A 55,108-nucleotide genomic window follows, 5' to 3' on the forward strand; every position below is an offset into this window, starting at 1 on the left:
CAGGACCGCAGCCGTCTGGGCAACGGTCCCGAAAATCTCGCCGTTCTCCGCCACATGGTCCTGAACGTCATGCAGAAAGACGGCGAGAAAGGCTCACTCCGCGGCAAGTTCAAACGAGCCGGTTGGGACGAAGCCTACCTCGCCCGCCTCCTCACCCTGTTTTGAAATGCGATCGCCCTGCCGCTCCGGGTCGGTCATCTTGACGGAACACGGCTCACGCTTGCAGAATGGCGCGTTTTCCTCCCGGTGGGAACCGTCACCACAGGCAATCTCCATGAAACGAAGACTTCTCGCCGGCTTCGCCGCGCTTGCGACGGCGCTCGCGGCGGCGAATGCCGAGGCCTGCACCCGCATCGTCTATGAATCCGGGACGAAGGACGCGATCGTCGGCCGGACCATGGACTGGATGGTCGACCCCGCCACCGACCTGTGGGCCTTCCCGAAGGGCATGCAGCGGGACGGGGGCGTGGGCCCGCGCTCGATCGCCTGGACCTCGAAACACGGGTCGGTGATCGCCTCGTTCTACAACGTCGCGACCGTCGACGGGATCAACGACGCCGGGCTCGTCGCCAACACGCTCTATCTCGTCGAAAGCGACTACGGCGACGCCGAGGCGTCGAAGAAGCCTCAGATCTCGGTCGGCGCCTGGACCCAGTACGCGCTCGACAATTTCGCCACCGTGGCCGAGGCGGTGGACGCCCTCTCGAAAGAGCCGTTCGCGATCGTCGCGCCGGAGCTGCCGGGCGGGCACAAGGCGGCCGGGCACCTTTCGCTCGCCGACGCCTCCGGCGACAGCGCGATCTTCGAATACGTCGGCGGCAAGCTCGTCATTCATCACAGCCCGACCTACACGGTCATGACCAACTCGCCTGACTTCGAGAAGCAGCTTGCGCTCGACGCCTACTGGCGCGACATCGGCGGCTCCCGCTTCCTGCCCGGAACGATCCGGTCGCCGGACCGCTTCGCCCGGGTCAGCTACGCCCTCGGCGCCGCGCCGCACGAGACGGACCCGCGGCTGGCGACGGCGACGGTGTTTTCGCTCATTCGCTCCATCTCGGTGCCGCTCGGCATCTCTGACCCGAACGAGCCGAACATCGCCTCGACCATCTGGCGGACCGTCGCCGACACCGAGGCGCGGCGGTACTATTTCGAATCCGCCTACAGCCCCACGATCTTCTGGGTCGACCTCGGCAAGCTCGACCTTTCGCCCGGCGCAAAGTCGATGAAGCTCGATCTCGCGGGCCATCCGGTGATCGCGGGCGAGGCCTCGGACAAATTCGTCCCGGCCGAGCCGTTCAAATTCCTGTCGCACTGACGCAGGGCTGCGCCGCAGACGCCCCCGCGGGGGCGTTGACGGCGGCGCCCGATCCGGTGACACTCGCCGCTCGTAAAAAGGGGCGGCGAGGGAGAAGGGGCGCCGATGCCGTATTTCGTTCGACAGCCGTACGCGAGCGCCGAGGCGCGGCAGCCGGCGGGCGCCCGCCCCGAAGAGAGGGACGTTCTCGACATCGCCCGCGACGTGCTCGCGTCCGCGAGCGCTTCGAAGCCGCGCTTCCGCATCCGCGCCCCGCTGCGGCCCGGGGAAAAGGGCGAGATGGTGCTCGAACTGACCGCCGAGGGCGGGTCGCCGCTCAAGGTCAGCGTCAGCGCCGGCGATCTCGTCGGGCGGCGGGCGAGAATCCCGGCGGAGGCGACCGCGGTGGTTCCGTCCTCCCTGACCGTTCCGGCCGGCGGCTCCGCCGACGTCAAGATCACGGTCGCGCCGCCGCCGGGCGCGGCGCCGGGGCTTTACGCCGGTACGCTCACGGTGACCGGCGACGACGCCTTTTCCGCGCCGTTCGAGGTCGAGGTGCGCTGAGGCGGGTTATTTCCGCCCCGGCCTTGCTCGCCGGCATGCACACGTCGCGGCCTGCATGATCCTGCAAAACGGGCACGCCGCTGCTCAGGCGGAACGCCTATGGGAGGTGGGCGGCGCGCGACGAAGGCGACGTCGGCCGTGAGCTGTCAAGACTCTACGGCTTCCCGCTCGACGTCGCTTGCAAGCGCGAGGGACTCGCCGTGATCGCGCGGGCGCTTGAGAGCCGCGACCTCGCCGTCGCCTGAACAGTTTCGTCAACCCGAAAAAGAATCCGATCAAACAGATGCGGGATCAGGTCAGTGCTGCGCTACGCGCAACCCCACCTCGACAAGTTATCTGGCATGCGCAGACGTTGAAGGGCTTTCAGGGGTTAAGCGAGTCTGCAAAGGACCTCAAGAACGACCGCCTGATAGTGGTCTACGATCCTAACGGAGAACCGCGATGACTGCGCCGGGGTTGAAACTGTGGTGGGGGCCGCGCGAGCGATCGCAGACCGACGACGCCCGTAGTCTGTCGCGTTTCGTGAGCGGACTTCCGGCTTTCGACCCGATCTACGAGAGCTGGCTCGAGTCGCCAGAAACCGGGCATGAAGTGCTGCCTGTGCCGTTGAGCGAAAGCGTTGCTGAGCAACGCCTGATCGACGCCATCGCACATGACGATTTCGGCCGCGTCTTACCGTCGCTGGGGAGCCACGTCGGCGCCGGACACGCGGGACCGCCACCCTATGACTTCCGCGAGTCGCATATCGCAGGCACCCAATGCAACATCGGGGGGTTCGGCCGGTCAGCGTCTGCCAGTCCGAACTTCATCCTCATGCGCCTCGCGGCGATACGTTCCTCGACAGGTCGGCCGTGGCGCGCGTCCGAGTTGAGGCCGATGATGAGATTCGCGCGCGAGGTTTGGAATCCGACAGAAATGTGCGCGCAGTTCTCCTTCGGCTCGCGCTTCCTCCCTGAGATTGCCGACCCGACCTGGGCGGCGGGAAAGCGGCCTCTGGAGCCGTGGGTCGGCTGGATCACCTATCTGCCGCCCCACCTCGCGGCGCGGGCCAAAGTCCCCACCGACACCCATGTCGAGACCCTCGACGACGGCGCGGCGCTGGTGACGCTGTGCGAAGAGCCGTTCGACAAGCCCGACGCGGAAGGCATGGCGCGTCTGCATGCGCTCGAAGCGGCGCTTCGCCCGATCCAAAGCTGACTTCGCTGGACGAGAGACCCGTTCGAATTCCCGAAGCGGTTCCCTCTGACTTGCACATATGGATGGAACCCAAGAAGGACCCCAGATTTCAAATGACGGACCAAGCGGAGGCCGCCCTCGCCAGCGACCGTGGCGTCATCTGGCACGTGCAAACGCCGAAAGGCTTTCGAGGATTGAACGTGATCGCGCAGAGGCTCGACTACGGAAACCTGACCGTCGTCTACGATCCCAATGGAAAGGGAGAACACGAGTGACCAGGCCGCAGCTAAATCTCTGGTGGGAGCCGCGCGAGCCGGGGCAAGCGGGCGACGCCCGACGACTCGCCCGATTCGTCAGCGGCCTGCCCACCTTCGACCCGATCTACGCGAGCTGGCTCGAGTCGCCGAAAACGAAGAAGCAAGTCCTGCCCGTGCCGTTGAGCGAAGCCGCGGCGGAACAGCTCCTCGTCGACCGGATTTCTCGCTACGAGGTCGGGGGCGCCCCGTGGCCAGAATTGGGAAGCGACATCTGGGGCGGTCACGCGGGACCGCCCCCTTACGACTTCCGTAAGTCGAGCTACGCCGACACCGATTGTCATGTCGGACAGTACGGGCGATCGGCCGCTGTCAATCCCAACGATATTTTCATGAGGCTGTCCGAGCAGCGTCCCACGACCGGAAAGCCATGGCGCGCCTCCGAAGTCAGACCCCTGATGAAATTCATCCGCGAGGTCTGGGCGCCGGCGGAGATGTGTGCGGTCTTTCCTTTTTTTGACTTCCCCGAGACCTCTGACCCGACCTGGGCCGCAGGGAAGCGAACACTCAAGCCGTGGATCGGCTGGATCACCTATCTGCCGCCCGACCTCGCCGCGCGCGCCAAGGTTCCCGCCGACACCCATGTCGAGACCCTCGACGACGGCGCGGCGCTGGTCACTTTGTGCGAGGAGCCGTTCGACAAGACCGACGCGGAAGGCATGGCGCGTCTGCATGCGCTCGAAGCGGCGCTTCGGCCGATCCAGACGTGAGCGGCGAACCGAGAGACGCCGAGACCTCCGAGCGGCGATCGGGTCGACGAAACGGCGCGGCTCAAATTCGATCGCCGGCCGAAGCTCACGGCGTTTCGTCAGACCGCGCCCCGGATTGCGTGCGCGAGATGTTCGAAGCCTCGGAGCGGAATTCATCTTCCGGATGAGGCGTCGAGTCTGCCGCCAGTCTCGATCGCCTGCCCAGCCTCTCCTCGACGCGAGCCTTCGGAGGGGCTCAGGCTTCCCGCTCGACCATGTAGTCGAGGAGGTGGGCGATGAAGTCGCGATCCTCCCCTGCGGCGCCGGCGAACGCCGTGGGGAAGGCCGCCTTCGCCCCTTCGACCAGGCGGTCGGCGGCCGTTCGGGCGTAGGCGATGCAGTCGTGCCGCTTCATGGCGTCGAACACCCAAACAACCTCGGCTTCCTTGCGCGCGCCCCGCGGCGTCGCCAGGAAGCGGGTGAGCCTCGCGTGGTCGCGCCCGTCGAGCGCGCCGGCGAGCCGGGCCAGCATCAGCGTGCGCTTGCCCTCGTAGAGGTCGCCGAGAATCTCCTTGCCGTAGCGGTCCTCCGAGCCGACCAGGTTGAGGATGTCGTCGCGGATCTGGAACGCCGCCCCGAGCAGGAAGCCGAATTCGTTGAACGAATCGAGATCGCCGCCGCCCCGCGCGATCAGGGCGCCGATCCGGCAGGGGTGGATGAAGCTGTACCAGCAGGTCTTCTTCAGCGTCATCCGAAGGTAATCCGCAGGGCCGACGTCGAGCGCGTTGTCGCGGATCCAGCCGAGCTCGAGCGCCTGGCCTTCGAGCGATTCCGAGGTCAGGTGATCGAACTCGTCGAGGACGCGGGCCGCGGTTCCGGGGCCGAGGAGCGCGATGTTGTCCCACAGCATGCGAAACGCGTTGGCCATCATCGCGTCGCCGACATTGATGGCGAGCGGGACGCCGAGTTCGGCGTGCAGACAGGGGACGCCGCGACGGGTTTCGCTCTGGTCCTGGATGTCGTCGTGGATCAGGAAAGCGTTGTGCAGCAGTTCGAGCGCGGCCGCCGACGGCAGCGCGTCGTTCAGCGCGCCGCCGAACGCCCGGCACGAGGCGATCAGCAGGGCGGGGCGGATCCCCTTTCCCGACCGCGCGCAAAAGTCGCGCATCGGCTGATAGAGGTGTCTGGCCGGCTCGCCCTCGGGCAGCCGGGCGAGCAGCGTCTTGCGCGCGAGGCCGCCGTATTCGGCCAGTCGATCGAGAAAGGCGGCCCGCTCCATCGGTCAGGCTTTTTGCCGGATGCGCAGGCGCGCGGGCGCGGCGCCCCGCTCCACGGCGTCCGCCGCGGCGGCGGGCGTCGCGGGCGGCAGGTCGGGGCCGAGGTCGGCGAGCCACGGCGCCGCGGCGGCGGCGGCCGCGGAGGCGATGTCCGCGCCCGGCGCGGGCGCTCCGAGGCCGGGCAGGTTCTGCGACGCGGTCTGCAGCGGCCGCGTCGGGACGCCGATCAGCGACAGCGCCTTGGCCGCCACCGGGTCCGACAGCGGGCCGCCGGCCGCGGCGAGCGCGTCGGCGATCGGCGCGACGGCTGCGAGCGGGCCAGCGCCGCCGGCGGTCACGCCGGTCGCGTCCTGCGCCATCGCGAGCGCCGCCTGCACGCCGCGGGCGAAGCGGCCGTCCCACGGCAGGCCCGCCTGGTAGCGGGCGCGGTCGTAGGCGCGGAAGGGAGCGAGCGCGTCCGGCTCGTGCAGGTTCCACACCCGGCAGGGCGGGGCGCCCGAGCCGCTGCGCTCGAGGATCGCATTGACGGCGCGGCGGGCGGCCTCGTTCGCGCCCTCCATCGTCGCGAGGTCGGTGTAAGTGCGGACGTAGTCGGAGGCGAGGACGAAATTGGGGATCGCGGTCGCCGCCTCCGGCCGCAGCCGCCAGGTGTTGGCGTTGTTGACCAGGAGCGGCTCGACGTCGCTCTCGCGTCCGGGATCGTCGGGATCGTCGACGATGTCGGGATCGAGGAACCAGAAGTGCAGGTCCTCGTCGCGCAGCGCCTCGCCGCCGACGTTCAGGCTGCGCTTGACCTGCGCCCACACTTCGCCGGCGATCTCGGCGCGGGTGCAGTCGATCGCCGCCTTGCCGTTGAAGCCCGGCGTGTCCCACTGGGAAATGTCGACCGACAGGATGCCGCGGGTCTTGCCGTCGCCCCAGTCGGCGAAGTCGATCGCGGTCCAGAACTGGCGCTGCGAAACCGCGGTCAGCGCCCACGGGCTGTCGATGAAGATGATGTGGCCGTGGACGATGGGCGCGTCGCGCAGCAGGTAGAACTGGATGCCGTTCATCCATTGCACGCTGTTCGACAGCGCCGCCAGATTGGCGAGCGACGGGTCGATCGCGGTCATCGCCGGCCCGATCAAGGGCGCCATGCGCTCGACCGGCAGCGCGCCGACGAACCAGTCGGCGGTCACGCGCGCCGTCCGGCCCGCCATCCGCACGCTCGCGCTCTCGATTCGTCCGCCGGCGACGTGGATCGCCGTCACCTCGGCGTCGAGATGATAGACGAGGCCCTTCGCGGTCAGATACGCGAGCCACGGCCCGATCCAGACTTCGTTGGTCGGGCCGTTGAACAGCCGGTCGGAGGCGATCCCCGGCGCCACGATTCCGAACAACAGCTGCACGAAGATGTCGCCGATGGTCTTGACGCTGGCGAACTTCGCCTTGGCGGCGACCAGCGACCGGGTGATGCCGATCGCGAGCAGCTTCTGGTAGGCTTCGGAGCGCTCCTCGGCGCCGACGAAGTCCCACCAGTTCATCTTCTCGTATTCCTCGAAGCGGCGCTCCTCGCACGAGGTGATGATCCGCCAGACGCAGCCGGCGAAGAATTCGATGTCGGCGTAGGGGATGTCGTTGCGCGGCGAGATCGCCCACAGGAACGTCTGCAACGTGGTCGCGAGTTCGGCGGCGTTGGCGGGAAAGCGCGACGGCAGGACGATCCCGGGCCGGTCGTAGCTCGCCACCAGAACCTCGGTCGTGTCGACGAGGCGATCGAACACCGTGCCGCCTTCGCACGGAATGCGCGACAGGGTGTCGGTGACGTGGCGATAGAAGTTGGGAAAGAAGCGGAAGCCGTGCTCGCCCGGCACATGCCGCCGCGTGTGCCTTGCGCGCCCGCCCGCCTCGGCCGCCTCGACCCCGCCGAGATAGGCGTTCTTGCCGTCGTCGTAATGGCCGACGCCCTCGCGCACCGGGATCGAGCGCGCCTTGCCGCCCGGGATCTTCAGCTTCTCGTAAACCTCGACCGCGAACCCCCGCTCGATCAGTTCGTGCGCCGCGCTCAGGCCCGCGACCCCGCCGCCGAGAATGACCACCTTTTGCGGCATGGCGACGCCCCTCAGATCGTGTCGGATGATGTCGTGCGGAAGGCGTAGAGGTCGTACTCGACGACGAAGCGCTCGAGGTCGACCTCGCCGACGCTGAAGCACTGCAGGCGGTTCAGCCAGCGGTAGCGCGGCTCTGTGGTGAGATAGCGCGGCGCGAAGCGCAAGGGCGCCCGCTTCGGCCCGCCGCCGGCGGCGAGCTGCCGGTATCCGTCGGGTCCGAAGTCGACGACGCCGCTGTATTCGGTGAGGATGATTCCGCCGCCCTCCGGTCGGATCAGGGCGTTGATCTCGGCGATCCCCACCCCGTCAGGGCGAATGCGCATCCAGTCGCCGCCGAGCGGCATGATCTCGCCCGTGACGGCGGGCCCACGGACGGTCCCGCCGGCGCGCAGCAGGAACTTCATCCGCAGCCCGTCCGGCGTCTCGCCGACCGGATCGCGGTCGGGATGGACCGGCGCCGTGACCCGGAACAGAAACTCCGGCTCGAAGGCGAAGCGGGCAGGGTGCGAGGGCGCGACCGGCCCGGGCGGGGCGGGTTCGGGCCGGGCCGGGCGCGGGGCCGGGGCCTCGGCGCTCGCCACGGGCGCGAGCGCAAAACCGCCGCGGCGGGGATCGGCCTCCCGCCCCGAGCAGGACATGAGCGGAACGAAGGCGACGCGGGCCCCTTGCGCCTGCCGCGGCAGGTCGATGGCGAACCAGTCCTCGCCGGCCGGGCGCGGCGCCGACGGCAGCCGGACGCCGCGGGCGAGGCGCTCCGCGCCGCCGTCGACCGTGTAGACGGCGGTGACGACGTTCGAGGGATGCGCCGGCCGGGCGGCGACGACGATGCGCATCGCCCCCGGCGCGCCCTCGCCGGCGAGGTCGGGCGCGCCCCAGCGCAGGGTCAGGCCCTTTTCGGAATAGTGCGCCATGACCGTCCCGGAAGGCGTTACGGGCCGACGACTTTCTTGACCAGGGCCAGCGCCGTCGCGTCCTTCACCCTCAGGACGAACCGCTGCGACACGCGGAACACGCTTTCGCCGTCCTCCTTCGCCTGGAGGTAACGCACGTGAATGTCGCTCCCGACCACGATCTCGGCCGGATTGCCCTGGAGCGAGACGACGATCCCGGTGCCGGGCTCGAGCGTGCTCGAGCGCAGAAGCGGGCCGCTGAGCACAGGCGGAAGGCTGTCGGCGGGCAGGACCATCGAGTTCGGCATGGGGGTATAGACCGCCGCGAACAGGTCGCTCGCGAGCACGCATGCGTAGGGCTTGTAGTAGGCCGCCGCCTCGATGGCGTCGATCGCCTCGACGACCGCGGTGAAGACGTTGGCGCCGAGGTCCGCGCCGGCCCCCGGGCGGATGGGAATGGTCCTGGCGGCCGCCGCCAGCGCCGCGAGCCCCTCGGCGGTCGCGCCGGAGACCGAATACACCAGCGGCAGGCCGTCGGCGCCCGGGATCACCGGGGGCGCGCCCGCGTTGACGGTCATGCCGCGGAAGATGACGGCGTCCTCGACCCGCGCGATGATGTTGGCGGCGCGCCGGAACATGACGGCGGCGGCGCCGAGCTCCCGGTCCGCCAGCATGTGGTTCTTCAGATTGACGTTCACCGCCACGGTGGCGAGGCGGATGGTGGCGTAGTCGTCGACCGACAGCGTTCCGGCCTCCCCGGCCTTCGGCTGATGCAGGCTGTCGGCCGGCACGGTGGTCGCGTCTCCGGGCAGCGGCCCGTATAGCGGCAGAAACGACGCGGCGACCCGCGCGCGCAGCGCTTCGTCATGGACGATCTGGCGGATCTGGCTCCACTGCTCGTCCGTCAAGGCGGGTCCCAGTTCGCTCATGCTCTTCCCTCCCGTCGCCAATGTCCCTGCAGATCTATCACTTTTGCGGAATTCTCGCGCGATTCCATCAACCCGCGCAACGTCGCCTCGGCGTTGCGCACGAGCGGCGGCGCCCCTTGCGCGATCGCGATCGACAGGGCGGCGCGCGCGTCCTCGGCCGCCCGTTCGAAATCGCCGAGCTTGCCGCGCGCCACGGCGCGCACGCGATGCAACTCGGGCAGATAGGTGCGTTCGGCGCGGCGATGGGCGTCCGCGATGGCCTCGGAAAGGCGGGCCTCCGCCTGGCGGGCCTCGCCCGCGTCGATCAGCAGTTCGCCGAGCCGCGGCTCGAACTGGCTCATCACGATCGAAGCCCCGGTGGCCTTGAAAGCGGTGATGTTGTCGATTGCGGCGCGGATGGCGCCGTCCCGGTCGCCGTCCGCCGCCCGCGCGAACGCCTGGGCGACCCGCGCCATGTGCTCCCAGAACCGGAAGCCTTCCTCGACGGAAATGCGCACTGCGCGCTCGGCGATCGGCGCGAGCTTGTCCCATCGCCGCGCGAACACGAGATAGTAAGACGACACGCACAGGCAATGAACCAGCGCCGGCGGGTGCTGCAGCGCCTCCGCCATGGCGTGCGCCCGCTCCAGCGCGGCGTCGGCCTCGGCCTCCTGGTCGAGGAACCAGTGGACGTTGGCCATCAGGGTCGGCAGGGCGAGGCTCGGCGACAGCTGGAACGTCCTGAGCGCGAGGAGATCGGCGTCGCGGTCGTAGCGCGCGAGCCCGGCCTCGCCGGCCGCGAGCGCCTCGCGATACTCGCCGCGGGAGTAGTGGCTGTAAGTCAGCGCATGCGCGGCGGCGAGCGCGAGAAACGTGCTTCCCGTCTCGTCGGCCATGGCGGACACGGAGCGCGCGCAGTCGAGCGCCGAATCCATCTCGCCGCGGATGAAATAGTTGGTCCACAAGCCCCAGGTGGCGCCGCAGAGCGCCTCGCCGTCGGAGACCTGGGTCGCGATCGCGATCGCTCGCCGGCAGGCCGTCTCGACATCGCGCGCCGCCCAGCCGTAAATCGCCGAGGTCGCGGGCGCCAGCGCCATCTGGATCTGAAGCTCGGTCCTGGCGCTCTCCGCGGTCTCCGGAAGCAGGGTCATCTGCTCCAGCGCCGAGCGCAGGTGAGTGATGGCGGGCGCGTTCGCCGCCCGGTCGAGCGCGTGCATCCCGGCCGCCAGCCAGTACGACACGGCCGGTTCGGCGAGGCCGCCCTTCGAGCAGTGACGCGCAATCTCTTCGGGTTCCGCTCCGGCGAAAGCCGGGTCCTGGGACAGCATCGCCTCGGCGACGGCGCGATGCAGCTCGCGGCGCCGCTTTCTCAGCAGCGATTCATAGGCCGCGTCCTGGATCAGCGCGTGATGGAAGGCGATCCCGACCGCGTCGGTGTCGAAATTCTCGCGCGCGAGGCCGGATTCGCACAATCGCCTCAGGCCGCCGTCGATGTCCGGATGATCGGGCGCGACGGCGCGCAACATGGCGGAGGTGAATTCCCGCCCGATGACGCTGCCGATCTGCGCCAGCTCCTTGGCCTCGCCGAGCTGGTCGAGCCGCGCCATCAGGGAGTCCTGCAGGGTCGCGGGGATGGTCAGCGATTCGGGCGACTCGACGGCGCGCCGCAATCCAGGCACCGCGTCGAGCACCGCGTGCGCCAGTTCCTCGACGAACAGCGGCACGCCGCCCGCCTTGTCGAGGATCGTGCGCACCACCGCCGACGGCAGGATGTGGTCGCGCATGACGGCTGCGAGCAGCTGCGCCCCGGCGTCGGCGTCGAGCGGATCGAGGACGATCGACGCCGACTGCTTGGCCTGCGGCCACGGGGCGACGAACTCCGGACGGTGGGTGATGAGCAGCATCACCGACAGCCGGGGAATCCGGTCGATCAGCGTCGCCAGGAATTCGAGCGTGGCGGCGTCCGCCCAATGCGCGTCCTCGATCAGGATCAGCACCGGCGCGTCGCGGGCGACGCCGGCGAGCCAGCGCGCGAGCACCGCATAGATGCGCCGCGCGCGCCCCGCGGCGTCGAGGTCGGAGCGGGTTTCGGTCTCCATGCCCAGGAGGTCGTGCAGAAACCGCGCGTCGTCGGAGAACAGCGTCGGCGACGCCGCGACCAGCCGGCCGACCGCCGCCCGCGCCGCGTCGGCGGACAGGGTCCGCGACAGGCCGGCGCGCATTTCGATGTCGCGGACGATCGGATGCATCGCCCGGTTGGCGAGGTGGGCGGCGCAGTTCCAGCGGATGATTTCGGCGCGCTCGCGGCGGATCTGGTCGAGCACCGTCAGCGCGAGGCGCGACTTGCCGATGCCGGGCTCGCCCGACACCAGCACGATCTGTCCGCGGCCGGCGCGCGCCGCGTTCCAGCGGCCGATGAGCGCGTCGAACTCCTGTCCGCGGCCGACGAACGGGTTGAGACCGGCGAACGTGCGGGCGTCGAAGCGGTTCTGCGCCGACCCTTCGCCGATCAGGCGATACATCGTCACCGGCTCGGGAAAGCCCTTCAGGACGATGTCGCCGCGCTGCTCGTACTCGAACATGCCGCCGCACAGCCGCTGCGTCGCCTCGGAGATGATGATTTCCCCCGGCGCCGCGGCGCTCTGAAGCCGGGCGGCGAGGTTGAGCGTCTCGCCCACGATCGACTGCTCGACCGCCAGGCCGTTCGCGCCGTAGTCGCCGACCACCACGACCAGACCGGTGGCGACGCCGACGCGGACGCTCAACGGCTCGCCGTCCGGGGCGCGCAACTGGCCGATCTTGGCGACGATGGCGAGCGCGGCGCGCGCCGCGCTCTGGGCGTCGTCCTCGCGCGCCCTCGGAAAGCCGAAATGCGCCAGGACGCCGTCGCCCTGATAGCGGGCGACGTAGCCGCCGCCGCGGGTGATCACGCCGGCGCAGGTATCCTGGAAGACGCGGATGATTTCGCTGAAGTCCTCGGGATCGAGTCGCAGCGACAGCGGCGTCGACCCGACCAGATCGCAGAACATCGAGGTCAGCTGCCGGCGCTCGCCCACCATCGTGGCGCTGTGCCCGCCGCCGCCCGGCCGCTGCCCCGGCGGCGGAAGCCCGTTGTGCGTCGTGCGCGCCCGCAGGAATCGCTTGCGCTGCCCGAGCGTCAGTCCAAGCTCGCGCAGGTCGGCCTCGGTCAGTTCTTCGAGGGTGGCTACGTCGACGTCGTTCGCCGCGAGCACATCGTAAAACTCGCCGAGGCCGAAGCCGTCGAGCGCTGTTCGCAAGGCATCGCTCATCCGACCGCTCCGGCGCGGCCCGCCACTTCGAAAAGCACGTCCCTCTCCCGCCGTCCCAAGGATCGAATTTGTCACACTTCAGGCGAGCGTTTGCAACGTTTCTGACTGTATACTTTGGGAGCCGTCGGCCGCGAGCCGGCAATAGCCACGCCACGGCCGCAGGGGAAACGCCGCGGCGCGGCCGATCACCCGCGATCGCGCATCAGCCTCGACTTGTCGCGGTTCCAGTCGCGCGCCTTCTCGGTCTCGCGCTTGTCGTGCAGCTTCTTGCCGCGGCCGAGCGCGATGGCGATCTTGGCGCGGCCCTTCTCGTTGAAGTAGATCCGCAGCGGCACGATCGTCATGCCCTCGCGCTCGACGCCCCTGGCGAGCTTCACGATTTCCTTGGCGTGCAGCAAGAGCTTGCGGTCGCGCTTCGGCTCGTGGTTGAAGCGGTTGGCCTGCAGATATTCCGGGATGTTGGCGTTGTAGAGGATCACGGCGCCGTTGCGGTCGACGGCGGCGTAGCTTTCGGCCACCGTCGCCTTGCCGGTGCGCAGCGACTTCACCTCGGTGCCGGTCAGCATCAGGCCCGCCTCGAACGTCTCGCCGAGCTCGTAGTCGTAACGGGCGCGGCGGTTGTCCGCCACGATCTTGAAGTTGGGCTTTTCTTTTTCCGCCATCGCTCGCTTCGTTCCGGCGCCGCTCAGGCGTTCAAGAGTCCGGCGTGGACGAGGGCGCGCCGGATCACCAGCTCCGTCGCCTCCTTCACCGGGACGAGCGGCAGCCGCGTCTCGTCGCGCGCCCGGCCGAGCAGGCTCAGCGCGTATTTCGTGCCGTTGACCCCCGGCTCGGTGAAGATCGCCGCGTGCAGCGGCGCGAGCCGGTCCTGGAGCTTGAGGGCCTGGTCCCAGTCGCCGCGGAACACCGCCTCCATCTGCTCCGAGCACAGTTCCGGGGCGACGTTGGCGCTGACCGAGATGCAGCCGTGCCCGCCGGCAGCCATGGCGGCGAGCGCGGTCATATCTTCGCCGGAAAGCTGGATGAAGTCCGGGCCCATCGCGTGACGCTGGCGCGACACCCGGCCGACGTCGCCGGTCGCGTCCTTGACGCCGACGATATTGGGCAGCTCGTTCAGCCGCTTCATCGTCTCGACCGACATGTCGACCACGCTGCGGGGAGGGATGTTGTAGATGATGATCGGAATGCCGACGGCGTCGTTGATCGCCTTGAAGTGCTGATAGAGCCCGTCCTGCGTCGGCTTGTTGTAATAGGGCGTGACGACCAGCACGGCGTCGGCGCCGGAGCGCTCGGCGTGGCGCGCCAGCGCGACCGCTTCGACCGTGTTGTTCGAGCCGGCGCCCGCGATCACCGGCACGCGCCCGCGCGCTTCGTCGATGCAGATGTCGATGACGCGGCGGTGTTCCTCGTGGCTGAGGGTCGGGCTCTCGCCGGTGGTGCCGCAGGGGACGAGGCCGTGCGACCCGGACGCGATCTGCCAGTCGATCAGGCCGCGAAACGCCTGCTCGTCGATCGCGCCCTCCTTGAAGGGCGTCACCAGCGCAGGGATCGACCCGTGGAACTTCGCCCGCTCTCTCATGTGAACCCGTCCGTCGATCGTTCCGGCGGGCGCCGCCGTCGCGCCGTCCGCGTCCGTTCCCATAGACCCGACCGCGCGCGCGCGAAAGGGGGAAGCGGCGCCTTCGGCAGGGTTAACCCTTCGTCAGCAAAGCCGGCCCATCCTCGCGGCGAAGGATCGAACGCATGAGGATCAGGCCCGTCGCGGTCGTCTCGACCGTTTCCGTCTTCGCCGTGCTGGCCGCGGCGCCGCTGCATCGGGGCGATTTTGCGCCGCGGCCGGCCCAGGAGACCGCGCCGCCGGCGCGGGACGTCGCGCGCCCCGGTTCCGACCGGATCGATCCGGCGGCGCCCGCGGGCGGCGCGCCGTCCGCCTGGCCCGCGCCGCTGACCCGCATCGGCGCCTCGGTCGCAGCGCTCGCCGAGGCGGCGGGGGCGTCGGTCGCGACCCTGGCCCAGGACATGGCCGGGGACATCGCCCAGGACCGAGACCTGGCCAGAGACCTGGCCGAGGACATAGCCGCCCTCGTTCGCCGCGGCCTGTCGGCGAGCCCGCCCGCCGGGCCGGACGTCGCGCTGCCGGCGCCGGCGCCCGTCGTTCCGCCCGCCGCGGTCGCCTACAAGAAGGGCGACGCGGCCGCCCTGGCGGCGCTGGCGAAGGCCGAGTCCGACCCCGATCGCCGCCTCGCCCTGGAATGGGCGGCGCTCCGAACCGATCCGCATCCCGCCTTCGCCGCGCTGACCGCCTTCGCTTCCGCCCATCCCGACTGGCCGGGCGAAGGATACCTGCGCTATCGACAGGAGGCGGACCTGCTCGCGCGTCAGGCGCAGCCGGCCGAGATCGCCGCCTTCTTCGCGACCGGGCAACCGCAGTCGAGCGCGGGAAGGGTGGCGCTGGCGCGCGCGCTCGGCGCGTCGGGCCGGACCGACGAGGCGATCGGCGCTATCCGCGCCCTGTGGCGCGACGGCAATCTCGACGCCTGGACCGAGAGCGCGATCCTGCGCGACTTCGGCCCCGTGTTGACCAAGGCGGATCACAAGCGGCGCGCCGACCGCCTCCTGTACGCGGAGAGCTGGGCCGCGGCGTACCGCGCCGCGGCCCTCGCCGGCCCCGACGTGACGCGACTCGCCGACGCGCGCGCCGCCGCCGCGCGCGGGCCGCTGACCCCGTCGCTCGTCCGGGCGGTTCCCGATTCGCTGCGGAGCGACCCGGGCCTCCTGTTCGCCCGGGTCCAGGACGCGCGCCGCGCGGGCCGCGTCTACGAGGCCGCGACCCTGCTCGGGCTCGCGCCCGCCGATCCCGACGCGCTGGTCAATCCCGATCGCTGGTGGAGCGAACGGCGCATGGTGGCGCGGCAGCTTCTCGACCTCAACGAGCCGAAGCGCGCCTTCGCGCTGTGCGCCGGCGCGGCGACGCCGAACGAGCCGGCCAACGAGGTCGACCGCGAGTTTCACGCCGGCTGGATCGCGCTGCGCTTCCTCGGCGACGCGCCCGAAGCGGCGCGGCGCTTCGCCCTCGCGGCGATCGCCGCCGAGACGCCGCTGTCGATCGCGCGCGCCGAATACTGGCGCGGTCGGGCGGCCGAGGCGATGGGGGAGGGCGAGGAGGCGAGGCTGCACTATGAGAACGCGGCGACCGAGCCCGTCGCCTATTATGGCCAGCTCGCCGCCGGGCGCCTCGGCGTGACCCGGCTCGCGCTGCGCGCGCCGATGCGGGCGGCCGAAGGCGCGGAGCGGCGCGAAGGGGTCCGCGCCGCCGACGCGCTCTACGCCGAGGGCCTCGACGAGCTCGCGACCGCGCTCGCCTTCGAGGCGGCGCGCTCCTGGCGCGACGAGGCGCAGATCGCGGCCATGGCCGAGGTGGTCAAGAGCCGCGCGGACGCGGCGACCCAGGTCCAGTTCGGCAAGATCGCGATGCTGCGCGGCTATGCTTTCGACGCGATGGCGTTTCCGGCGACCGGCGTGCCCGCGTTCCTGCCGCTCGCCCATTCGGCCGACCTCGCCAGCGTCTATGCGGTCGCGCGGCAGGAGAGCGAGTTCGTCTGGCGCGCGTCGTCTGGCGCGGGCGCGAAGGGCCTTATGCAGATCCTGCCCTCGACCGCCGCCTCGACCGCGCGCCGGGCGGGCGTGGCCTACGACGTCGGGCGGCTGATCGCCGATCCGGCGTTCAACGCCCAGCTCGGGGCGGCCTTCCTCGGCGAGGTGATGGAGGACGAGGGCGGCTCGCGCGAACTCGCCTTCGCCGCCTACAACGCCGGTCCGGGCCGGGTGTCGCAATGGATCGCCGCCTACGGCGATCCGCGCAACGGCGCCGATCCGGTCGACTGGGTCGAGCGGATTCCGTTCGAGGAGACCCGCGACTACGTGCAGCGCGTGAGCGAGAACCTGGCGGTCTATCGGCAACGGTTCGCCGAGGAGCAGGCGCCGTCAGCCCAGCTGTCGCCGAGGGTGGCGAGGGACTGACGCGGGCGGCGTCCGGCGCGCGGCCGTCCCCGCCGGCGCCGTTCGTCCCGTGACCGGCGAGCGTTTCAGCCTTTCTTGATCTTCTCCGCCACCCGCGGGGCGAAATAGGTCAGCACGCCGTCGGCGCCGGCGCGCTTGAAGGCGATCAGGCTTTCCATCATCGCCTTGTCGCCGTCGATCCAGCCGTTCAAGGCCGCGGCCATGATCATCGCGTATTCGCCGCTGACCTGGTAGGCGAAGGTCGGGAAGCCGAATTCGTCCTTCACCCGGCGGATGATGTCGAGGTAGGGCATGCCGGGCTTCACCATCACCATGTCGGCGCCCTCCTCGAGGTCGAGCGCGACCTCGCGCAGCGCTTCGTCGCTGTTGGCCGGGTCCATCTGGTAGGTGCGCTTGTCGCCTTTCAGCGCGCCCTTGGAGCCGAGCGCGTCGCGGAACGGGCCGTAGAAGGCGGAGGCGTATTTGGCGGCGTAGGCGAGGATCTGGACGTCGAGGAAGCCTTCGGCGTCGAGCGCTGCGCGAATCGCGGCGACCCGCCCGTCCATCATGTCCGAGGGCGCGATGACGTCGGCGCCGGCGCGCGCCTGGTTGAGCGCCTGGCGCACGAGCGCCGCCACCGATTCGTCGTTGAGGATGTCGAGGTCGCCGCCGCGCTCGCGCACGAGGCCGTCGTGGCCGTGGCTGGTGTAGGGGTCGAGCGCCACGTCGGTGACGAGGCCGAGGTCGGGGAACTCCGCCTTGATCGCCCGGCAGGCGCGGCAGACGAGGTTGCCCTCGTTGTAGGCCTCGGTGCCGTGCTCGTCCTTGAGGTGCGCCTCGGTCGAGGGGAAGAAGGCGATCGCCGGGATGCCGAGCTTCACCGCCCGCTCGGCCTCGCGCAAGGCCTCGTCGACGCTCAGCCGGTCCACCCCCGGCATCGCCGCGACGGGAACCCGGGTCTTCGCGCCCTCGATCAGGAACAGCGGCCAGATCAGGTCGTTCGTCGTCACCACATTTTCCGACACGAGCCGCCGCGCCCATTCCGACTTGCGGTTGCGCCGCGGCCGGTGGGCGAGGTCGAGGCGATGGCTTTCGGCGATGTGCGACGGCTTGTTCATGGCGCTGAGACTCCTTCGCCGGCCCTCATACACCCGACCGGCCCGTTCTTGCGAGAGGACGCTCCGTCGCGGCCCGGATGTCCTTGACCAGGAGGAAGAGGTGGCGAGGGTCGGTCGGCGACGGCTCGAAATCGAAATGACGATAGAAAGCCGCCGCGCCGTCGTCTTTGGCGTGAACGGCCAGCGCGCGGACGCCGGCGATGTCGGCGGCCTGATCGGTCCGCCCGAGCGCGTCACGCAGCAGCCCCGCGCCGACGCCTCGTCCCTGCCAGTCCTCGCGCGCGGCCAGCCGCGCGAGGACCAAGAGCGGGATGGGATGACGAGGCATCCCCTTTGCGATCCGTTGCGGCGCGCCGGCGCGTTCGACCTGGCCGACGACGAACGTGCAATAGCCTATGACGTCGTCCTCGCGGACGGCGACATAAGTCTGTGACGCATTGGCGAACTGGGCCTGCAACGCATGCCGGATCAGAAAGCGATCGCGTTCCGGACGGCCGCAGCGGAACGCCTCGACCTTGTGTCCGCGATGCAGCTTTTCGATCCGCGCCGCGCCGTTCACGTCTGCGGGTCGAACAGCGACGGCTCCCGAAACAGGCGTTCGAGACGCGGAAGGCGGCGCGGCGGGGCGTCGAGCGCCTCCACGAAGCGTCGCCAGCCGTCTTCGTCCAGCGAGAAGATGCGGCGGTCGGCCAGACGTTCTTCCGCCTCGCTCAGCGCGCTCTCCACAACGAAGTCGCCGACCGACTTTCGCGCAGCTTTCGCCGCGGTTTGCAACGTCCTCTTGGCCGAGGGCGTGAGCCGGAGATCGAGCTTTTCCGTGCGCGTGGGGCGGGGCAAGGTCATGCTCGTTCTGTAACAACAGCGCCAGGCAGTGTCACGCAACACGCGGAGGCGAATTCGCCAATGATTCTAACTCCCAGGCCTCGGCGCTTGCCCCCACCACCATGCTTCGCATGGTCCCCCTCCCCCGCTTCGCAGGGGAGGAAATCGGCGCCGTCGCGGTTTCCTCCCCCGTGAAGCGAAGCGGAACGGGGGAGGGGGACCAGCCGAAGGCTGGTGGAGGGGGCCCGCTGAGCGGCAGGTTGGGCGTTACCAATTATTCACTCCGCCGGCTGGCGCGCCTGCGCCGCCCGCTCGCGCCCGAGGTCGCCGGCCATCGCCTGAAAGACGCCGTCGCGCCGCACCAGCGCATGAAACAGCGCCGCGGCGAGGTGCAGCAGGACGACGGCGTACAGCAGCAGCCCGAGCCCGACATGCGCCGCCCACAGCGCCGTGTGCAGCCCGTCGCTCTGCGGCGCGATCGGCGGGAGCCAGATCCCGCCCCAGAGCACGACCGGATAGCCGCCCGCCGACAGCATCGCCCAGCCGATCAGCGGCAGGCCGATCATCAGCGCATAAAGCGCGACATGCGATCCCTGCGCCGCGAGCTTCATCGGCGCGGGCAGGTCGCGCGGCAGGGGAGGGGCGCCCGAGCGCAGGCGGACGGCGAGCCGGATCAGCGCCAGCGCCAGGATCGCGATCCCGAGCGTCCTGTGCAGGGTGAACAGCGCCAGGTAGTTCGGGCTGACGGTCGAGACCATGTGCACGCCGACGAACAGCATCGTCAAAATGCAGGCGGCCATGATCCAGTGCAGCGCGCGCTGGAGCGAGGTGAAGCGGGTCATCGGCTCGCTCCGGTTGCGGTTCGCGGATAGTCTTTCGCTTCGGCCGCGCGGCGGTCGAACGACACCCGGTAGGCGGAGGAGCGCGCGGCCGGGAACGGGTCGTCCGAGGTCGCCATCCCGTTCGGCAGCACGGTCGGGTCGTAGTTGATGTCGCGGCAGGGGCCGTCGGCCTCGGCGACGATCGCCTGCGCCGTCAGCGTCCCGACCTCGACCTTGCGCCGGTCGTCCGGCCAGGCCTTGCTCGGGTCGGCCGTGGAGTCGCCGGGATCGGCGACCGTGACGACCATCGTCCATCGCGCCGGGCCGCTCCGGAGACGCTGGGCGATTTCCTCTTCGAGAAAATTCGGGCCGCGCTTGGCGAGTTCCTCGAGCGGAACGGGGGCGGGCCGGGCCTCGGGAACGAGCGACCAGCGCACGGCGCGCCGCGCGCCGGCGGCGTCGGTGAACACGAAGGCGTTCAGGCCGTTGTACCGCTCCTCGGCGTAGCTGCCGGTCCACGGCGCGCCGTTCGCCCAGGCGCCGAAGGCGGCGATCTCGGGATGCGCCGCGGCGAAGGTTTTCATCGCCTCGGGGTCCTTGCTGGCCGAAGCGTGCAGAAGCTCGAAAAAGGCGCCGGGCGTCGAGACCGCGAACACCGGCGGGTCGATCAGCGCCATGCGCCATTGCTGGCCGTCTGGGGTCGCGATCTCCACCCCCAGCCCGCGCACGCGCACCGTGGCGTCGGCGGCGTCTGGATTGGGCGTGCCGAGATTGAAGCGACCGACCACGGGGTAAACCCCTTTGGCGAACGCCTGCGCGGTCGAGAGCGCGGCGCCGGCGCCGTTCGCCTCGAACACGCCGGTGAAGCAGATCCCCTTGGCGTGGTTGCGGCGATGGCCGAGCGCGGGGCCGCCGGGCGGCGCAAAGGCGTCGACCAGCCGGTCCGGCGTGAGCCTTTGCGGCGACAGCCACCCGCCCGCATAGGCGAAGGCCGCGGCCGCGAAGGCGACGACGGCGGCGATGAGGACGAGGGAGCCGAGGGCGGAGCGGGGGGCGCGTCGAGGCGGCGCGGGCATGGGCGTCTCCGTCGAACCAGGGGCGGCGCGAGCCTAACACGATCGCCGGCCAGTTGCATCGATCGCGCGCCGCGCGGCCGAACGAAGCGCGGCTCGGTCGATCGCCGTCCGGCGCCGAACGCCCCGGTCGCGGCGCGCCGGAAGACAGCAGAAAATTCAGTTGACATGCTTAGTGCGGCATGAGTTACTAAACATCCGACGGGCCTTTTTGTCGAAATCGCGGATAACGCGAGGCCCTGTGGCGGCCGGCCGTGCCTGGCCAGAGGAGGAGACACCATGAGGATGAACGGGACGCATTTATCCCTGTTATGCTGTGCGGGAACCCTGGCGCTGACCCTCGGAACCGCATCCTCGGCGCAGGCGGAAGGCAAGTCGCTCACGATGTGCTGGGCCGCCTGGGACCCGGCCAATGCGCTGGTCGAGCTGGACAAGGACTTCACCAAGGCCACCGGCATCGAAATGAAGCACGAGTTCGTTCCCTGGACGAGCTACGCCGACCACTTCATCAACCTGCTCAATTCGCGCAGCACCGAATGCGACCTGATCATCGGCGACAGCCAATGGATCGGCGGCGCCGCCGAGAACAAGTGGTACGTGAAGCTCAACGATTTCTTCGACAAGAACAAGATCTCGATGGACACGTTCCTGCCGGCGACGGTCGTCGGCTATGCCGAGTGGCCCAAGAATACGCCGAACTACTGGGGCCTGCCGGCGATGGCCGACGCGGTCGGCTGGACCTATCGCAAGGACTGGTTCGCCAAGCCGGAGCTGCGCGCCGAGTTCAAGGCGAAGTACAATCGCGAGCTCGAGCCGCCGAAGACCTGGGACGAGTTGATCGAAATCTCAAAATTCTTCACCGGCAAGGAAATCGACGGCAAGAAGGTCTACGGATCGTATATCTTCACCGAGCGCGGCTCGGAAGGCATCACGATGGGCGTCACCAACGCGATGTACAATTACGGCTTCGATTATATGGACCCCAACAAGCCTTACCATATGAAAGGCATCGTCAACTCCGCCGGCGCGGCAAAAGGCATGGACGTCTACAAGGAATTGTTCGACTGCTGCCAGCCGCCCGGCCTGACCAACGCCTACATGCAGGAGGGGCTCGACGCCTTCAAGTCCGGCCAGGTCGCGATGCAGATGAACTGGTATGCGTTCTTCCCCGGACTCAACAAAGATCCGAACGTCGGCGGCGACAAGATCGGCTTCTTCAAGAATCCGGCCGGTCCGACCGGTCAGTTCACCCAGCTCGGCGGTCAGGGGCTTTCGGTTGTGGCGGCGTCGAAAGACGTCGACGATGCTCTGCTCTACGTGAAATGGTTCGCGCAGCCGGAGATTCAGCAGAAATGGACGGATCTCGGCGGCGCGTCCGCCTCGAAGGCGGTGCTCGAATCGGACGCCTACAAGGCCAGCGCGGCCTATGCGCCGTCGTTCGTGGAATCGATGGGCATGGTCAAGGACTTCTGGGCGGAGCCGCTGTACGTCCCCTTGCTTCTCGACATGCAGAATCGGGTCCACGATTACGTCGTCGCCAACAAGGGCACGTCGCAACAGGCGCTCGACGCGCTGGTCAAGGACTGGATCAAGGTGTTCAAGCAGGAAGGCAAGGACCCTTCCTGACCGCGTGACGAAACGCCAGGCTCCCCCCTAAACTCGTCCTCGGCGGCGCCCGCCGCCGAGGAGCCGCCTCCGGTCGACAAGCGGGCAGGTCATGACGGTGACGAACCAAGCAAGCAGCCTTGCCGAACGAGCAGCCCGGCGCACGCCGGCCGCCGTCGCCGTGCGGGCGAGAGGGTTGTCGGATCGCGCCGTCGCCTGGCTGTTCATCCTGCCGACGATGCTGTTGCTGCTCGCGATCAACATCTTTCCGCTGATCTGGGCGATCCGGCTGTCGTTCACCGGCCTGATGGCCAACCTGCCCAACCCGGCCGGTTTCGTCGGCCTCGACAATTACATCGACATCCTCACCGACGAGGACATCTGGGCGAATTTCCGCGTCACCGCGCATTTCGTGTTCTGGACGATCACGCTGCAGATCCTGATCGGCCTCGGCCTCGCCTTGCTGATCAACCAGAGATTCCGCGGCCACAGCTTCTGGACCACCGTCATTCTGCTGCCGATGATGCTGTCCCCGGCGGTCGTCGGCAATTTCTGGACCCTGCTGTTCCAGCCGCAGATCGGACCGTTCAACTACGTGATCGGCTTTTTCGCCGGCGTCGCGCCGAGCTCGTTCTCGATGATCGGCAGCGTCGCGCTGGCGCCCTGGACGATCGTCCTGGTCAACACCTGGATGTGGACGCCCTATGTGATGCTGATTTGCCTCGCCGGCCTGCGCTCCATTCCCGACTACATCTACGAGGCGGCGGAGGTCGATCGCGCCTCCCCCTTGCGGCAGTTCTGGTCGATCACCCTGCCGATGGTGCTGCCCTTCCTCATGCTCGCCGTGCTGTTCCAGGCGATCCAGTCGTTCGTGATGTTCGACATGGTCAATCTCCTCACCTCGGGCGGACCGGGGTCGGTCACCGAAACCGTCTCGATCACGCTCAAGCGCGCCGCGTTCGAAAAGTGGGAGACCGGCTACGCCTCGGCGCTCGCGGTGATCCTGTTCGTCACGATCTTCGGCGCGGCCAACGTTTACGTCCGGGCGCTCAACTGGGTGAAGCAGCAATGAGCGACGTCCACGCGCCGCGCCCGTTCTCCGAGCCGTCCCCGCTCGCGCGCCGGCTCGCCGCCGCAGCGGTCGTCCTTTACGCGGTGATCGCGATTCTGCCGCTCCTCTGGATCGGCGCGACCGCCTTCAAGTCGCAGGCGGACGCGATCGCCTATCCGCCGAAGATCCTCTTCACGCCCACGCTCGAGGGGTTCGTCGATCTCTTCACCGTGCAGACGCATCAGTCGCACGACTTCATCGCCAAACTGCCGCCGCCCGCGACCTGGTGGGAGAAGATCGCCCGCGACCGCGACATGGTGATCGCCGGGCCGTCGCGCGTCGTCGAGCGCTTCCTCAATTCGCTGATCATCGGCTTCGGCTCGACGATTCTGGCGACCTTCCTCGGCACGCTCGCGGCTTATGGCTTCTCGCGCTTCCGCGTGCCGCTGGCCGACGACCTCATGTTCTTCATTCTCTCGACGCGCATGATGCCGCCGATCGCGGTCGCGGTGCCGATCTACATGATGTACCGCTGGCTCGGCCTCTACGACACGCGGATCGGCATGATCCTGCTCTACACTGCGGTGAACGTGTCGCTGGCGGTCTGGCTGCTCAAGGGATTCATCGACGAGATCCCGCGCGAGTACGAAGAGGCCGCGCTGGTCGACGGTTACACGCGGCTGCAGGCGTTTCGCAAGGTGGTGCTGCCGCAGGCGGTGACCGGCATTGCGGCGACGGCGATCTTCTGCCTGATCTTCTCCTGGAACGAATATGCGTTCAATCTCCTGTTGACGAGTTCCGAGGCGCAAACCATGCCGCCCTTCATCCCGTTCATCATCGGCGAAGGCGGCCAGAACTGGCCGGCGGTCGCGGCGGGCACGACGCTGTTCCTGCTGCCGATCGTGGTGTTCACGATCGCCCTGAGAAAGCACCTGTTGCGCGGCATCACCTTCGGAGCGGTGCGAAAATGACCGATCTGCACGCCATCGCGCCGGCGGGCTGGACGCGCTGGTTCCGGCGCGGACCCTGGGAGAACGGGGCGATGGCCGTCATCGGCCTCGGCATCCTGATGATGACCCAGCCGTTCTCGCTCGACCTCTACAGCTATTCGTTCGTGACGATCCTCAGCGGCACGCTCGGGTTCGTCGTCGTCAGCCACTTTCCGCAGTAGGGCGTCGCCATGGCGGAGATACGCGTTGAACATCTGCACAAGGCCTTCCACGGCTTCGTCGCGGTGCAGAATTCCAACTTCGTGATCGAAGACCGCACGTTCTTCGTCATGCTGGGCCCGTCGGGGTGCGGCAAGACGACGACGCTGCGGATGATCGCCGGCCTCGAGCTGCCGACCAGCGGCCGGATCCTGCTCGACGGCGCGGACGTCACGTTCAAACGCGCCTCCGAGCGCGACATCGCGTTCGTGTTCCAGCTGTTCGCGCTCTACCCGCACATGAATGTCCGCAGGAACATCGGCTTTCCGCTCGTTTCGACCGGCATGAAACGCGCCGAGGTCAAGGCGCGGGTCGAGGAGGCGGCGCGCATCCTGCGCATCACCGACCTGCTCGACCGCCCGGTGTCGGGCCTCTCCAGCGGCGACCGCCAGCGCGTCGCCCTCGGGCGGGCGATCGTGCGCCGGCCGATGGCGTTCATGATGGATGAGCCGCTCGGCGCGCTGGATTCGGAAATGCGCGACGTGATGTGCGGCGAATTGCGCGGATTGCACGACCGGCTGAAGGCGACGACCGTCTACGTGACGCACGACCAGACCGAGGCCATGTCGCTCGGCGACAAGATCGCGGTGATGAGCCATGGCGTGATCGAGCAGTGGGGCACGCCGCGGGAAGTCTACGACCGGCCGGCCTCGGTGTTCGTCGCCGACTTCATCGGCTCGCCGCCGATGAACCTGCTGACGTTCCACGACGGGCTGCAGCCTGGCCGGGGCAGCGTTCGGGTCGGCGAAGCGGACATCGGCATTCCCGCCCCGCGCGAGGCCGTGACGAAACGCGACCTCATTCTCGGGGTGCGCCCGGAGCATGTCCGCCTGAGCGACGCCGCCCGGCTGAGGGGCGAGGTGTTCGGCACGGAATATCTCGGCACCACCCAGATCGTCACGGTCACGACCCCGCATGGCGTGACCCGGGCGCGACTCGCCGCCAATGTCAAAGTGTCGATCGGCGAGGCGGTCGGACTGGAATTTCGTCCCGACCGCATCTCGGTGTTCGACGCCGCCTCCGGACAGGCGATCCGGACCGCGCTCCACGATCATCCGCACCCGATGGAGCACGCCCATGTCTGAGGTCGCGCTCGATCGGGTCTCCAAGCGGTTCGGCGCCACGCAGGCGGTGTCCGATCTGTCGCTGACCATCGAGGACGGCGCCTTCGTCGTCCTGCTGGGGCCGACCGGGGCCGGCAAGACCACCACGTTGCGCCTGGTCGCGGGTCTCGAGCGGCCGGATGCGGGCGGCATCCGCATCGCCGGCCGCGACGTCACCCGCGACTCGCCGGCGCAGCGCGACGTCGCCTTCGTGTTCCAGCAATATTCGCTCTACCCACACCTGTCGGTGTTCGACAATCTGGCCTTTCCGCTGCGCTCGCCGGCGCGGCCGACGCCGGAGCCGGTCATTCGCCAGAAGGTCAACGACGTCGCGACGCTTCTGCGCATCGCCGACAAGCTGGACCAGCGGGTGACGAAGCTGTCCGGCGGTCAGATGCAGCGCGTGGCGATCGGACGGGCGCTGGTTCGTTCGCCGTCGATCTACCTCATGGACGAGCCGCTGTCCTCGCTGGACGCCAAGCTGCGCGCCGAACTGCGTATCGAGCTGAAGCGCATCCAGCGAGAACTCGGCGCGACGATCCTCTACGTCACCCACGACCAGACCGAGGCGATGACGCTGGGCAGCCGCGTCGGCGTGATCGAAAACGGCCGGCTGGCGCAGGTCGGCACGCCGCGTCAGGTCTACGAGGACCCCGCCAACGTCTATGTCGCCGCGCGTCTGGGCAGCCCGCAGATCAATCTGGCGCCGCGCTCGGCCTTCCCCGAGCTGGCGGCGCCGGCGCGCGCGACGACGGTCGGCGCGCGCACCGAACATGCCGAGATCACCCGCGCCAACGGCCGCCGCGCCTCCGGTCGCGTCACCTGGGTCGAGCATCTCGGCGATCAGGACCACTTGCACGTGCAACTCGGGGAGCAGGATTTCGTCACCCTCGCCGATCCCGATTCCGGTCTCGGACCTGGCGACGACGTGGCGATCGCGCTCAAGGATCCCCTGTTCTTCAGCGCCACGGGCGAGAGGGTGCGGACATGACGCCTGAGCATCTGCACAAGCTGATTGTGGCCGTGGCCGACGCGGTGATCGCCCATGCGGACGAACTCACCGAACTCGATCAGGCGATCGGCGACGGCGACCACGGCGTCAACATGAGGCGCGGTTTCGAGGCTGTGCGCGCCGACGCGGCGGCGACCGCGGAAAAGCCGCTCCCGGATGCGCTCAAGGCGATCGGCACGCAGCTGGTGATGAAGGTCGGCGGCGCATCCGGGCCGCTTTACGGAACGCTGTTCCTCGCCCTGGGCAAGACGATCGCCCCGGACGCGTCCAACATCGCCGCCGCCTTCGCCGCCGCCGTGCAGGCGGTCGAGGCCCGCGGCAAGTCGCATCCCGGCCAGAAGACGCTGCTCGACGTTCTGGCGCCGGTGCAGGCCGCCCTCGCGGACGGCGGTCCGCACCTGCCGGCGCGGCTGCCGATCGTGGCGGCCGCCGCCGCGGACGCGACCGTTCCCATGCTCGCCACCCGCGGCCGCGCCTCGTTTCTCGGCGAGCGCTCGATCGGGCATATGGACCCCGGCGCCCGCTCGTCGGCGTTGATGATCGCGTCCCTGTGTCGGGCGCTGGAGGAGCTGGACCTTGGCTAATGTCGGGATCGTGATCGTGTCGCACTCGCCCAAGATCGCCGAGGGCGCGGCGGACATGGTGCGTCAGATGGTTGGCGACAGCGTCAATCTGGCCTATGCCGGCGGCGATCCGGGCGGCGGCCTCGGCACGAGCGTGCCCTCGATCCGGGACGCGATCGATCGCGCGTGGTCGGAAGCGGGCGTCGCCGTTCTGGTGGATCTGGGCGGCGCCGAGACCAACAGCGAAATGGCGATCGAAATGCTCGATGCGGAGCGGCGCGACCGGGTGGTCGTGTGCAACGCGCCGATCGTCGAAGGCGCCGTGATGGCGGCGACGGAGGCGTCCGGCGGTTCGACGCTGGAGGCCGTCCGGCGCACGGCGGAAGAACTGTCCCCGCAATGAAGGACAAGGCGATGAGGGACTCTCCGGCGACCGAGCAGGCGACCGACAGCGCGGAACTCGTCAATGCGGTCGGCTTGCACGCGCGGCCTTCGGTCAAGCTGACCCAGCTCGCCAAGACCTTCGCCTGCCGCGTCGAAATCGCGCTGTCCGCCGACGGGCCATGGGTGGACGCGAAGAGTCCGGTGAAGGTCATGCGGGTGAAGGCGCCGTGCGGCGCGGTCCTGCATGTGCGCGCGTCCGGCCCCGGCGCCGCCGCGGCGGCGCAGGCGCTGATGGCGCTCGTTCGCGGCGGATTCGGCGAGCCGAGCCACGAGCCGGCGGATCTCAGCCATGGCTGAGCTTCGCCTGTTCGGCCGCAGCGCCGCGCCGGGCGTGGCGAAGGGGGTGGTCGCCGTGCTGGAGGCGGCGAGGCCGCAGCGACGCCGGGGCGTCGGCGCTCCGGCCGAAGAGGCCTCGGCGCTTCACCGGGCGCTGGCGGGAGCGCTGGCCGAAGTCGAGGCGCTGGCGGCGAAGGCGACCGGCGAGGCGGCCGACATGCTCGGCTTTCAGGTCGCGATGCTGTCCGACGAGGAGTTGATTCGTCCGGCGCTGGAGGGAGTGGGCGCGGGACAGTCCGCCCCCGCCGCCTGGGAGGCCGCGATGGCGGTCGAGATCGCCGGCTATCGCGCCGCGGGCGACGATCATTTCGCCGCCCGCACGGCCGATCTCGAAGACATCCGGGACCGTGTGCTCGGCCATCTGGAGCCGCAGGCGGCCGACTTCGCCGTTCCCGCCGGCGCCGTGGTGGTGGCGGCGGACCTGCCGATTTCGCGCTTTCTCGCCATCGACTGGGCGCAGGGCGGCGCGATCGTGCTGGCCGGAGGCAGCCCGGCGAGCCACGTCGCGATGCTGGCGCGCGCGCGCGGCGTGCCGATGATCGTGGGCCTCGACCGCGCGGCCGAAATCGCCGCCGGTCGCGAGGCCCTGGTCGACGCCGCGGCCGGCGAGGTGGTGCTCGATCCGACGGAGGCGACCCGGGCCGTCTTCGCCGCGCGGGCCGACGAGGAAAAGCGGGCGAGCGGCTTGAACGCCGCCTTTCGCATGGGGCCGGCCGTCACCCGGGACGGGACCCGGATCACCCTCACCCTCAACGCCAGTTCCGCCGACGAACTCGAAGGGCTCGATCCCGCGATCTGCGACGGGATCGGCCTGGTCCGGACCGAGCTCCTGTTCGATGGACCCGGGGCGCTGCCGGACGAGGAGGCGCAGCACGAGGCCTACCGGCGCATCGTCGCCTGGGCCGACGGCCGGCCGGTCACGATTCGCACCCTGGACGCCGGCGGCGACAAGCCGATCGCGGGCGTGACCGAGGATGGCGAAAGCAATCCCTTCCTCGGCCTGCGCGGCATCCGCCTGTCGCTGCGCCGTCCGGACCTGTTCCTGACCCAATTGCGCGCGCTGGCGCGCGCCGCGGCGCACGGCGACGTGCGGGTCATGCTGCCGATGGTGACCGTGCCGGCCGAACTCGAGGCCGCGCGCAGGCTCATGGAGACGGCGCTCGCCGGCCTCGCCCGGGACGGGCTGGCCGCCCGCCGCCCCAGGCTCGGAATCATGATCGAGGTTCCCGCCGCCGCGATCGCCATCGATCAGTTCGACGCCGATTTCTTTTCGATCGGCTCCAACGACCTGACGCAGTACGTGACCGCCGCCGGCCGCGACATCGGATCGGTCGCCGAGCTCGCCGATCCGCTGAACCCCGCGGTGCTGCGCCTGATCGCGTCGGTCGCCCGGCATGGACGGGAGACCGGCCGCGAGGTCTGTCTGTGCGGCGACGCCGGCGGCGACCCGCGCGCGATCGGCCCGCTGCTGCGCGCCGGCCTGCGTTCGCTCTCGGTGGCGGCGTCGGCGGTTGGAGCGGCCAAGCAGGCGATCGCCGCGATCGACTTGCGCGACGGCGCGCCATGACCGACGAAGCGCCCAATGCCACCGTCGCCGACTACAAGCGGCTGTTGCAACAGGTGTGCGACAAGCGCCCGTCCGGCACGCGCGGTCGCCTCGCCGCCGCGCTCGGCGCCAGCCGGTCTTTCGTGTCGCAACTGGTCAATCCCGTCTATGCGATGCCGATTCCGGCTCAGCACCTCGAGGCGATCTTCGAGGTTTGCCATTTTTCGCCGGCCGAGCGCGAGGCGTTTCTCGCCGCCTATGACGAGGCGCATCCGGGCCGCCGCGACTCCGGCGCGGCGCCGGCGGCCACCCGCGCCATCAGCCTCACGGCGCCGGATCTCGGCAGCGCCCGTCGAAACCAGGCGTTCGACGACATGCTGGCCGAACACGTGCACCACCTGGCGCGCCTCGTGGCGGCGCTGAAGGATTGAAACAACGGGCTCGGACAGACGGGCGCGAGGGAGGACATGGGAATGAAGCGGCTCATGAACGCGGTCGACACCCTGCTCGACGAGAGCCTCGACGGCCTCGCCGCCGCGCATGCCGACATCCTCGAACTGGGGGCCGAGCGGAAGTTCGTCCGCCGCAAGGTCCTGACCCCGGGCAAGGTCGCACTGATTTCCGGCGGCGGCGCCGGACACGAACCCCTGCACGCCGGGTTCGTCGGCGCCGGAATGCTGGACGCGGCCTGTCCGGGCCAGGTGTTCACCTCGCCGACGCCGGACCAGATGGTCGCCGCCATCGAGGCGGTCGACACGGGCGCGGGATGCCTGCTGATCGTCAAGAATTACGAAGGCGACGTGATGAATTTCGAGATGGCCGGCGAGCTGGCGGTCGCCGACGGCCGGACGGTCGAGACGGTGGTGACCAACGACGACGTCGCAGTGCCCAAATCGACCTGGTCGACCGGCAGGCGCGGCGTCGCCGGCACGCTCGTGGTGGAAAAGATCGTCGGCGCGGCCGCCGAGCAATTGGCGCCGCTCGAAGCGCTGCGCGACCTCGGCCGCGAGGTGAACGAGCGGACGCGCTCGTTCGGGGTGGCGCTCACGCCGTGTACGGTTCCGGCGGCGGGGAAGCCGACGTTCACGCTCGCGCCCGACGAGATGGAAGTGGGGGTCGGCATCCACGGCGAACCGGGCCGCCGGCGCAGCAAGCTGGCCTCCGCCGACGCGATCGCGGACGAGATGCTGGGCGCGATCCTGGACGATCTCGCGGCGCCGGCCGGCAGCCAATGTCTGCTGCTCGTCAACGGCTTCGGCGGCACGCCGCTGATGGAGCTCTATCTGATGGTCAACGCGGCCCGGCGCATTCTCGCCGGCCGCGGCATGACCGCGACCCGCTATCTCACCGGATCGCTGGTCACGTCCCTCGACATGGCCGGCTGCTCGATCACGGTCACCGCGCTCGACGAGCGGCTGACCCGATTGTGGGACGCGCCCGTCAAGACCGCCGCCCTGTCCTGGTAGCGGGACGCGTGTCGCCGCGAAGCGATCCGCCAGGAGCGGCTCGCGACCTTCGACGGGCGGAAACGGCGGCCCCTTTGCGAGCGGCCGACGGGGTCAGGCGACGCCGGCCGCGCGCGCGTCTCGTTCGCCGAGGGTGTCGACGCGGGGCGTTGCGTCCTGAGGCGGCTCCTGCCGATTGCGGCGAGGAGGTCAGTTGCATCTCTCGTTTATAAACCGATCCAACCTGTCGTAACTGCCGGTTATGATGGCTTTCTTGAGGATTTCGTTCTTGTCGACGATCAAAAAAAAGTCCTTCACTCCGGTATCGCAGATATCAGAATGAATCTGGTCATCGATCTGTTGTTTGACTTCGTTGGGAAGTCGTTGATCCCACTCGGTAAGAACAGTTGTAAACAGATCCAGGAGCTGAAATGTCCGCGATTCAAGAAGATATCGGTCTGTTATCATCGAGTCGCGCGAATTGATGCTGTCCTGATTCTTTAAAGATGAAGCGTTCCGCTCCAGACAATTATCGTGATTTCTTCGGAGGGTATCGTCTATATCAACATCCTGAATGCCGTAGAATGCCGTCGTCGTAGCGTCTGTAAAGGTGTTCCCCTTTCTGTTGCTTACATAAGTCCAGTACAACGATGAGTCCGCAGCCAAAAGGACGGCGTTAAGATGATCTATGCAATATAACCCACGGGAAACTCCGTATGCGTTCGATCGTGCATCCTTGGAATAACCGATCAGGTGTTCGCTTGCTCGCCCAAGTGCGGCGTCCAGGCGTTGTTGTTTCTGAAGGCCGAAGACATTCCAGGCAATGGAAATCGACGCAAGCCCAAAGACAATCGCGCCGCCTGCTGAAATGATTTGCGAAACGCTTCCAGTGACCTGAAATGTATCTTTGTATTCGGCGAGCCGATTAACTGCAGACTTACCCAAATCGGACAAGTATAATAGAATTGATGTGTGCATTGCTCCGCTATTAACCAAGTCAACATGGCTGGTCAAGCGCGCCAAAAACCGTCGGCACGAGCTCCGACACCGTCGGATGAATGGCGACGACGCGGGTGTAATCGGTCGCCGTGCGCCCCGCCGCCATCGCCTCGATCACGCCGTGGATCGCCTCGTCGCCGCCGACGCCCAGAATCGCGGCGCCGAGGATCGCGTCGCTGTCGCGGTCGACCACGACCTTGATGAAGCCCTGCGTCTCGCCCTTCTCGATCGCGCGCGCCACCCGCGTCATCGGCCGTTTTCCCACCCGCACGACGTGGCCCCTGGCCTTCGCGTCCGCTTCCGACAGGCCGACCCGTCCGAGCGGCGGATCGACGTAGAGGGCGTAGGCGGGGATGCGGTCGGTGACCTTGCGCGTCGCGCCGTCGAACAGGTTGGCGGCGACGATCTCGTAATCGTTGTAGGCGGTGTGGGTGAAGGCGCCGCGGCCGTTGCAGTCGCCGAGCGCGAAAATGTGCGGGACGCTGGTCCTGAGCGCGTCGTCGACGACGATGAAGCCGCGTCCGTCGACCGCGACGCCGGCGGCGTCGAGCCCGAGGTCGTCGGTGTTCGGCTTGCGCCCGACCGCGAGGAGCACGTGCGAGCCGACCACGGTGGGCGCGCCGCCGCGGCAGTCGACGCCGACTTCCACGTCCGTCCCCTGCGGGGCGAAGCGGATGCACTCCGCGTCGCAGCGGACCGCGATTCCCTCCGCTTCGAGGATGGCGCGGATCGCCTCGGACACGTCGGGGTCTTCGCGCGCAACGAGGCGCGGCGCCTTCTCGATCACGGTGACCTCGGCGCCGAGGCGCCGGAAGACTTGCGCGAACTCGAGCCCGATGTAGCTGCCGCCGACGACGACGAGATGGCGGGGGAGGGCGTCGAGGTCGAGCAGCGACGTGTTGGTCAGGACGCGGACCCGGTCGAGGCCGGGAAAATCGGGGATCGCGGCGCGGGCGCCGACGTTGATGAAGATCTGCTCGGCCTCGAGCGTTTCGCCGCCGACCTCGACCGCATGCGGCGCGACGAAGCGGGCGTGGCCCCTGATCAGCGCGCAGGTCGGCATGCCGGCGAGCCAGGACTCGAGGCCGGCGCGCTTGTCGCCGACGATTGCCAGCATGCGCGCCCTGACGGCGGCGAAATCGACGCCGACCGGCCCGGCGCTGACGCCGTAGTCGGCGGCGCGGCGGGCGAGATGCGCGGCGTAGGCGCTCGCGACCAGCGTTTTCGTCGGCGTGCAGCCGACATTGACGCACGTGCCGCCGACCCGCTCGCGCTCGACGACGGCGACCGACTTGCCGGCGCCGGCGAATCGGCCCGCCATCGCCGGGCCCGCCTGACCGGCCCCGATGACGACGGCGTCGAAGCGGCGGGTCATGGCAGCGCCGCCACGACGATCACGGCGAGCGCGATCGCCGCCGCATCCTCGATCAGCGCCGCCGGCCGGTCGCGTCCGAAAGCCTTCGCCATGCGCGCGCGAACCTCGGCGCCGCCGTAGGTTCCGATCACCGCGCCGATCACGCCGGCGACGAGGCCGGCGATCCACGCTCCGCCCGACGCGCCGAGCGTCGCGCCGCAGAGGGCGCCGCTGACCAGCCGGGCGCCGAATTGCAGCGGAACCTTGCGGCTGGGCGTCGAGGGCAACTGGTCGGTGATCAGCTCGACCACCGCGAGCGCCGTGAAAATCCAGGGCGTCCAGGCGTAGCCCATGAAGGCGAGCCACGTCCCGTCGAGGTGCAGGAAGCCGAGACGGGCGGCCCAGGATACCGCCGCCGGCGCGGTCAGGGTGCGCAGTCCGGCGACGAGGCCTGCGATCAGGGCGAGAGCGACGAGCACGGGCGGAACCTCCGGCATGATCAGGCGGGAAAAGCGTGACGACGGGGGTGACGAACGGGAACGGAAAGGATGGCGACGTCGCGGACCGCTCGGGGCGCCAAGCGCGGCCGACCGCTCCTTTTACCGCGACGATGCGAACGTGCAAAGCGGGGCCGCGGGCGCCGGACGCTGCCTCCCTCTCCCCCGGGAGAGGGACTGCCGGGCGAAGCCCTGCAGCCCCCGGACTCGATCCGGGTGGAGGGCCCGGAACGCCGAGGTTCGGCGCCCGCGGCCGCCCGGCCGCCGCGCCGCCGGTCCTCTCCCTCCGCGGGAGGCGAATCGACCTGTCTACGTAATCTGGGCGGATTCCGGGGCGCGGCCATGTAGGGCGCGCTCGCTGAGCGCGCCGGCGGGGTCAGCGACCCCGCCCTACTGCGGCGCCCGGAAAACCGCCCCGGTTACCCGCCCACTGCCTTAAACCTCGTTCCAGAGCGCGATCACCGGCTCGGCGCGGCTGTCGTGCTCGTAGCCGAGCACGCTGACGCTCGCGGTGTCGAGCTTGAACAGCCGCCCCTCGGTCGGGGCGAGGCCGAGCCAGCGCGCCGTCAGGACGCGCAGCACGTGGGCGCTCGAGAAGACGATGACGCGATCGTCGCCCACGCGAAGCTTATCGATGACCCGGTCGACCCGGGCGCCGACGTCGGCCGCCTGCTCGCCGTGCGGGCAGCCGTCGCGGAAGACCAGCCAGCCCGGGCGCTCGGCCTCGATCTCGCGCGAGGTCCGCCCCTCGTAGTCGCCGTAGTTCCATTCGACGAGGTCGGGATCGAGGACCGCGCGGTCGCCGAAGCCGGCGAGCGCGCAGGTGCGGGCGGCGCGCTCGAGCGGGCTGGAGAACACCCGGTCGAAGGTCTGGCCGGCGAGGCGGTCGCGCAGGCGCGCCGCCGTCCGCTCGCCCTCGGGCGTGAGGGGGATGTTGGTGCGCCCGGTGTGCCTGCCGGCGGCGCTCCAGGCGGTTTCGCCGTGGCGAACGAGAGTGACGGTCGAGGGCATGCGTTCCCCTGCCAAGAACTGCGATGCGCCCAGTGTCGCATTCCGCCCGCGGCCGCGCCAGTCGCCCCGGCGTCCCGCGCTCGTGTCAACGGTTGTATTCGGCTATACATGTCGAACGTCCGCGCAGGCGCCCCGACGGCGGAGCGCGGGCGGCGACGAAACGGGAGGATGAGCCCATGGATCCGAACACGACGGCGGTTGTGCTGATCGAATTCCAGAACGATTTCACTTCGGAAGGGGGCACGCTGCACGCGGCGGTCAAGCCGGTGATGGACGAGACCGACATGCTCGCCAACGCGGTCGAGACAGCGGCGCAGGCGCGCGCGCTCGGCGTGACGATCGTGCACGCCCCCATCACTTTCGCCGACGATTATCGCGAGCTGACCCCGAACCCCTACGGCATTCTCAAGGGGGTGGTCGATTCGAAATCGTTTCGCAAGGGAACCTGGGGCGCCGAGATCGTCGACATTTTGACGCCCGCGCCGGGCGACATCGTGATCGAGGGCAAGCGCGGCCTGTGCGGCTTCGCCTCGACCAACCTCGACTTCATCTTGCGCAGCAAGGGAATCAAGACCGTCGCGCTCGGCGGCTTTTTGACCAACTGCTGCGTCGAATCGACCATGCGCACCGCTTACGAGAAGGGCTACGAGGTGGTGACGCTGAAGGATTGCACGGCGGCGCTGAGCCGGGAAGAACAGCACGCCGCGGTCGAAAAGAATTATCCGATGTTCTCGAAGCCGATGACCCACGACGCGTTCTTGTCGGCCCTGAAGGGCGAGGGCGCGGTCGCCGATTCGTCGCGGGGTTACGAGACGGCGTGAGGCCGGGCGCCGGGCGCGCCAAGGCCCCCGGCGAGGCTTCGCCTGCCGCGGGCCGGCGCCGACGGCGAATGGGTCGGAGGGGAGGGGCAGGGGCCGTCGCCGGGGCCCTGATGCACAGTGTTGATTTGATCTTTCCGCGCAGCCATGTCATGAAGCCTGTCAAAACAAGAACAAGAGCCACGAACGCCGGCAACCGGCGCAAACATGCGTAGGCAACCTGAAGAGGCTCGGGAGAGACACCATGTTCAATGTCATGAAGAGCGCGCTGCTGCTTGGATTTGCCGCGGTCCTGGGAACCGCATCCTTGTCCGCCGCCAGGGCGGACGTCCTGAGGGTCGCCGTCGTCGAGGCGGCAAGCGACGAAGACTTCAAGAGCAACGTGGCTCTGCTTCCGGCCTTCGCCGACCTGCTGAAGAAGGGCGGGGCCAAGTCCGTCACCGTCGGCAGCGACGGCGAGCACAAGTCGATCGCGACCGCGTCGGTGTGGGGAAGCGCGGCGGACCTCGCCAAGCTCACCGGCTCGGACGACTGGAAGGCGACGGCCGGCAAGCTGAAGCGGAAGTCGTATACGACCGAAGTGTTCGAAGTCGCGCCCTGAACGGCGACCCGTCGGCGGCCGGCCCGCGCCGGCCTCCCCGGGGGTCCGGCTGTCAGAGGTCGCGACGCGGGGCCCGTGAGAAGGTCACGCAGGTCCCGGAGCGGCGCGTTTCGGGACCGGCGGCGGAAAGCTCAGGCCGATGGCGATCCGGTTCCACTGGTTGATCGTCCCGATCGCAACGGTCAGAAACAGGATCTCGTCGGGCGTGAAATGCTCGGGCAACGCCGCCGCCGCGGCCGCGCGCGCCGCTTCGTCGCTCAAGTCCGTCAGGGCCTCGGTCCAGGCGAGCGCCGCCCGCTCGCGCGGGCTGAACACGTCCGTCTCGCGCCAGACGCCGACGAGGTCGAGCTTCTCGCCCGGCACGCCGAGCTTGCGCGCGATGTTGAGATGGAGCTGCAGGCAAAAGGCGCAGCCGTTGATCTGCGAGGCGCGCAGCTTGATCAGTTCGGTGAACGCCTTGTCCAGGCCGGCGTCGTCGACGGCCTTGCCGAGCGCAGCCAGCGCGCCCTGGACGGGCGCAGCGGCCCTGGCGAACGCCTCGTAGCTCATGCGCAGCCGCGCGTCGTTGGCCATGGTCGTCAAACTCCGTGAAACCGGCTATATTCGAACTCGTACAACATAGCAGAGTTCGAATAACATGGGCAACCCGATTTCCCAATCGCGCGTCCCCGCGCCGGGCGAGGGCAAGCGCGGCGTGGAGGGGCGCCTGGGCTATCTCCTGCGCCAGGCCAACGTCGCGTTCCGCACCCGGCTGGAGCGAGCGCTATCCGACACCGGGGTGACGCATCCGCAATTCGCGGTGCTGACCATGATTGCGGCTTATCCGGGATGCTCGGGCGCCGATCTGGCCCGGCTGTCGCTGCTCACGCCGCAGACCGTCACAGTGATCGTCGCCAATCTCAAGCGCGATGGTCATCTGGAATCCAGTCCGCACCCGGTCCATGGGCGAATCCAGCGCCTGAGCCTGACCAGTCAGGGCAAAACCGTGCTTGGGCGATGCAAGGCGCGCGTCCAGACGCTGGAAAAAGAACTCGCCGCGTCGCTGTCGCCCAACGAGGAGGCGATCGTCCGCCGCTGGCTCGTGGACGTCGCGATGAAGGCGGCGACGCCGTGATCGAGCGCGCTGGCGAACCGCGCGCCCGCGCCCGGATCGCGACCCTGCTCGTGAAGCTTCCGATCCGCCGGCCGCGGAGGGCGGGACCGCGGCCGCATCCCGTCATTGCGAGGAGCGCAGCGACGAGGCAATCCATGCCGCCGCGGCGTCGTGTGCATGGGTTGCTTCGCTTCGCTCGCAATGACGGCCGGAATGAACCTCCGTTCACCGTAACCGCGCCGTAACCGGCGGGCTCCGCCTGCGCGGACATCCGGCTCGTTGGGGCTTCGGCGAGCGGAGAGGGGTCAGCCGCGGCGCTGGCCGGGCGAGGCGCCCTCGAGGGCGCGCGGCCGGCTCACGCTCTCGCCGTCGCTGAGCGCCGTGGGCGCGAGCGCCTGCACCCGGCGCGGCGGCGCGCCGTCGGCCGCGGTCTCGCCGGACGCGATGCGCAGCTCGGTCTCGACCGCGTCGCCGAGGCGTTCGCCGATCGCGGTCCAGTCCGTCTGCCAGGTGGTGAGCTTCGGCAGCAGGTACTGCGCCTTGGCCTCGGGCAGGAGCGCGAGGATCGACAGGTCGCGGCCCGGCCGCAGGCCGCGCTCGGCGAGGCCGCGGTAGAGCGCGACCGCGTGCATCGAATCGGTGACGATCGCGGCGGTCGGGGAGGCGTCGACCGACAGCAGCGCCTCGGCCGCCTCGACGCCGCCGCGCTCGCCGGCGGGCTTGCGCAGGCGCAGCCGGTCGTCGAACGGCAGGCCGCGGGCGGCGAGCGCGCGGCGGAAGCCGTCCTCGATCACGGCGACGAAATGGACCGCCCGATCGGGCAGAACCAGTCCGATCCGCTCGTGCCCGAGCCCGGCGAGGTGGGCGACCGCGCCCTCGACCGACGAGTCGAAATCGGGATCGACCCAGGCGTGGCGCGCCGCATTCCTGGTCCGGCCGAAGGCGGCGAACGGCTTCTTGCGCTTCAGGAGGTAGTCGACCCGCGGGTCGGCGCTCTCGGTGTCGGCGATGATCAGCGCGTCGGCGACGCCCCGCTCCGTCACGCGGCGCAGGGCCCCGAGCCGGTCGGCGTCGCCGTCCTCGAGAAACAGCGCGAGATCGAAGCCATGCTCGCCGAGCCTTCGCTTCACGCCGTTCAGCACCGAGGCGAAGACGGTGTTGATGACGGTGTCGTCCGGCCCCGACGGCACGATCATCGCGACCAGATCGGTCCGCCCGCGCCGGAGGCTGCGCCCCGACTGGTTCGGCGAATAGCCGAGCCGCGCCGCGGCCTCGAGCACACGCCGGCGCGTCTCCGCATTGACCTCGCCGCGGTCGTTCAGCGCCCGCGACACCGTCCCGATCGACAGGTCGAGCTCCCGGGCGAGTTCGCGAATCCCGATCAAGTCGAGCCTTGGCTCCGGCGCAAGCGGACCGATTCCGCGGCCGCCCGTCATAGAGGCGCGCCGAGGCGCTTGACAAGCCGCCCGGCCTCGCCTACCGTCGTAAACGTTTACGGCCCGCCGAGACGGGCCCTCGGGAAGCGAAACGCAGGACGAGGAGGTCGCCGTCCATGGAGCTCAGGGCCGCACTTGTCGGCTGTGGCGCGATGAGCAAGGCCTGGCTCGACGCGGCCCGGAACATCCCCGACCTCAGAATCGTCGGCCTCGCCGATATCGCGCCCGACCGGGCGAGGGCGCGGGCTGCGGAATTCGCGCTGGCCGACGTCGTGATCGCGGGCGACGTCGCGACGCTCCTCGCCGAGACGCGGCCCGACCTGCTGTTCGACGTCGTCGTGCCGCAGGCGCGCCATGCGGTCGTGACCGCGGGGCTCGCGGCCGGCTGCCACGTCCTCAGCGAGAAGCCGATGGCCGAGACCATGGCCGAGGCGCAGGACCTCGTGGCGCGCGCGGAGGCGGCCGGCCGGATCCATGCGGTCGTGCAGAACCGACGCTATCTCCCGCAGGTGCGGCGGATCGCCCGCGCCCTGCGGTCGGGCGTCATCGGCGAAGTGACCAGCGCCCACGCCGATTTCTTCCTCGCGCCGCATTTCGGCGGCTTCCGCGAGGAGATGGACCACGTGCTGCTGCTCGACATGGCGATCCACGGCTTCGACGCCCTGCGCTGCATGACCGGCCTCGACGGCCGCGACGTCGTCTGCCGTGAATGGAATCCGCCGTCCTCCTGGTATCGCCACGGCGCATCGGCGGCGGCGATGTTCGGGCTGTCGAACGGCGCCCTCTTCACCTATCGCGGCTCCTGGTGCGCGCCGGGCCTCTGCACGTCGTGGGAATGCGCCTGGCGGTTCGTCGGGTCGCGCGGGACGCTGACCTGGGACGGCGCGGAGGCGATCCGGATCGAGGTCGCGCGGCCGGGGCCGCGCGAGGGGCTGTTCGATCCCGTGGAGGCGGTCGAGCCGCCGCCGCCTGCGGCCGAGGATCGGGTCGGCGGCCATTTCGGCGTGCTCTCGGATTTCGTCGCCGCGGCGCGCGGCGGCCGGACGCCCGAGACGGCCGGACGCGACAATATCCGCTCGCTCGCCATGGCGCTCGGCGCGACCGCGAGCGCCCGCGAGGGCCGGCGGGTCGACATCGTCATCTGAGGAACGGTCCGAATTCATCGGGCGACCTCGGCGCCCGGTTCGGATCCGACAGGAGAATGGAACCCGATGAGAGACCTGCTCGACATCCGCATCGGAACGATGATCCGGGCGAACGCGCCGGACCCCGCGGCCTATGTGCGCGAGATCGTCGGCCACGGCTTCGAGAGCGTCGAGCCGTTCTTCTGGCAGACGATGAACAAGGACCTGAAGCGGCTCGCGGGCGAGCTGCGCGAGGCGATCGGCGACGCCGACGTGACGATCGACACGCTCGGCATGTTCGGCAATCCGCTCGGGACCGAGGAGCTCGACCGGGCGACGCTCGCCGGCTGGGAGGCGTTGATCGACCATGCGCATCTCTTCGGCGCCCGGACGATCGCGGGTTTCACCGGCCGCGTGCGCGGCCGGCCGCTGGAGGAGAGCCTGCCGGCCTTCGTCGAGGTGTGGGGCGAGCTCTCCCGGCGGGCCGACGACAGGGGCGTGCGGCTCGCGTTCGAGAACTGCGCGATGGACGGCAACTGGGCGAGCGGCGACTGGAACATCGCCCACAATCCCGATGCGTGGGAGCTGATGTTCGACGCCCTGCCCAACGACAATCTCGGGCTCGAATGGGAGCCCTGCCATCAGCTCGTCTACCTGATCGATCCGATGCCGCAGATCCGCAAATGGGCGCCGAAGTTCTTCCACGTGCACGGCAAGGACGCGACCGTGCGCTGGGACGTGGTGCGCGAGCACGGCGTGTTCGGCAAGCACCCGTTCGTGCAGATGCGCACGCCCGGCTTCGGCGACACCGACTGGACGCGGGTGATCAGCGAGCTGAGGCTCGCGGGCTATCGCGGCGCGATCGACATCGAGGGCTGGCACGACCCGGTCTATCGCGACGAGCTCGAGATGACCGGGCAGGTGCGGGCGCTCGACCATCTCAAGCTCTGCCGGGGCGGCGCGCGCCTCGTCCCCAATCCAGCCTGACAGGGCGGGGCCTTTGCCGGGGCGCCTTTCCGCCTCCGGCCAATCCGCGGCTCGATCAAGGGCCGCCAGCGCACAGGGAGGAAACGACGATGCGACACTTGAGGACGGGGTTGCGGGGCGCGGCGGCGCTCGCGCTCGCGGCGAGCGCTTTCGCAGGCGCGGCCAGCGCCGCCGACGACGGCGCGCTGCGCGACAAGTGGTGCAGCAAGGCGCATATCCGCTTCTTCGTCGGCGGCGCCGAGGGCGACGCCTTCGGCACCGTCGTCTACAACGGCGCGCGCCAGGCCGCGGCCGATACGGGCGCCCAGGTCGACTACGTGTTCTCCGGCTGGCAGAACGAGAAGATGACGCAGCAGCTGCGCGAAGCGGTCGCGGCCCATCCCGACGGCATCGCCATGATGGGGCATCCGGGCGAGGCCGCGATCCTGCCGCTCGCCCAGCAGGCGGCGAAGGCCGGCATCAAGATGATGTACCAGAACGTGCCGGTGCCGGCGGCGGTCGACAAGGTCGGCGGCGGCTACGTCGGCGCGCAGCAGGCGCCACAGGGCCACGCGCTCGGCGTCGAGATCGCGCGCCGCTTCGGCCTCAAGTCCGGCGACGTGGCGATCGTCATGCTCTCCTCCAACGATCTCATCCGCGCCGCCCGCGAAGAGGCGACAGCCAAGGCGCTGGAGGAGGCGGGCGTCAAGGTCGTTCGCCTCGCGAGCCAGGCCGAATGGGCGGCCGACCCCAACCTCGCGATCCCGGTCGTGACGGCGGCGCTGCAGGCCAACCCGACGGCCAGGGCGATCGTCTATCCGGGCGGACAGCAGCTCGGCAACGCCGCCGCCTACATGAAGGCCGCCGGCAAGAAGCCGGGCGAGATCATCAACATCGGCTTCGACACGAGCCCGCAGATCGTGCAGATGTTCAAGGACGGATGGGTGCAGCTCGCGGCCGATCAGCAGCCGTTCCAGCAGGGCTATCTGCCGATCCTCAGCCTGTGCGAGCAGATCGTCTACGGCCTCGCGCCGATCAACGTCGACACGAGCGCCGGCTTCGTCACGCCGGACAATTACGCCGCCGTGGCCGACCTCGCGAAGCAGGGGCTGCGCTAGCGGTTTCCCGCGGGACAGCGGGCGGGGCGATCTCGCCCTCGTCCCCCGCGGGGAGAGGGGAGGCACGGGAGGAACGGCGCCATGGGCGAACGGCTGATCGAACTCAGGAACATCGCCAAATCGTACGGCCGGGTGTTCGCGGTCGGCGGCGTGAACTTCCACGTCGACCGCGGCGAGGTCGTCGGCCTCATCGGCGACAACGGCGCCGGGAAGTCGACGCTGATCAAGATGCTCTCGGGCGCGATCCGCCCGACGAGCGGCGAGATTCTGGTGCGCGGCGAGGCGGCGTCCAACTGGGACGCGGCGCGCTCTCGCGCCGCCGGCATCGAGACCGTGTTCCAGGACCGGGCGCTCTGCGTCCAGCAGAGCATCATCCGCAACATCTTTCTCGGCCGCGAGCTGACCGGCGCGCTGGGCTGGCTGCGTTCGAAGCGGGAGCGGGCCGAGGCCGAGCGGCTCATGCGCGAGATCGGCTTCACCTCGAAAGTGTTCTCGCCCGATTCGATCGTTGGACAGCTCTCGGGCGGCGAGCGGCAGGGCGTGGCGCTGGCGCGCGCCATCTACAACAAGGCCGACCTCATCGTGATGGACGAGCCGACCACCGCGCTCTCGCTGACCGAGACCGAAAAAGTGTTCCGCTTCGTGCGGGCGGTGCGCGCGAGCGGGCGTTCGGTGCTGTTCATCGGCCACAACATCCACCACGTGTTCGACATCTCCGAGCGCTTCGTCGTGATGGACCGCGGCAGGGTGGCGCTCACGGCGACCAAGGAGGAGATCGGATCGGCCGAGCGCCTGATCGCGGTCATGGAGCGGCTCGCCCATCCGCAGGGGATCGAGGTCCCCGGCGGGTCGGGCCACGGGCGGGAGGCGGCGTGATGTCGGTTTCGATGGAGCCCCTCGAGGTCACGGTCCGTCCGGTCGAGCGTCCGCCGGAGAACGCGCTGCGCCGCGTCGTCGACCGCAATCGCGCGCCGCTCGGAACGCTCGCGGTGTTCGTCGTGATGATCGCGATCTTCATGGCGGCGAGCCCCTCGGTGTTCCTGCGCTGGCCGATCTACGAGTCCGTTCTCGTCACCCTGCCGGTCGCGCTCTGCCTCGTGGCGCCGCTCGTGTTCGTGGTCACGGTCGGCGAGATCGACCTGTCGTTCCCGGCGACGATGGGGTTCTCGGCCTGGACGTTCGCGCTCGTGGTCCATGCGGGCCTGAGCCCGTTCCTCGGCATCGCGGCGGCGCTCGTCACCGGCATGCTGCTCGGGGCGTGCGTCGGCGCGCTCGTCGTCACCGCCAACCTGTCGTCGCTGATCGCGACGCTGGGCATGAATTACATGCTGCGCGGCCTCATCCTGATCGCGACCCAGGGCAAGTCGATCCCGTTGCTCGACCTGCAGGACACGACCGCGGGCGCGCTGTTCTCCAGCGAGTTTCTCGGCGTTCCGGCGCAGACTTTCTGGGCGCTGGCGTTCGTCGTGTTCGCGGGCCTGCTGTTCAACCGGCACAGGTTCGGCGCCCGGGTGAAGGCGGTCGGCGACAATCCGGACAGCGCGGCCCTGATGGGCGTCAACGTGGCGCGGATCCGCATCTGGACCTTCGTCTTCATGGGCCTCGGCGCGGCGCTCGCGGGCGTGTTCTCGACCATGGTCAACTTCACCTGGTGGCCGACGACCGGCGACGGCTATCTTCTGCCGGCGATCGCCTCGGTGTTCGTCGGCGGCACGCCGACCTGGGGCGGGGTCGGCACGATCGCCGGCGGCGCGATCGGCGCCCTGATCGTGTCGTTCATCCAGAGCGGCATCGTCGCGGCGGGCCTCAGCGGCTTCTACGTTCAGTTCTTCAACGGCCTCATCATCATCCTCGCTCTCCTCGGCCACCGCTGGAACCAGAAGCGCTACCGGTAGGCGTGGCCCCGGAAGGGAGGCGCCGGCGCGTCTCTTCGGAGGCGCTCCTCCGAGCCGGAGCAAGAGCGTCCCGGGCCGCTGAAAGCCGGGCGTGAAACGAGCCGTTTGAGAGGCTTGCGCGGGGCGAATCCAGCGCGCAGGCGGGACCCCTGCTGCTGCGTCATCGCGAGGAGCCCGCAGGGCGACGCGGCGATCCAGGGGCCGCCCACGCCGACGGTGACGTTAGTGGACTGCACCCCGCTGCTGAGACACGCTCAATTGAGTGACAGGGGATAACGGTGACGGGATAACGGTGACAGTGCACTTATTTGACGTCGCCGACCTTTGATCAACTCTGCGGGAATAGCTCGGCTCTCGCGCGCCGTCATTCCGGATACGTCCTGTTTACGTCACCCAGCGCGGCAACGCGGGCGAATGGTCTCATTTCTGATGAGAGCGCACCGTCACGTAGCTTGGTCACTCCCCTGCGATAGAGTGCACTGTCACCGTAACCCCCGCGGAAAATTGCGCTGGCCGCAGGCGGATGCGTAACGGGTAGCGGTAGCCTTGCTCGAAGCTTGGGTCGGCGACCAAAAGCGCGCGCTAATCGGATAGAGGAGGAAGCCGCGTTATGCTTTCGCACTCTGGAGTTCACGCAACACGGCGTCGTTATCTGTCATTAGCTGGCCGAGGATATCGCTGTCGCTTGACGGGAGAAATCCGCCGAAGTCTTTTTGGACCGTGAGGATCAAATCTGCGGCATGGATGCCGGCCTTAGCGGCGATCCACAGATCGAGCTTTATAAGCTCGTCATCTTCGAAATCGAAGTATGACGTGATGATTTCCGCCTTCTGGCCGGGGACGAAATCGAAATTGTGATGACTGTTTACGACGTGCGCGTGAGCCGTTTGCTCATTGATGTCGGCCTTGAGCTCTCGCATAAAGTTGGAATGAGCTAGATAAGTGACCTCAAGCCACTTGTAGGCCTTCAGAGTGGCCTTCTGCGCGTCACCGATCCGATTGTTCTGAAGGTCGAAGTAGTTCTGCGTGTCGGTATGCGCGAGCGAAAAAGCTGCGTTTGCTGTCGATTCAAGGAAATATCGAAGATCCATCTTCGCCTGGATGCGGTGGAGTCTGACGGTCGAGACCACCGAGAGAGTGTGGTATTTCTTCATCTGCGAATAAAACCTGATGAAGAGATCGCAGTCGATCACCGGCCACATCATCAAATTCGAGAGAAGTATCGTCGTGTTATAGGTGTTGACGAATGCGTTTCCGTATCTCGACTCCGCATCGACCAATCTCTGGTGTTCCTCGGCGGAAAAGATTTCTAGGCTCATTGGAATGCGCATCCGTCATTTGAGACAAGAGTAGTTATATGAGACGCGATTCGGACTCGAAAAGCCCAGGCGCCGCCGGCGCCGGAGGCGAACCCGCCTCGGCCTTCAAACCCTCTCACCCGACCAAGAACCACGCCCCGACGCCGGCCGCCCGGTGCTCGGGGATCGCCGATTCGATCGGCCACTTGCCGGGATTGTCGGCGACGAAGGCGACGTGCAGGGTGCGGCCGGGCTGGATCAGCAGGGTGTCGCGCCAGTAGGGCTCCCAGCCGTCGTCCATCGAATGGAGCAGGCGGGCGACGTGGCCGCCGAGCCGCATCGCCTGCACCGAGGCGGTCTTGTTGGCGAAGGCGAACACGGCCGGCGCGCCGCGGCGCAGGACGGCGAGCGGCTTCGGACCCCAGTCGGCGAAGGTCACGCCGTTGACGGCGAACGGCGCCGCGCCGCCGCCGGTCACCGCGACCTCGACGCTGCGCGCGGCTTCGAGCGCGATCTCGGCGGGCAGGGCAGGGTTGGCGGGCAGACGGACGGGCCCCGGGCGGGGCGCGACCGGGTCGCCCTCGGCCGTGATGACGACGAACGGCGCGTCCGCGGCGCCGTCCTCCTGCCGGAGGACGAATCGCGCCGCAGCGCCGGCCTCGCGCGGCATGTCGACCATCAGCTCGAACCGGGCGCCGGGGCCCATCGGAAACTGGTTGCGCAGCGGCTCGAACGGATCGGCCGGCTGGCCGTCGACCGCGACGATCAGGGTTTTCGCCCCTTCGACGCCGATGGTCGTCAGCCGCGCGGTCGCGGCGTTGCCGAGCCTGAGGCGCACCCGCGCCCCGGGGCGGGCGCGCAGCGCGAGCGGGGCGGCGGCGGCGCCGGCGAACACCACGCTCCCCCGCCGTCCGCCGCCGCGGGCGAGCGCCGGATCGGAAAAGTCGTCCCTGATCCGGCCCTTGTCGTCGAGGCTCCAGTCCGACAGGACGACCACGACATCCTCGTCGACGTCGGGCGCCTCGGCTTCGTCGACGACGATCGGGCCGAACAGGCCGCGGCCCTGCTGGCCGGCGTCGGTCGCGCCGGCGTGCGGCAGGTAGAGGTTGAAGCCCGCGTCGGGCGGCGTGAAGCGGAGGTCGGCGCTCGCCCCGGGCGCGAGGCGCGGGCCGGTGAGCCCGCCGTAGCCGGCGACGGCGTTGGCGGTCCGGAGGCCGGGGAGGCAAAGCGTGGTCGGCTCGGCGAGCCGGTTCGAGACGCGCAGCGCCAGCGCCTCGCCCTTCTTCACCCGCAGCAGCGGTCCGGGGATGGCCCCCGACCAGGCGAGCGCGTCGGCCGGGTCGGCGGGCGGGGGCAGGAAGGCGAGCGTCGAGCGCGCCGCCTCGAGCGCGTAGGCGCGCTCGCTGATCGCGCCCGCCCCCGCCGCGTCCGGCGCCGCGGCGCCGGCCGGCGGGACGCGCCACAAGGCCGCGGCGAGCCCCGCGCCGAGGACGGCGCGCCGGGTGGGACGGCGCGCGGGTCGCGGGCGGTCCGGAGGAAACGACATCGTTGCGCAAAGCTCCCCATTCGCCGGCGCCGGCCGCGCCGTCGCGGCGTTCGGCCGCGCGCCCTTGTGAACCGGGCGCGACGATCGGGCAACCGTCACATCCTCGTCGCGCACCCTGCGTTTTTCGCTGGCGCGCGCCGGACAAGCTGATATAGACCGCGCCCGAAGCTCAGGGCGCCCCACATGTTTCGGCTGGCGCCGACGCGGGCGTGGCGGAATTGGTAGACGCGCCGGATTTAGGTTCCGGTGGCGAAAGTCGTGGGGGTTCGAGTCCCTCCGCCCGCACCAGTTCCCGGCCCCTCTTGAGGTCGATCCCGGCGGAGCGATCTTCGAGACCGCGGTCGGCGCGAGGCCGGATGACGCTTTGGCGACAGAATGAAATCGGCTAAGGGAAACCTCGGCCCGTGAGAACAAGGCGAATGACGATGCAGGTGACGGAGACGCTGAGCCAGGGGCTCAAGCGCGAGTATGACATCTTCCTCCCGGCGAGCGATCTCGCCGCGAAGCTCAACTCGCAGCTGGCCGAGATGCGCTCGAAAGCCCAGATCAAGGGCTTCCGGCCGGGCAAGGTGCCGCTCGAGCACCTTCGCCGCATCTATGGCAAGTCGGTGATGGCCGATGTCGTCCAGACCGCGATCAACACCGCCAACAAGCAGATTGTCGACGACAACAAGCTTCGCCTGGCGCGCGAGCCCAGGGTCAACCTGCCGGAAGACCAGTCGACGATCGAGGCGGCGCTCGAGGCGCGCGGCGACCTCTCGTTCAAGATCGCGCTCGAAGTGCTGCCGACCTTCGAGATCGGCGACTTCTCCGAGCTCGAGCTCGAGCGGCTGACCGCGGACGTCGAGGACTCCGAGATCGCGACGGCGATCGACCGCCTCGCCGACGGGCGGCGCACCTTCGCCGACAGGGGCGAGGGCGCGAAGGCCGAAAACGGCGATCGTGTCACGATCGACTTCGACGGCAAGATCGACGGCGTCGCGTTCGAGGGCGGCGACGGCCGCGACATCCCGGTCCTGATCGGCTCCAACACCTTCATTCCCGGCTTCGAGGAGCAGCTCGTCGGGGCCGCGGCGGGAGAGCGGCGCGTCATCACCGCGACCTTCCCCGAGGCCTATGCGGCGCCGGCGCTGGCGGGCAAGACCGCCGAATTCGACGTCACCGTCAAGACGGTGGAGGCGCCGGAGGCGCTGGAGATCGACGACGCCTTCGCCGCCGGCCTCGGCATGGAAAGCCTCGACAAGCTCAAGGAGTTCGTGCGCGACCGCATGGCCGCCGACTACGCCAAGTTCTCGCGCGACAAGATCAAGCGGCAGCTGCTCGACAAGCTCGACACGCTCTACACGTTCGAACTGCCCGAAGGCCTCGTGAACCAGGAGTTCGACGGGATCTGGGCCCAGGTCACGCAGGAGCAGCAGTCGTCCGGCAAGAGCTTCGCCGACGAGAACACCACCGAAGAGGCCGCCCGCGCCGACTACCGCCGCATCGCCGAGCGCCGCGTCCGCCTCGGGCTGCTGCTGGCCGAGGTCGGCGCCCGGGCCGCCGTCCGGATCGAGGACGACGAGATCAGCCAGGCGGTGATCGCGCGAGCGCGTCAGTTCCCGGGACAGGAAAAGCAGGTCTGGGACTTCTATCGCAACAACCAGCAGGCGCTGGCGGAGTTGCGCGCCCCGATCTACGAGGAGAAGGTCGTCGACCACATCCTCGGCCTCGCCAAGGTGACCGAACGCAAGGTTCCGAGGGAGGAATTGATCAAACCGCTGGAAGACGAACTGCCGGCGGCGAAGGCGGCCGAGCCGGTCACGGCTGCGGCGGCCGACCAGCCGGCCGAGACGGCCGACCAGCCGGCCGAGACCGTCGCGGCCGCGCCGGCCGGCCAGCCGGCGGACTGACCGGCCTCCGCACGACGGGCCGCGGCGCCTCTTTTCGGGAGGGCGCCGGGCGCCTATCTTGGAGGCTGCGCCCGCCGGGCGACTTTTGGGGACATGCGAGACAATGCGCGATCCGATCGACTATTACACCAACAACCTCGTGCCGATCGTGATCGAGCAATCGGCGCGCGGCGAGCGCTCGTTCGACATTTTTTCCCGCCTTCTGCGCGAGCGGATCGTGTTCATGATCGGGCCGGTCGACGACGTCTCGGCGTCGCTGGTGGTCGCCCAGCTGCTTTTCCTGGAAGCTGAGAACCCGAAGAAGGACATCGCCCTCTACATCAATTCGCCGGGCGGGGTGGTGACGGCGGGGCTCTCGATCTACGACACCATGCAATTCATCCGCCCCAAGGTGACGACGCTCTGCATCGGACAGGCCGCCTCGATGGGCTCTCTGCTGCTGGCGGCGGGCGAAAAGGGCAGCCGGTTCACCCTGCCCAACGCGCGAATCATGGTCCACCAGCCGTCCGGCGGCTTCCAGGGGCAGGCCTCCGACATCCAGCGGCACGCCGAGGACATCGTCAAGGTGAAGCGGCGTCTCAACGAGATCTACGTCCATCACACCGGCCAAACCTACGAGGCCATCGAGAGGACCCTCGACCGCGACCATTTCATGTCGGCGGAAGAGGCCAAGGCGTTCGGAATCGTGGACGAAGTGACGACCAAGCGGGCGTCCGAGTCGGAAGAGGCGAAGGGGCCGGCGTAAGCCAAGCTCCTGGACTGGCCTGTTTCTTGCTACGCCATCATGCCGCCATTTTTCCGGGAACCACTTGATTTCGCCCGGACTTTGATGGTTGCTTAGGGAATCCGACGTCGACCTCGTCGACGCCGGATCGTGTGGGACGCGGCGGACGGCAGGAGGGGTCGGAGGCTACGTTTCGTTAGTTTCAGGAAGCTTAGGCTGCGTTTCGATTCGAAAGGCAGCCGAGTTGGAGAAAGAAAAATGGCCAAAGCCGACGGCGACGCCAAGAACACGCTCTACTGCTCCTTCTGCGGCAAGAGCCAGCACGAGGTTCGCAAGCTCATCGCCGGGCCGACCGTGTTCATCTGCGACGAATGCGTCGAACTGTGCATGGACATCATCCGCGAGGAGAGCAAAACCTCGCTGGTGAAGAGCAAGGACGGGATTCCGACTCCGCGCGAGATCTGCAAGGTCCTCGACGACTACGTGATCGGCCAGTCGCAGGCGAAGCGGGTGCTGTCGGTGGCGGTGCACAACCACTACAAGCGGCTCAATCACGCCACCAAGCACGGCGACGTCGAACTCGCCAAGTCGAACATCCTGCTGATCGGCCCGACCGGGTCCGGCAAGACCCTGCTCGCCCAGACGCTCGCGCGCATCCTCGACGTGCCCTTCACCATGGCCGACGCCACCACGCTGACCGAGGCGGGTTATGTCGGCGAGGACGTCGAGAACATCATTCTCAAGCTGTTGCAGGCCTCCGACTACAACGTCGAGCGGGCGCAGCGCGGCATCGTCTACATCGACGAGATCGACAAGATCAGTCGCAAGTCCGACAATCCCTCGATCACCCGCGACGTGTCCGGCGAGGGCGTGCAGCAGGCGCTGCTCAAGATCATGGAGGGCACGATCGCCAGCGTGCCGCCGCAGGGCGGGCGCAAGCACCCGCAGCAGGAATTCCTCCAGGTCGACACCACCAACATCCTGTTCGTCTGCGGCGGCGCCTTCTCCGGCCTCGAGCGCATCATTTCGGCGCGCGGCAAGGGAACGTCGATCGGCTTCGCCGCCAAGGTGCAGGCGCCGGACGACCGGCGCACCGGCGAGGTGTTCCGCGACGTCGAGCCGGAGGACCTGCTGAAGTTCGGCCTCATCCCCGAGTTCGTCGGCCGCCTGCCGGTCATCGCCACGCTCGAGGACCTGGACGAGGACGCGCTGAAGAAGATCCTGACCGAGCCGAAGAACGCGCTGGTCAAGCAGTATCAGCGGCTGTTCGAGATGGAGAACACCGACCTGACGTTCCAGGACGATGCGCTCAACGTGATCGCCAAGAAGGCGATCGAGCGGCGGACCGGCGCGCGCGGCCTGCGCTCGATCATGGAAGGCATCCTGCTCGATACGATGTTCGACCTGCCCGGCCTCGACGCCGTGGAGCAGGTCGTGATCGGCCCGGAGGTGGTCGAGGGCAAGGCCCGGCCGCTTTATATCTATGCCGAACGCGCGGAGCGTGCGAGCTGACGGACATTTACGCCGGCCGCTTGAAACGGCGGCCGGCGAAGCCCATGTTCGCGTGAGACGTTTGATTCCGGGAACGGCACGAACATTGCGTTTCTGAATCGGGGGCGATCCGGCCGGGCCTTTTGGACGGCGGAACGCACAAGCGACAGGCGCCGGCTGCCTCGTTGGGCCGGCGGCAGTCGTGGGGCGTCGTCAACGCAAGCACGGGAGCGGGCTTCGACCGGCTTCCGAGAAGGACAGCCATGACCAGCCAACGCAAGACCATCGCCCCGGGCACGCTCGACGCCTACCCTGTCCTGCCGCTGCGCGACATCGTTGTTTTCCCGCACATGATCGTCCCGCTGTTCGTCGGCCGAGAGAAGTCGATCCGCGCGCTCGAAGAGGTGATGAAGTCGGACAAGCCGATCCTGCTCGCCACGCAGAAAAACGCCGCCGACGACGATCCGACGCCAGAGGCCATCTTCACCACCGGAACGCTGGCGAGCGTGCTCCAGCTGCTCAAGCTGCCGGACGGAACCGTCAAGGTTCTGGTCGAAGGGGCCTCGCGCGCGGTGGTGACCCGCTTCATCCCCGGCGACAGCTTCTTCATGGCCGAAGCCCAGGCGGTCGCCGACGAGCCGATCGAGAAGATCGAGGCCGAGGCGCTGTCGCGCTCGGTGGTGGCCGAGTTCGAGAGCTACGTGAAGCTCAACAAGAAGATCTCCCCCGAGGTGGTGAGCGCGGTCAACCAGATCGACGATTACAGCAAGCTCGCCGACACGATCGCCTCCCATCTCGCGGTCAAGCTGTCGGACAAGCAGGCGATCCTGGAGACCCGGTCGATCGCCAAGCGGTTCGAGAAGTGCCTCGCGCTGATGGAAGGGGAAATCTCCGTCCTGCAGGTCGAGAAGCGCATCCGCACCCGCGTCAAGCGGCAGATGGAGAAGACGCAGCGCGAGTACTACCTGAACGAGCAGATGAAGGCGATCCAGAAGGAGCTCGGCGACGAGGAAGGCCGCGACGAGATGTCCGAGCTCGAGGAGCGCATCAAGTCCACCAAGCTCACCAAGGAGGCGCGCGAGAAGGCGCTGGGCGAGGTCAAGAAGCTGCGCCAGATGGCGCCGATGTCGGCGGAAGCCACCGTCGTGCGCAACTACCTCGACTGGCTGCTGTCGATCCCGTGGCAGCGGCGCTCGAAGGTCAAGAAGGACCTGCCGGCGGCTCAGGCGATCCTCGACACCGACCATTTCGGCCTCGACAAGGTCAAGGAGCGCATCGTCGAATATCTCGCGGTGCAGCAGCGCGCCAACAAGCTGACCGGCCCGATCCTCTGCCTCGTCGGTCCCCCGGGCGTCGGCAAGACCTCGCTCGGCAAGTCGATCGCCAAGGCGACGGGGCGCGAGTTCGTCCGCATGTCGCTCGGCGGCGTGCGCGACGAAGCGGAGATCCGCGGCCATCGGCGCACCTACATCGGCTCGATGCCCGGCAAGGTCATCCAGTCGATGCGCAAGGCCAAGTCCTCGAACCCGCTGTTCCTGCTCGACGAGATCGACAAGATGGGCATGGATTTCCGCGGCGATCCGTCGTCGGCCCTGCTCGAGGTGCTCGATCCTGAGCAGAACGCGTCGTTCAACGACCATTACCTCGAGGTCGACTACGACCTGTCGAGCGTGATGTTCGTCACGACCGCCAACACGCTCAACATCCCGGCGCCGCTGATGGACCGCATGGAGATCATCCGCATCGCCGGCTACACCGAGGACGAGAAGCTGGAGATCGCCAAGCGCCACCTGCTGCCCAACTCGATGGGCAAGCACGGGCTCGACGCGAAGGAGTTCGAGGTCGAGGACAGCGGGATCATGGAGCTGATCCGGCGCTACACCCGCGAGGCCGGCGTCCGCAATCTCGAGCGCGAGATCTCCAACCTCGCCCGCAAGGCGGTGAAGGAGATCCTGACGACGAAGAAGAAGCGGATCGTCGTGACCGGCGACAACGTGGCCGAGTTCCTCGGGCCGCAGAAGTACCGGTTCGGCGAGATCGAGCTGGACGATCAGGTCGGTCTGGTGACGGGCCTCGCCTGGACCGAGGTCGGCGGCGAATTGCTGACGATCGAAGGCGTCCTCATGCCCGGCAAGGGCCGGATGACGGTGACAGGCAACCTCAAGGACGTGATGAAGGAGTCGATCTCGGCGGCGGCGTCCTACGTGCGCTCGCGCGCCGTCGATTTCGGCATCGAGCCGCCGCTGTTCGACAGGCGCGACATCCACGTCCACGTGCCCGAGGGCGCGACGCCCAAGGACGGGCCGTCGGCGGGCGTCGCGATGGCGACGGTCATCGTGTCGATGCTGACCGGGATCCCCGTCCGGCGCGACATCGCCATGACCGGCGAGATCACGCTGCGCGGCCGCGTGCTGCCGATCGGCGGCCTGAAGGAGAAGCTGCTGGCGGCGCTGCGCGGCGGCATCAAGAAGGTCCTGATCCCGGAGGACAACGTCAAGGACCTCGCCGAGATCCCGAACTCGGTGAAGACCGGTCTCGAGATCGTGCCGGTGTCCCGCATGGAGGAGGTGCTGAGGCACGCGCTGGTGCGTCAGCCGTCTCCGATCGTGTGGGAGGAGGACGTCAAGGCGGCGCCCCCCGCCGCCGCCGACGAACCGGGGCAGGGCCTGGTCGCCCACTGACCCGAGACGCCGGGTCGGAGCGACCCCCGACGCTCTGAGAAACGCCGCGAATCCGAAGGGATTCGCGGCGTTTTTTATCCACAATCCCCCGATTTCCGGCCGGAATGGCGCTTTTTTTCCCCGCCGCTTCCCGCAAACCCTTGCGCCATCTCGCCCAAACGTGAGCAATGAGGCGCACTCAGCCGTCGATTCGGCCGATCGGCGCCCCTCGGGGCGCCGCGGCGGCCTCGGGGGTCATGAGCGCGCGGACGCTTCGATCGCGCCGCGCGGCAGGCCGGCGCGCGCAAGAGACGTCGGCTGGAACGGAGAGGCAGGATGAACAAACTCGAACTCGTCGATCACATCGCGACCATGGCGGAACTGACCAAGGTCGACTCCGCCAAGGCGCTGGAAGCCTTGCTGGATGGCATCGAGAAGACCCTCAAGAAGGGCGAGGAAGTCCGGCTGGTCGGCTTCGGCACATTCTCCGTGCGCGAGCGCGCCGCCGGCAAGGGTCGCAATCCGGCCACCGGCAAGGAGATCAAGATCGCGGCGTCGAAGAACGCCCGGTTCAAGCCCGGCGCGGCGCTGAAGGCCGCTCTCAACAAGAAGTCCGGCAAGAAGTAAGCCGCGTTACGGGGCGGATCCGGACGCCGCCGGCCCTGGTCGCGGCGCGGGTCCGGGCGCCGCGCCCGCCGCCGAGGCCGCCCGCGTCGGTCCCGCTTGGCGGATCGGACTGAAATCTATAGTCTGCGGCGCACGGCAGCAGGGGCGGTTAGCTCAGTTGGTAGAGCGTCTCGTTTACACCGAGAGGGTCGGCGGTTCGAGCCCGTCACCGCCCACCACCTTGCGCCGCCGGGCCTCGGCGACGATCCTGCGCCTGGCTTTGGCCGGCTTCTGCCTGACGGGGTCGGCGGCCGCGCAGTCCGCCTCCATGACGTTTCGCGTCGAGACGCTGGACGGCGCCCGGTGCGGCGCGCGCTGTCCGCACGTGATCGTGGCTGACGGCGTCATCGAGACGTCGACGCCCCAGGCCTTCGTCGATTTCCTCAAGTCCGGTGCCGAAGACCGGGATCTCAAGCGGATCGTGTTCTTCAACTCGCGCGGCGGCAACGTCGTCGCCTCGATGGCCTTCGGCCACATCCTGCGCGACCTGCGAATCGCCGGCGTCGTCGGGCGGTTTCGATCCGACGGCGATTCGGGCCCGTTCGCCGGCGAGTGCCTGTCGGCCTGCGTCTACGCCATGATGGGCGCGGTTCGCCGCGTCGCGCCGCCCGGCAGCGAGGTGGCGCTGCACCGGATGTCGATCGTCGAGACCGAGGCCGAGGGGTGGTTCGGGCAGCGCACCAAGCGGAGCTTCGCCGACGCGCCGATGATCGCAGTGCTCGCCCGCTACGCCCGCCGGATGGGCGTCAGTCCGGCGCTGGTGCGCGCCGCCGAATCCCTGCCGCCCGAGACGATGCATGTGCTCACGCCGGAGGAGATGCGCCGCTGGTCGTTCGCCGTCAGCCAGTTCTGACGGCGCGGCGATCTTCGCGCCGAAACCCGTTTTCGGCGTATTGACTTGGGTTCCCGACTGGCTTAATCCCCGCCAACCCTCACGGGGGAGTAGCTCAGTTGGTTAGAGCGCCGGCCTGTCACGCCGGAGGTCGCGGGTTCAAGTCCCGTCTCTCTCGCCATTCTTCCCCTCCGTTTCACCGATCGGCTGCTGCCCGTTCCTGGCGACACCGGATCGAGTTCACGCGCCGCGCGCGGCTCCGCCGCCTCGCGCGAGACGCTCACCGGGAGACGAACTGCCTGCGGAGCAGGTCATTCACGTAGGCGCTGGCGTTCGGAATGGTCTTGAGGCGGTCGGCGACATCCGGGTCGAGCATAATGTTGACACGACGCTTCCTGGCTTCCGCCGGCATCGCGGGGCGTCCGCGCCTGGCGTGCGCGAAGAATTCC

53 protein-coding genes and 3 tRNA genes (1 of these 56 cut by a window edge) are annotated in these 55,108 nt (G+C 68.9%); 35 read left to right on the forward strand and 21 right to left on the reverse strand.

Annotated elements, in window-relative coordinates:
* Positions 1-274: 274 nt before the first annotated feature.
* The 5 genes from DFR50_RS19240 (at position 275) to DFR50_RS19255 (ending at position 4,058) form a co-directional block, all read left to right on the forward strand.
* Entirely contained in the window at positions 275-1,315 is a 1,041-nt protein-coding gene (locus tag DFR50_RS19240; RefSeq protein WP_113890895.1) for a linear amide C-N hydrolase, read from the forward strand.
* 105 nt (positions 1,316-1,420) lie between these two features.
* On the forward strand, positions 1,421-1,858 hold the full coding sequence (locus tag DFR50_RS19245) for a COG1470 family protein (protein WP_113890896.1): 438 nt from the start codon (positions 1,421-1,423) through the stop codon (positions 1,856-1,858).
* A 441-nt stretch (positions 1,859-2,299) separates the two neighbouring features.
* Complete coding sequence (locus tag DFR50_RS19250; protein ID WP_113890897.1) at positions 2,300-3,055, forward strand: Imm52 family immunity protein; 756 nt, start codon at positions 2,300-2,302, stop codon at positions 3,053-3,055.
* A 92-nt stretch (positions 3,056-3,147) separates the two neighbouring features.
* Positions 3,148-3,309 (forward strand): hypothetical protein, encoded by a 162-nt coding sequence (locus tag DFR50_RS32190; protein WP_170153293.1) that lies wholly within the window; start codon positions 3,148-3,150, stop codon positions 3,307-3,309.
* A complete protein-coding gene (locus DFR50_RS19255) occupies positions 3,306-4,058 on the forward strand; it encodes an Imm52 family immunity protein (protein WP_170153294.1) in 753 nt (250 codons plus the stop codon). Before DFR50_RS32190 ends, DFR50_RS19255 begins: the two co-directional genes overlap by 4 nt.
* Positions 4,059-4,293: 235 nt before the next feature.
* Here the strand turns inward: DFR50_RS19255 and DFR50_RS19260 are convergent, their stop codons facing one another.
* The 7 genes from DFR50_RS19260 to dapA all read right to left on the reverse strand — a co-directional run bounded on the left by DFR50_RS19260 (position 4,294) and on the right by dapA (position 14,071).
* A complete protein-coding gene (locus DFR50_RS19260; RefSeq protein ID WP_113890899.1) occupies positions 4,294-5,316 on the reverse strand; it encodes a polyprenyl synthetase family protein in 1,023 nt (340 codons plus the stop codon).
* A gap of 3 nt (positions 5,317-5,319) precedes the next feature.
* Entirely contained in the window at positions 5,320-7,404 is a 2,085-nt protein-coding gene (locus DFR50_RS19265; protein ID WP_210208971.1) for a hydroxysqualene dehydroxylase, read from the reverse strand.
* Positions 7,405-7,415: 11 nt separating this feature from the next.
* Positions 7,416-8,315 (reverse strand): DUF3237 domain-containing protein, encoded by a 900-nt coding sequence (locus DFR50_RS19270; protein WP_113890900.1) that lies wholly within the window; start codon positions 8,313-8,315, stop codon positions 7,416-7,418.
* 17 nt (positions 8,316-8,332) lie between these two features.
* Positions 8,333-9,223, reverse strand: coding sequence for an encapsulin (locus tag DFR50_RS32195; protein ID WP_170153295.1), 891 nt, complete (start codon positions 9,221-9,223; stop codon positions 8,333-8,335).
* A complete protein-coding gene (locus DFR50_RS19280) occupies positions 9,220-12,492 on the reverse strand; it encodes an adenylate/guanylate cyclase domain-containing protein (RefSeq protein WP_113890902.1) in 3,273 nt (1,090 codons plus the stop codon). The genes DFR50_RS32195 and DFR50_RS19280 overlap by 4 nt, the downstream gene beginning before the upstream one ends.
* Before the next feature lie 185 nt (positions 12,493-12,677).
* Positions 12,678-13,154, reverse strand: a complete 477-nt coding sequence (gene smpB, locus DFR50_RS19285; protein ID WP_113890903.1) for an SsrA-binding protein SmpB — start codon at positions 13,152-13,154, stop codon at positions 12,678-12,680.
* A gap of 23 nt (positions 13,155-13,177) precedes the next feature.
* Positions 13,178-14,071 (reverse strand): 4-hydroxy-tetrahydrodipicolinate synthase, encoded by an 894-nt coding sequence (dapA, locus tag DFR50_RS19290; RefSeq protein WP_113890997.1) that lies wholly within the window; start codon positions 14,069-14,071, stop codon positions 13,178-13,180.
* A gap of 164 nt (positions 14,072-14,235) precedes the next feature.
* Here dapA and DFR50_RS19295 point away from each other — a divergent pair, with 164 nt between their 5' ends.
* Positions 14,236-16,512 (forward strand): lytic transglycosylase domain-containing protein, encoded by a 2,277-nt coding sequence (locus tag DFR50_RS19295; RefSeq protein WP_113890904.1) that lies wholly within the window; start codon positions 14,236-14,238, stop codon positions 16,510-16,512.
* A 65-nt stretch (positions 16,513-16,577) separates the two neighbouring features.
* On the opposite strand, the gene hemB is transcribed toward DFR50_RS19295, so the two are convergent.
* From hemB to DFR50_RS19320, 5 genes are all read right to left on the reverse strand, one after another.
* Complete coding sequence (gene hemB, locus DFR50_RS19300) at positions 16,578-17,609, reverse strand: porphobilinogen synthase (protein ID WP_113890905.1); 1,032 nt, start codon at positions 17,607-17,609, stop codon at positions 16,578-16,580.
* A 25-nt stretch (positions 17,610-17,634) separates the two neighbouring features.
* Positions 17,635-18,168, reverse strand: a complete 534-nt coding sequence (locus tag DFR50_RS19305) for a GNAT family N-acetyltransferase (RefSeq protein WP_113890906.1) — start codon at positions 18,166-18,168, stop codon at positions 17,635-17,637.
* Positions 18,165-18,452, reverse strand: coding sequence for a type II toxin-antitoxin system TacA family antitoxin (locus DFR50_RS19310; protein ID WP_113890907.1), 288 nt, complete (start codon positions 18,450-18,452; stop codon positions 18,165-18,167). The genes DFR50_RS19305 and DFR50_RS19310 overlap by 4 nt, the downstream gene beginning before the upstream one ends.
* 257 nt (positions 18,453-18,709) lie before the next feature.
* Positions 18,710-19,273 (reverse strand): cytochrome b, encoded by a 564-nt coding sequence (locus tag DFR50_RS19315; protein WP_113890908.1) that lies wholly within the window; start codon positions 19,271-19,273, stop codon positions 18,710-18,712.
* The gene (locus tag DFR50_RS19320; RefSeq protein WP_113890909.1) at positions 19,270-20,328 is read right to left on the reverse strand and encodes a catalase family peroxidase; all 1,059 of its coding nucleotides are present in this window, start codon (positions 20,326-20,328) and stop codon (positions 19,270-19,272) included. Before DFR50_RS19320 ends, DFR50_RS19315 begins: the two co-directional genes overlap by 4 nt.
* 282 nt (positions 20,329-20,610) lie before the next feature.
* Between DFR50_RS19320 and DFR50_RS19325 the strand changes: the two genes are divergently transcribed.
* From DFR50_RS19325 to dhaK, 12 genes are all read left to right on the forward strand, one after another.
* Positions 20,611-21,951, forward strand: coding sequence for an ABC transporter substrate-binding protein (locus DFR50_RS19325; RefSeq protein WP_210208979.1), 1,341 nt, complete (start codon positions 20,611-20,613; stop codon positions 21,949-21,951).
* A 91-nt stretch (positions 21,952-22,042) separates the two neighbouring features.
* A complete protein-coding gene (locus DFR50_RS19330) occupies positions 22,043-23,002 on the forward strand; it encodes a carbohydrate ABC transporter permease (RefSeq protein WP_113890911.1) in 960 nt (319 codons plus the stop codon).
* On the forward strand, positions 22,999-23,952 hold the full coding sequence (locus tag DFR50_RS19335; protein ID WP_113890912.1) for a carbohydrate ABC transporter permease: 954 nt from the start codon (positions 22,999-23,001) through the stop codon (positions 23,950-23,952). The genes DFR50_RS19330 and DFR50_RS19335 overlap by 4 nt, the downstream gene beginning before the upstream one ends.
* A complete protein-coding gene (locus tag DFR50_RS19340; RefSeq protein ID WP_113890913.1) occupies positions 23,949-24,152 on the forward strand; it encodes a hypothetical protein in 204 nt (67 codons plus the stop codon). Before DFR50_RS19335 ends, DFR50_RS19340 begins: the two co-directional genes overlap by 4 nt.
* A gap of 9 nt (positions 24,153-24,161) precedes the next feature.
* Positions 24,162-25,274, forward strand: a complete 1,113-nt coding sequence (locus DFR50_RS19345; protein WP_113890914.1) for an ABC transporter ATP-binding protein — start codon at positions 24,162-24,164, stop codon at positions 25,272-25,274.
* Positions 25,267-26,283 carry an ABC transporter ATP-binding protein gene (locus tag DFR50_RS19350; protein ID WP_113890915.1) on the forward strand — a complete coding sequence of 339 codons (1,017 nt, stop codon included), beginning with the start codon at positions 25,267-25,269 and terminating at the stop codon, positions 26,281-26,283. Before DFR50_RS19345 ends, DFR50_RS19350 begins: the two co-directional genes overlap by 8 nt.
* Entirely contained in the window at positions 26,280-26,888 is a 609-nt protein-coding gene (dhaL, locus tag DFR50_RS19355) for a dihydroxyacetone kinase subunit DhaL (RefSeq protein ID WP_113890916.1), read from the forward strand. The genes DFR50_RS19350 and dhaL overlap by 4 nt, the downstream gene beginning before the upstream one ends.
* Positions 26,881-27,270, forward strand: a complete 390-nt coding sequence (dhaM, locus tag DFR50_RS19360; RefSeq protein ID WP_113890917.1) for a dihydroxyacetone kinase phosphoryl donor subunit DhaM — start codon at positions 26,881-26,883, stop codon at positions 27,268-27,270. The genes dhaL and dhaM overlap by 8 nt, the downstream gene beginning before the upstream one ends.
* Before the next feature lie 11 nt (positions 27,271-27,281).
* A complete protein-coding gene (locus tag DFR50_RS19365; RefSeq protein ID WP_113890998.1) occupies positions 27,282-27,608 on the forward strand; it encodes an HPr family phosphocarrier protein in 327 nt (108 codons plus the stop codon).
* Entirely contained in the window at positions 27,601-29,214 is a 1,614-nt protein-coding gene (locus DFR50_RS19370; RefSeq protein ID WP_113890918.1) for a putative PEP-binding protein, read from the forward strand. The genes DFR50_RS19365 and DFR50_RS19370 overlap by 8 nt, the downstream gene beginning before the upstream one ends.
* Positions 29,211-29,624 carry a hypothetical protein gene (locus tag DFR50_RS19375; RefSeq protein WP_113890919.1) on the forward strand — a complete coding sequence of 138 codons (414 nt, stop codon included), beginning with the start codon at positions 29,211-29,213 and terminating at the stop codon, positions 29,622-29,624. The genes DFR50_RS19370 and DFR50_RS19375 overlap by 4 nt, the downstream gene beginning before the upstream one ends.
* Before the next feature lie 42 nt (positions 29,625-29,666).
* Positions 29,667-30,659 (forward strand): dihydroxyacetone kinase subunit DhaK, encoded by a 993-nt coding sequence (gene dhaK / locus DFR50_RS19380; RefSeq protein ID WP_113890920.1) that lies wholly within the window; start codon positions 29,667-29,669, stop codon positions 30,657-30,659.
* A gap of 189 nt (positions 30,660-30,848) precedes the next feature.
* Here the strand turns inward: dhaK and DFR50_RS31535 are convergent, their stop codons facing one another.
* The 4 genes from DFR50_RS31535 to DFR50_RS19400 all read right to left on the reverse strand — a co-directional run bounded on the left by DFR50_RS31535 (position 30,849) and on the right by DFR50_RS19400 (position 34,499).
* Entirely contained in the window at positions 30,849-31,652 is an 804-nt protein-coding gene (locus DFR50_RS31535) for a hypothetical protein (RefSeq protein WP_147262817.1), read from the reverse strand.
* Positions 31,636-33,012, reverse strand: a complete 1,377-nt coding sequence (locus tag DFR50_RS19390; RefSeq protein WP_113890922.1) for an FAD-containing oxidoreductase — start codon at positions 33,010-33,012, stop codon at positions 31,636-31,638. Before DFR50_RS19390 ends, DFR50_RS31535 begins: the two co-directional genes overlap by 17 nt.
* Positions 33,009-33,470 (reverse strand): DUF4126 domain-containing protein, encoded by a 462-nt coding sequence (locus DFR50_RS19395; RefSeq protein ID WP_113890923.1) that lies wholly within the window; start codon positions 33,468-33,470, stop codon positions 33,009-33,011. The genes DFR50_RS19390 and DFR50_RS19395 overlap by 4 nt, the downstream gene beginning before the upstream one ends.
* A gap of 453 nt (positions 33,471-33,923) precedes the next feature.
* Positions 33,924-34,499, reverse strand: a complete 576-nt coding sequence (locus tag DFR50_RS19400) for a histidine phosphatase family protein (protein WP_113890924.1) — start codon at positions 34,497-34,499, stop codon at positions 33,924-33,926.
* Between the two features lie 176 nt (positions 34,500-34,675).
* Here DFR50_RS19400 and DFR50_RS19405 point away from each other — a divergent pair, with 176 nt between their 5' ends.
* Together DFR50_RS19405 and DFR50_RS19410 are read left to right on the forward strand one after the other, a co-directional pair.
* Positions 34,676-35,320: a cysteine hydrolase family protein gene (locus DFR50_RS19405; RefSeq protein WP_113890925.1), complete on the forward strand. Its 645-nt coding sequence runs from the start codon at positions 34,676-34,678 to the stop codon at positions 35,318-35,320.
* 241 nt (positions 35,321-35,561) lie between these two features.
* A complete protein-coding gene (locus tag DFR50_RS19410) occupies positions 35,562-35,918 on the forward strand; it encodes a hypothetical protein (protein WP_113890926.1) in 357 nt (118 codons plus the stop codon).
* 84 nt (positions 35,919-36,002) lie between these two features.
* Here the strand turns inward: DFR50_RS19410 and DFR50_RS19415 are convergent, their stop codons facing one another.
* A complete protein-coding gene (locus DFR50_RS19415; protein ID WP_113890927.1) occupies positions 36,003-36,491 on the reverse strand; it encodes a carboxymuconolactone decarboxylase family protein in 489 nt (162 codons plus the stop codon).
* A 64-nt stretch (positions 36,492-36,555) separates the two neighbouring features.
* Between DFR50_RS19415 and DFR50_RS19420 the strand changes: the two genes are divergently transcribed.
* Entirely contained in the window at positions 36,556-37,032 is a 477-nt protein-coding gene (locus tag DFR50_RS19420) for a MarR family winged helix-turn-helix transcriptional regulator (RefSeq protein WP_113890928.1), read from the forward strand.
* A 284-nt stretch (positions 37,033-37,316) separates the two neighbouring features.
* On the opposite strand, the gene DFR50_RS19425 is transcribed toward DFR50_RS19420, so the two are convergent.
* Positions 37,317-38,396 (reverse strand): LacI family DNA-binding transcriptional regulator, encoded by a 1,080-nt coding sequence (locus DFR50_RS19425; RefSeq protein WP_170153296.1) that lies wholly within the window; start codon positions 38,394-38,396, stop codon positions 37,317-37,319.
* Between the two features lie 167 nt (positions 38,397-38,563).
* Between DFR50_RS19425 and DFR50_RS19430 the strand changes: the two genes are divergently transcribed.
* From DFR50_RS19430 to DFR50_RS19450, 5 genes are all read left to right on the forward strand, one after another.
* Positions 38,564-39,592, forward strand: a complete 1,029-nt coding sequence (locus DFR50_RS19430; RefSeq protein ID WP_113890930.1) for a Gfo/Idh/MocA family protein — start codon at positions 38,564-38,566, stop codon at positions 39,590-39,592.
* A 66-nt stretch (positions 39,593-39,658) separates the two neighbouring features.
* Positions 39,659-40,558 carry a sugar phosphate isomerase/epimerase family protein gene (locus DFR50_RS19435; protein WP_113890931.1) on the forward strand — a complete coding sequence of 300 codons (900 nt, stop codon included), beginning with the start codon at positions 39,659-39,661 and terminating at the stop codon, positions 40,556-40,558.
* An 89-nt stretch (positions 40,559-40,647) separates the two neighbouring features.
* Complete coding sequence (locus DFR50_RS19440) at positions 40,648-41,655, forward strand: substrate-binding domain-containing protein (RefSeq protein WP_113890932.1); 1,008 nt, start codon at positions 40,648-40,650, stop codon at positions 41,653-41,655.
* Between the two features lie 81 nt (positions 41,656-41,736).
* Entirely contained in the window at positions 41,737-42,531 is a 795-nt protein-coding gene (locus DFR50_RS19445) for an ATP-binding cassette domain-containing protein (RefSeq protein WP_113890933.1), read from the forward strand.
* Positions 42,531-43,550, forward strand: coding sequence for an ABC transporter permease (locus DFR50_RS19450; protein WP_113890934.1), 1,020 nt, complete (start codon positions 42,531-42,533; stop codon positions 43,548-43,550). The genes DFR50_RS19445 and DFR50_RS19450 overlap by 1 nt, the downstream gene beginning before the upstream one ends.
* A gap of 608 nt (positions 43,551-44,158) precedes the next feature.
* Here DFR50_RS19450 and DFR50_RS19455 read toward each other — a convergent pair.
* Complete coding sequence (locus tag DFR50_RS19455; RefSeq protein ID WP_113890935.1) at positions 44,159-44,869, reverse strand: hypothetical protein; 711 nt, start codon at positions 44,867-44,869, stop codon at positions 44,159-44,161.
* Positions 44,870-44,984: 115 nt separating this feature from the next.
* A complete protein-coding gene (locus DFR50_RS19460; RefSeq protein ID WP_147262818.1) occupies positions 44,985-46,394 on the reverse strand; it encodes a multicopper oxidase family protein in 1,410 nt (469 codons plus the stop codon).
* A 203-nt stretch (positions 46,395-46,597) separates the two neighbouring features.
* Here DFR50_RS19460 and DFR50_RS19465 point away from each other — a divergent pair.
* From DFR50_RS19465 to DFR50_RS19505, 9 genes are all read left to right on the forward strand, one after another.
* Positions 46,598-46,682: transfer RNA gene (locus DFR50_RS19465), tRNA-Leu, on the forward strand.
* Between the two features lie 137 nt (positions 46,683-46,819).
* Positions 46,820-48,286 (forward strand): trigger factor, encoded by a 1,467-nt coding sequence (tig, locus tag DFR50_RS19470; protein WP_113890999.1) that lies wholly within the window; start codon positions 46,820-46,822, stop codon positions 48,284-48,286.
* 103 nt (positions 48,287-48,389) lie between these two features.
* Positions 48,390-49,031, forward strand: a complete 642-nt coding sequence (clpP, locus tag DFR50_RS19475) for an ATP-dependent Clp endopeptidase proteolytic subunit ClpP (protein WP_113890937.1) — start codon at positions 48,390-48,392, stop codon at positions 49,029-49,031.
* 237 nt (positions 49,032-49,268) lie between these two features.
* Positions 49,269-50,522, forward strand: coding sequence for an ATP-dependent Clp protease ATP-binding subunit ClpX (clpX, locus tag DFR50_RS19480; protein WP_113890938.1), 1,254 nt, complete (start codon positions 49,269-49,271; stop codon positions 50,520-50,522).
* Positions 50,523-50,764: 242 nt separating this feature from the next.
* Positions 50,765-53,182 carry an endopeptidase La gene (gene lon / locus DFR50_RS19485; RefSeq protein WP_113890939.1) on the forward strand — a complete coding sequence of 806 codons (2,418 nt, stop codon included), beginning with the start codon at positions 50,765-50,767 and terminating at the stop codon, positions 53,180-53,182.
* Between the two features lie 297 nt (positions 53,183-53,479).
* Positions 53,480-53,788 carry an HU family DNA-binding protein gene (locus tag DFR50_RS19490; RefSeq protein WP_281016746.1) on the forward strand — a complete coding sequence of 103 codons (309 nt, stop codon included), beginning with the start codon at positions 53,480-53,482 and terminating at the stop codon, positions 53,786-53,788.
* A gap of 142 nt (positions 53,789-53,930) precedes the next feature.
* A tRNA-Val gene (locus tag DFR50_RS19495) sits at positions 53,931-54,006 on the forward strand.
* 89 nt (positions 54,007-54,095) lie between these two features.
* Complete coding sequence (locus tag DFR50_RS19500) at positions 54,096-54,680, forward strand: COG3904 family protein (RefSeq protein WP_210208972.1); 585 nt, start codon at positions 54,096-54,098, stop codon at positions 54,678-54,680.
* Between the two features lie 83 nt (positions 54,681-54,763).
* Positions 54,764-54,840: transfer RNA gene (locus DFR50_RS19505), tRNA-Asp, on the forward strand.
* A 99-nt stretch (positions 54,841-54,939) separates the two neighbouring features.
* Here DFR50_RS19505 and DFR50_RS19510 read toward each other — a convergent pair.
* Positions 54,940-55,108, reverse strand: the 3' portion of a protein-coding gene (locus tag DFR50_RS19510) for a BrnA antitoxin family protein (protein ID WP_113890942.1). 50 nt of this gene lie beyond the right edge of the window; the window shows 169 of its 219 coding nt (coding positions 51-219); the start codon falls outside the window, past its right edge; the stop codon is at positions 54,940-54,942.

The sequence above is a fragment of the Roseiarcus fermentans genome (assembly GCF_003315135.1).
Taxonomy (GTDB): domain Bacteria; phylum Pseudomonadota; class Alphaproteobacteria; order Rhizobiales; family Beijerinckiaceae; genus Roseiarcus; species Roseiarcus fermentans.

What these genes read in the sequence shown, in the direction of transcription:
- DFR50_RS19240 (WP_113890895.1), top strand. Translation starts at nt 275, where the DNA reads ATGAAACGAAGACTTCTCGCCGGCTTCGCCGCGCTTGCGACGGCGCTC.
- DFR50_RS19245 (WP_113890896.1), top strand. Translation starts at nt 1,421, where the DNA reads ATGCCGTATTTCGTTCGACAGCCGTACGCGAGCGCCGAGGCGCGGCAG.
- DFR50_RS19250 (WP_113890897.1), top strand. Translation starts at nt 2,300, where the DNA reads ATGACTGCGCCGGGGTTGAAACTGTGGTGGGGGCCGCGCGAGCGATCG.
- DFR50_RS32190 (WP_170153293.1), top strand. Translation starts at nt 3,148, where the DNA reads ATGACGGACCAAGCGGAGGCCGCCCTCGCCAGCGACCGTGGCGTCATC.
- DFR50_RS19260 (WP_113890899.1), bottom strand. Translation starts at nt 5,316, where the DNA reads ATGGAGCGGGCCGCCTTTCTCGATCGACTGGCCGAATACGGCGGCCTC.
- DFR50_RS19265 (WP_210208971.1), bottom strand. Translation starts at nt 7,404, where the DNA reads ATGCCGCAAAAGGTGGTCATTCTCGGCGGCGGGGTCGCGGGCCTGAGC.
- DFR50_RS19270 (WP_113890900.1), bottom strand. Translation starts at nt 8,315, where the DNA reads ATGGCGCACTATTCCGAAAAGGGCCTGACCCTGCGCTGGGGCGCGCCC.
- DFR50_RS32195 (WP_170153295.1), bottom strand. Translation starts at nt 9,223, where the DNA reads ATGAGCGAACTGGGACCCGCCTTGACGGACGAGCAGTGGAGCCAGATC.
- DFR50_RS19280 (WP_113890902.1), bottom strand. Translation starts at nt 12,492, where the DNA reads ATGAGCGATGCCTTGCGAACAGCGCTCGACGGCTTCGGCCTCGGCGAG.
- smpB (WP_113890903.1), bottom strand. Translation starts at nt 13,154, where the DNA reads ATGGCGGAAAAAGAAAAGCCCAACTTCAAGATCGTGGCGGACAACCGC.
- dapA (WP_113890997.1), bottom strand. Translation starts at nt 14,071, where the DNA reads ATGAGAGAGCGGGCGAAGTTCCACGGGTCGATCCCTGCGCTGGTGACG.
- DFR50_RS19295 (WP_113890904.1), top strand. Translation starts at nt 14,236, where the DNA reads ATGAGGATCAGGCCCGTCGCGGTCGTCTCGACCGTTTCCGTCTTCGCC.
- hemB (WP_113890905.1), bottom strand. Translation starts at nt 17,609, where the DNA reads ATGAACAAGCCGTCGCACATCGCCGAAAGCCATCGCCTCGACCTCGCC.
- DFR50_RS19310 (WP_113890907.1), bottom strand. Translation starts at nt 18,452, where the DNA reads ATGACCTTGCCCCGCCCCACGCGCACGGAAAAGCTCGATCTCCGGCTC.
- DFR50_RS19315 (WP_113890908.1), bottom strand. Translation starts at nt 19,273, where the DNA reads ATGACCCGCTTCACCTCGCTCCAGCGCGCGCTGCACTGGATCATGGCC.
- DFR50_RS19320 (WP_113890909.1), bottom strand. Translation starts at nt 20,328, where the DNA reads ATGCCCGCGCCGCCTCGACGCGCCCCCCGCTCCGCCCTCGGCTCCCTC.
- DFR50_RS19325 (WP_210208979.1), top strand. Translation starts at nt 20,611, where the DNA reads ATGAACGGGACGCATTTATCCCTGTTATGCTGTGCGGGAACCCTGGCG.
- DFR50_RS19330 (WP_113890911.1), top strand. Translation starts at nt 22,043, where the DNA reads ATGACGGTGACGAACCAAGCAAGCAGCCTTGCCGAACGAGCAGCCCGG.
- DFR50_RS19335 (WP_113890912.1), top strand. Translation starts at nt 22,999, where the DNA reads ATGAGCGACGTCCACGCGCCGCGCCCGTTCTCCGAGCCGTCCCCGCTC.
- DFR50_RS19340 (WP_113890913.1), top strand. Translation starts at nt 23,949, where the DNA reads ATGACCGATCTGCACGCCATCGCGCCGGCGGGCTGGACGCGCTGGTTC.
- DFR50_RS19345 (WP_113890914.1), top strand. Translation starts at nt 24,162, where the DNA reads ATGGCGGAGATACGCGTTGAACATCTGCACAAGGCCTTCCACGGCTTC.
- DFR50_RS19350 (WP_113890915.1), top strand. Translation starts at nt 25,267, where the DNA reads ATGTCTGAGGTCGCGCTCGATCGGGTCTCCAAGCGGTTCGGCGCCACG.
- dhaL (WP_113890916.1), top strand. Translation starts at nt 26,280, where the DNA reads ATGACGCCTGAGCATCTGCACAAGCTGATTGTGGCCGTGGCCGACGCG.
- DFR50_RS19365 (WP_113890998.1), top strand. Translation starts at nt 27,282, where the DNA reads ATGAGGGACTCTCCGGCGACCGAGCAGGCGACCGACAGCGCGGAACTC.
- DFR50_RS19370 (WP_113890918.1), top strand. Translation starts at nt 27,601, where the DNA reads ATGGCTGAGCTTCGCCTGTTCGGCCGCAGCGCCGCGCCGGGCGTGGCG.
- DFR50_RS19375 (WP_113890919.1), top strand. Translation starts at nt 29,211, where the DNA reads ATGACCGACGAAGCGCCCAATGCCACCGTCGCCGACTACAAGCGGCTG.
- dhaK (WP_113890920.1), top strand. Translation starts at nt 29,667, where the DNA reads ATGAAGCGGCTCATGAACGCGGTCGACACCCTGCTCGACGAGAGCCTC.
- DFR50_RS19390 (WP_113890922.1), bottom strand. Translation starts at nt 33,012, where the DNA reads ATGACCCGCCGCTTCGACGCCGTCGTCATCGGGGCCGGTCAGGCGGGC.
- DFR50_RS19400 (WP_113890924.1), bottom strand. Translation starts at nt 34,499, where the DNA reads ATGCCCTCGACCGTCACTCTCGTTCGCCACGGCGAAACCGCCTGGAGC.
- DFR50_RS19405 (WP_113890925.1), top strand. Translation starts at nt 34,676, where the DNA reads ATGGATCCGAACACGACGGCGGTTGTGCTGATCGAATTCCAGAACGAT.
- DFR50_RS19410 (WP_113890926.1), top strand. Translation starts at nt 35,562, where the DNA reads ATGTTCAATGTCATGAAGAGCGCGCTGCTGCTTGGATTTGCCGCGGTC.
- DFR50_RS19415 (WP_113890927.1), bottom strand. Translation starts at nt 36,491, where the DNA reads ATGGCCAACGACGCGCGGCTGCGCATGAGCTACGAGGCGTTCGCCAGG.
- DFR50_RS19420 (WP_113890928.1), top strand. Translation starts at nt 36,556, where the DNA reads ATGGGCAACCCGATTTCCCAATCGCGCGTCCCCGCGCCGGGCGAGGGC.
- DFR50_RS19430 (WP_113890930.1), top strand. Translation starts at nt 38,564, where the DNA reads ATGGAGCTCAGGGCCGCACTTGTCGGCTGTGGCGCGATGAGCAAGGCC.
- DFR50_RS19435 (WP_113890931.1), top strand. Translation starts at nt 39,659, where the DNA reads ATGAGAGACCTGCTCGACATCCGCATCGGAACGATGATCCGGGCGAAC.
- DFR50_RS19440 (WP_113890932.1), top strand. Translation starts at nt 40,648, where the DNA reads ATGCGACACTTGAGGACGGGGTTGCGGGGCGCGGCGGCGCTCGCGCTC.
- DFR50_RS19445 (WP_113890933.1), top strand. Translation starts at nt 41,737, where the DNA reads ATGGGCGAACGGCTGATCGAACTCAGGAACATCGCCAAATCGTACGGC.
- DFR50_RS19450 (WP_113890934.1), top strand. Translation starts at nt 42,531, where the DNA reads ATGTCGGTTTCGATGGAGCCCCTCGAGGTCACGGTCCGTCCGGTCGAG.
- DFR50_RS19455 (WP_113890935.1), bottom strand. Translation starts at nt 44,869, where the DNA reads ATGAGCCTAGAAATCTTTTCCGCCGAGGAACACCAGAGATTGGTCGAT.
- DFR50_RS19460 (WP_147262818.1), bottom strand. Translation starts at nt 46,394, where the DNA reads ATGTCGTTTCCTCCGGACCGCCCGCGACCCGCGCGCCGTCCCACCCGG.
- tig (WP_113890999.1), top strand. Translation starts at nt 46,820, where the DNA reads ATGCAGGTGACGGAGACGCTGAGCCAGGGGCTCAAGCGCGAGTATGAC.
- clpP (WP_113890937.1), top strand. Translation starts at nt 48,390, where the DNA reads ATGCGCGATCCGATCGACTATTACACCAACAACCTCGTGCCGATCGTG.
- clpX (WP_113890938.1), top strand. Translation starts at nt 49,269, where the DNA reads ATGGCCAAAGCCGACGGCGACGCCAAGAACACGCTCTACTGCTCCTTC.
- lon (WP_113890939.1), top strand. Translation starts at nt 50,765, where the DNA reads ATGACCAGCCAACGCAAGACCATCGCCCCGGGCACGCTCGACGCCTAC.
- DFR50_RS19500 (WP_210208972.1), top strand. Translation starts at nt 54,096, where the DNA reads ATGACGTTTCGCGTCGAGACGCTGGACGGCGCCCGGTGCGGCGCGCGC.